Here is a 47,880-nt window from a genome sequence, read left to right on the forward strand (position 1 = left end):
GTGCGGTTCGACATCCGAGGCAGTCGTGTGCGGACGAAATCCGTGCTGCTCGACCGGTTCACCGCGCCGGCGGAATGTGCGCGGCGGGCCCAGGGGCGCTAGCGCGCGGGCCGGACCCCGATCTCATCCAAAAGACGTTCGAAGGTTGTGTCTGTCGTGGGGCTGGCATCGGCCTTGAGCCTGTCGAAGCGGACGCGCAAGGCGGCTTTCTCTGCCCCCTTGGCATCGTTCCAAGGCCTCCCTTGCAGCCCCATCACCATGGCGTAATAGGCGATGAAATGGGGACGTGCGCCGGGGTTCAGCAGCCGCAGGTAGCCCGCATCCGCGCCCATCGCTACGAGCGCCTCGGCACTGCCCACGCCAGCTAGGCGAAGGGCGTTGGCCATGGCCGGGCCGATGTTGCGCACGGTTTCCAGCGGGGTTGTCATGACCCCAGCCCTTGCGGCCACAGCCGCCGCGAAAGGCCCCGGAGGGCGCTGGCTCCGACGCGCCGAAGCGGGCGCGCGACGCTCAGATTGAGGCCCAGTCCGTGAACCGGGGGGGCGACTGGTCCGTCCCGGGACCGCTGGTCTGCCCGGAGGATTGCGCCGGGGGAGGGGGCGGGGATTGAGGCGGTGTCTTGTCTTGCATGGTCTTACTCCACTCAAACACGCGAGCTTTACGGCAGCTGCTCGCAAAAAAATGTTACCACAGGATGCCTCTAATCTTTATGAAAATTTCGTTTGACCCTACGTAAGCCATGTTTTTCAGCGGGCGGACGGGCTGTGTTCGGTGTGGGTGCCGCGGCGCGGATCGCCTGCCCGATATCCAAAAAACCCCTTGCCCAAAACGGTTTGGGCGCACAAACTATCGCTCAGGAGGCGTGTTTGAGAGCGGGGAGCGGGGCCGTTATTACTGGTCCAAGGCGCGAGGTCTGTGACGGTTTTGAAACGGATCTTGAGCATCCAATCGGTATTTTGACCGGGAATTGTTCTCCGAAATCAGCTGCGTCTTGGGACAAAACCGATCCATGGGAGGATGATTTGACCTATCACGCGACGACCCGCAGCGGGCACCTGATGCTCGGCGCCGCAATCGCCATGGCCCTGACCGCAGGGACCGTCAGCGCCGACACGATCCGCTTCTGGACCACCGAGGAGCAACCCGAGCGCCTGGCCAAGCAGCAGGAAATGGCCGCGCAATTCGAGGCGCAGACCGGCACCGCCGTGGAGGTGATCCCGGTCACCGAGAGCGACCTGGGCACCCGGGCCACGGCGGCCTTCGCGGCGGGTGATCTGCCGGACGTGATCTATCACACCCTGCAATACGCGCTGCCCTGGGCGGAGGCTGGCATTCTGGACACCGATGCCGCCACCGAGGTGGTCGAGGATCTGGGCGAGGATACCTTTGCGCCCGGGGCCTTGCAGATGGCCTCCACCGGCGATGGCGTGGCCTCGGTGCCGGTGGATGGCTGGACCCAGATGATCGTCTATCGCAAGGACAAGTTCGAGGAGATGGGGCTGGAGCCGCCGACCTCCTTTGCCAATGTGACTGCCGCGCTGGAGGCGCTGCACAATCCGCCGGAGATGTACGGCTTCGTGGCCGCCACCAAGGTGGACGAGAACTTCATGTCCCAGGTTCTGGAGCATGTGTTCCTCGCCAACGGCGTCAGCCCGGTGGACGACGATGGCTTCGCGCCGCTCGACGAGGCCGCTACCACCGAGGTGCTGGAGTTCTACAAGGCGATCGCCGAGGCCTCGCCCCCGGGCGAGCTTTACTGGAAGCAGTCGCGGGAGCTCTATTTCGCGGGACAGGCCGCGATGATCATCTGGTCGCCCTTCATCCTCGACGAATTGGCCGGTCTGCGCGACAGCGCGCCGCCCACCATCAACGACGACCCGACCAGCGCGGAATTGGCCAGCCTGACCGGCATCGTGACCAACTTTTCCGGCCCGTCGAACCCCGAAGGTGCTGCCTGGGGCGATATCCGGTATTTCGGCATCACCACGGACGCGGACACAGACGCGGCGATGGAGTTCGTGAAGTTCTCGATGGACGAGGGCTATACCCAGACCCTGAGCATCGCGCCGGAGGGCAAGTTCCCGGTGCGCAAGGGCACGGCGGACGATCCGCAGAAGTTCACCGACGCCTGGTCGCAGTTGCCCGTGGGCGTGGATCGCAAGGCGCCGCTGGGCGATCTCTATGACGCGGCGATGATCGACGAGATCGTCGGCGGGCTCGATGTGGCGCAGCGCTGGGGCGTGGCGGAGGGGCAGTTGTCGCTGGCCTCCAAGATGATCAACAGCCAGGCGATCAACCGTATCGTGCGCCAGTATATCGATGGCGAGGTCGATGCCGCCGCCGCCGTGGCCGCGATGAACGACGCGCTGTCGCAGATCGACTGATCTGGGCCGATGCGGTGCCCCACCCGTGGGGCACCGCGACCCTGCCGCGGAGCGACCTCGCATGACCGACACACCCACGCCCACGCCGCCCACCGGGCGCGGCGCTCTGCAGCAGCGCGAGGCGCGGCTGGCCTGGGGCTTGCTGCTGCCCACGGTGATCAGCGTGTCGCTGGTGGTGATCCTGCCGCTGCTGGCGATTTTCTGGATCAGCTTCAAGCCGGTCGGGCTGGCCGATCTGCGCCCCACGGCGCCCGTGGTGCGCGAGAGCCTGCGCGGCTCGGGCGAGGACCTGCGGATCGAGTACCGGCTGCGCAACTCGTCTCAGGACAAGGAGATCCGCGGCGTCACCCTGACCGACACCCTGCCGGACACGGTCGTGGTGGGCGAGGGGCTGCCGGAGTTCTGCACCCTCTCGGGGCGGGCTTTGCGCTGCGACTACGGCGATATCGCGGGCGGGTTCAACGAACGCTTCGCCCTGCCGATCACGCTCGCCCCCGGGGCGGATGAAGACGCGGTGGAGGAGGTGGTCGAGGGCAGCCTGCCCAGGATCACCGGCGAAGGCGACAGCATCCTGACCAATGCCGAGTTCACCCTGGAGAATTTCGCGCGCATCTTCGACGCCGACGAGTTCTGGGGCGTGCTCGGGGTGACGATGTTCTACACGGTGTTCGGCACGCTCGGCGCACTTCTGTTCGGGCTTTTCGCGGCGCTTTTGCTGAACAAGTCGTTCCGGGGGCAGGGGATCCTGCGGGGGCTTTACCTGTTCCCCTATGTCGCGCCGGTCATCGCGGTGGCCTTCACCTGGGTGACCCTGTTCGATCCGTTCTCGGGCTCGGCCAATGCGCTGCTGATCCAGATGGGGGTGACCAACGAGGCGATCAATTTCTTCGGCCAGCGCCCGCTTGCGCTGATCATGGTGACGGTGTTCGAGATCTGGCGGTACTTCCCGCTGTCCTTTCTGTTCATTTTGGCCCGGATGCAGAGCATCGACACCGATATGTACGAGGCCGCGGACATGGACGGTGCCTCGCCGTTCCAGAAGTTCTGGTATCTCAGCCTGCCGATGCTGGTGGGGATCCTGTCGGTGCTGTTCCTGCTGCGCTTCATCTGGACCTTCAACAAGTTCGACGACATCTTCCTGCTGACGGGCGGGAATGCGGGGACACGGACGCTGACGGTGAATGTTTACGAGCAGGCCTTCGCGGTCAGCAATATCGGCGCGGGGGCGGCGGTGGCCGTGGTGATCTTCGGCTGTCTGCTGCTGTTCTCGGTGCTGTTTTTCCGCTTCATCAGCCGAGAGGAAGGGTTGTGACCGACGTGCTGCTGCATGCAGGACGCCGTGTGCGCGGCAGCGATGGACGCAGTCCGTCGCGTGTGCACTCCGTTGCAGGTCTGGGCGCAGCCTCCGACGCCCGGCAAGGATTTTGCAAAATCCTTGGACGCGGCTGCGCCGCATGCCTCCGGCGGGCGTTTTTGGCCAAAGATGAAAGGGGCGGGCGGTGAAGCTGTTCTGGCATGGGCTTGTGACCGGCCCGGTTCTGGGCGCGCTGTGGATGGTGGTGCTGTCGACCACGGTGGCGGTGACCATGTCCTTTGCCACCGGCGATCCGTTCAGGCCCGCGATCTGGATGTCGCTCTTGTGGGGCGGGGTGTTGGGGGCGTTGCTGCCCCTGCGCCCGGGCAAGCGGAGCGTGCAGGCGGGGGCCGGATTGCTGGTGTTCGGGCTGGTGCTGATCGGGGTCGGTCCCATGGTGCTGGGGCCTGAGGTGGCGCTCCTGTCGCGCTGGATCGCGGCGGGGGGATTGGCGGTGGTCTTTGTCTGGTCTCTGGCGCGGATCCTGCACGAGATGCCTGCGGGGCGGCTGAACCGGCACGAGTTCGAGGCGGCGGTGATCCGGTTTCTGACGGGCTTTGGCTACATCTTCTTCACCGCGGTCGTACTGATCCCGTTCTACGTCATGGTGATGACCAGCCTGAAATCCCAGCAGGCGTTGTTGCAGAACCCGCTCGATTTCTCGCTGGATCTGAGCCAGGGCTGGGGCCTGTTCCGGTCCTATGCGGAGCTGTTCGGGCAGTTCAATTTCGGCACTTATCTGTGGACCTCGTTTTTCGTGTCCGTATTGACCGTGCTGATCACGCTCGCGTTCTCGATCCCCGGGGCCTACGCGGTTGCACGCCTGCGCTTTGCCGGGCGGGCGGCGTTTTCGCGGTCGATCCTTCTGATCTACATGGTGCCGATGATCGTGCTGGCCCTGCCGATCTACATCGCGTTTTCGGTCACGGGGCTTCGGAACACGCTCATCGGCATCTTGCTGATCTATCCGGTCACGACGATCCCCGTGGCGCTTTATATGCTGCAGGGCTATTTCCGCGGGCTTCCGGCGGAGGTCGAGGAGGCCGGGCTGATGGACGGGCTGAATCGATTGCAGGTGATCTGGAAGATCACCTTGCCGCTCGCGCTGCCGGCGCTAGCCTCGGTGAGTCTTTACGTGTTCATGATCGCCTGGAACGAGTTCCTGCTGGCCTTCATGCTACTGGACGATCCGTCGAAATTCACGCTCACCCGCGGCATCGCGAGCCTGAATAGCTCCGAAATCCCGCGTCAGCACCTGATGGCCGGCGCGGTGATCGCGACCGTGCCCATCATGGCGATCTTCCTGGGGCTGGAGCGGTTCATGACCAAGGGCCTGACGGCCGGATCGGTGAAGGGATGAAGGACACCATGGACGCCGCTGCGCTGGATGCGGAGGCCGAGCGCATTCTGCGGATGAACGACCGGGGCGGGTATTCCGTGCCCACGGCAGGCCTCTATCCCTACCAGTGGAACTGGGACAGCGCCTTTGCCGCGCTTGGCTACGCGATGTTCGACCTGCCGCGCGGCTGGCGCGAGTTGGAGGTGCTGATGGCCGGGCAGTGGGCGGACGGGATGGTACCGCATATCCAGTTCCACAATGTCGACCCGAGCTACTTCCCCGGTCCCGACATCTGGGGCGGGGTCGGGCCGGTGCCGTCCTCGGGGATCAGCCAGCCGCCCATAGCGGCGACCATGGCGCGGCTGATCTACGAGCTTGACCCGTCAGCCGGGGCCGCGCCCATGCGCGCCCTCTATCCGAAATTCATCGCCTGGCATCGCTGGTTCATGGACTGGCGGCTGGATGCCGGGGCGGCCTGCCTGACCCATCCATGGGAGGCCGGGCGCGACAACGCGCCGGACTGGGACGGGCCGCTCGCGCGGATCGAGCCGGTGGGCATCGACCCGTATGAGCGGCGTGACACCGGGCATGTGGACCCGAGCATGCGGCCGAAGAAATCCGACTACGACCGCTACCTGTGGTTGGTCAAGCAGGGCCATGACTGCGGCTGGGACCAGGCGCGGCTGCTGGAGATCAACCCGTTCCGCATGGCCGACCCGACCATGCATTTCACGCTCCTGCGGGCGCACCGGGACCTCGCGTGGCTCGGGCGGGAGCTGGGTCTCGACACCGCGTCGCTGCCCGACTGGATCGCGCAGTTGGAGGCCGGGGCGGAAACCTTGTGGAACGCGGCCCTTGGCGCCTACGACGTGCGTGACACCGCCAGTGGGGCCTGGGCGCAGGCGGTCAGCAACGCGGCCTTCCTGTGCTGGTACGCAGGCATCGATCCCAAGGACAGCCTGGCGACCTACGCCCGCGTGCAGGCCCCGGTGCGCTTCGGCGTGGCCAGCCACGATCCCGAAAGCCCAGCCTTCGAGCCCAAGCGATACTGGCGCGGGCCGAGCTGGGCGATGATGAACATGCTGATCGCCATGGGGTTCGACGAGGCGGGCCTGCCCGAAGGCGCCGCCTTGCGCGACAGCACCGCGCGGCTGATCGCCGAGAACGGGTTCGCGGAATATTTCGACCCCCTGACCGGCGCGCCGGCGGGGGGGCGCGACTTCACCTGGACCGCCGCCGTGTGGCTCGCCTGGTGCAGTCCGAATGTGGGGAGGGGACGATGGGCGCGATAACCCTGAGCAAGGTCGAGAAATGGTTCGGCGACGTGCAGGTTATCAAGGGCGTGGACCTGGAGATCCGCGACGGTGAGTTCGTGGTCTTCGTCGGCCCGTCCGGCTGCGGAAAATCCACGCTGCTGCGGATGATCGGCGGGCTGGAGGATACCTCGCGCGGTGCGATGCTGATCGACGGGGTGGATGTGACCGACCATCCGCCCGCCAAGCGGGGGCTGACCATGGTGTTCCAGTCCTATGCGCTTTATCCGCATATGTCGGTGCGCGAGAACATGGGCTTTTCCCTGAAAACCGCAGGCGCCCCCGCCGCCGAGATCGCCGAGAAGGTGGATGCGGCGGCCGCCGTGCTGAAGCTGGAGCCGTATCTCGACCGCCGGCCCAAGGACCTCAGCGGCGGGCAGCGGCAGCGGGTCGCCATCGGCCGGTCCATCGTGCGCGCGCCCACGGCGTTCCTGTTCGACGAGCCGCTCTCAAACCTCGATGCGGCGCTCAGGGTCGAGATGCGCTACGAGATTGCCAAGCTGCATCAGAGCCTCGACACCACCATGATCTACGTCACCCATGACCAGGTGGAGGCGATGACGCTCGCCGACCGGATCGTGGTTCTGGAGTTTGGCAAGATCGCGCAGGTGGGCACCCCGCGGGAGCTTTACGAGACCCCCGCGAACCTGTTCGTGGCGCAGTTCATCGGCAGCCCCAAGATGAACGTCATGCCCTGTACCGCCGATGCGGGACGCTACAGGTTGAGTCCGGGGCGCGGCGGGGTGTTCTCCGGGGACCGTCCGGCGGTGCAGCTGGGCATCCGGCCCGAGCATATCACGCCGGGCGCGCCGGGGACCGGGGCCTGCGACGGGCGGGTGGATGTGGTCGAATACCTCGGGGCCGACACCCTGCTTGTGCTGGATTGCGGGCCCGAGGGGCGGGTGACGGTGCGGGTGATCGGGGACACCGACCTGACACCGGGCGACGCGGTGGGCCTGAGTTTCGATCCCGACCGTCTGTCGTTCTTCGACACCGACGGCCTGGCGATCCGCTGAGCATGCAGGAGGTCGTGCAAGCCGCCCTGTTCAAGCGCCTCTTCGGGCTCGAGGGCAAGCGCGCGCTGATCACCGGCGCGTCCAGCGGGATCGGCGCGCATCTGGCGCGCACCCTGGGCCAGGCGGGGGCGGAAGTGATCCTGGCCGCGCGCCGGGCGGACCGGCTGGAGGCCGTTGCCGAGACGTTGCGCGCCGACGGGATCGTGGCGCAGACCGCGGCGCTGGATGTGACCGATGCGGCGTCGGTGGCCGCGGCAGTCACCACCATGGGACCGCTCGATATTCTGATCAACAATTCCGGGGTTTCGGGTCAGGACATGGTGATCGACACCACCGAGGCGGATTGGGACCGTGTGCTGGACACGAACCTCAAGGGGGCCTGGCGTGTCTCGCGGGCCTTCGCGCCGGGGCTGATCGCGCGGCAGGGCACGATCCTGAACGTGGCGTCGATCCTGGGCATCGGGGTGCTCAAGACCGTGGGGCCTTATGCGGCGTCCAAGGCCGGGCTGATCCAGTTGACGCGCGCCATGGCGCTGGAGCTGGCGCGCGACGGGGTGCGCGTGAATGCGCTGGCGCCGGGCTATATCGAGACGCCGATCAACACCGAGTTCTTCGCCAGCGAGGCGGGGCAGAGGATGCTGCGCGGCGTGCCCCAGCGCCGTCTGGGCCAGCCCGGGGATCTCGATGCGGCGGTGCTGATGCTGCTGGGGCCGGGGGCGGGCTTTGTGACGGGCGCGACCGTGGTGGTCGATGGCGGACATACACTCGCGCTCAGCTGAGCGCCTGCGTTAACTTGTTGCACCCGAGCGAAAGGCGCTTCGCGAACGCAGCCGATCGGCGCTAGCATTGCGGGTGGGAAGATGCCCGGCCCCGCCGGGCTGCAGGGAGCGATCCGAACCAGCGCCGTGACGCGGCCGCGGAGATGCTATGAGCTTTGACTTCCTGTCCCACCCGGACCGCCCCTTTCATGATGGCCTCGCCGCGGGCCGTTTCATGATCCAGACCTGCCTTGATTGCGGACAAAGCTGGTCGCCGGCCACCGGTCGCTGCGGGGCTTGTGGCAAAACCCAGTTGCAATGGCGCGCGGCCAGCGGGATCGGCACCCTGCAACGGACTATCCCCCTGGGTGACGAGTCGGCCTTCGGCGATGATCCGGACGCCACGCGGGCCATCGGGGCGGTGCGCCTGGCCGAAGGCCCGACCGTCAGCGTCCGGATTGCGGGCCCCGTGCCGGATGTTGGCGCCCTTGTCGCGATCGAGGTCCTGGGCGGCGCCCTGATCGCCCGTGCGCCCTCAGGGGTGTGAGATCCGGCGCAGCTGCCGGTTCCGTTCCAGCACGTCGAGGCCCTGCATCTTCAGGTAATGCAGCAGGTCGATGAACACCCAGTTCTCCGCCAGCTTGTCGCCCGCGCGGCGATAGATATCGACCACCCGCATGTCGGCAGGTGTGCCGGACCCGGGCAGGCCCAGAAACCCGCCCCTGGAGGTATTGGTGAGGTTCGGCCAGCCGAAGAACGCGCCATAGTTTCCCTCGGCCAGCCGTGCGACATGGCCGTTGAAGGTCTTGCCCCCCAGGCTCAGCCGGAAGGGGAATGTGTGTTGGTCCTGGTATCGCGGCAAGGTGTGGGTGGCCCCGATGCCGAAGGGGCCGTACCAGGTCATGTCGTCATGCCAGGACGCGCGCAGCATCTCGATCCCGGCGCGGTCGTTGCCGGATCGGTTCAGCGCAGACAGGTCCGCCACCATCCGCTCGACCAGCGCCAGTGTCGCGGCCCCCTCGGCCGGATCATGGGGGCCGGTCAGTAGCCCGTCATGGGTGCGCGGGCCGGGATAGATCGCCATCGCGCCTGTGGCGGGGGGCAGCGGATAGACCCCCGCCTGGTGCATCAGGGCCAAAAGGTCCACGAAGAGTGCGGTCTCGACGATGCGCCCGTCCGAGACCCGGTGAAACTCGGCATGGCGCAGCCAGGTGAGCTTGCCCGTGGCCGGAATATCGAGGAAATCGCGGTCGAAAAGCCCGGTCAGGTGCCCCATGGCGCAAACCCACACCTGCGGCGTGGCCCCCAGCGTGCTCTGGCCCGCGAAAAACACGTCTTCGCGGCGGTGCAGGCTGGTGAAACTCTCGGCCAGGGGGGTCCAGAACGCGCGGGCCACCGCGTCGGGCCCGGTTTGCTCGTGAAACGGGTGCATCCCGCGCCAGTGCCAGTCCGGCGCGACGTGATCGGCCAGCGCTGCGGCCTTGTCGGCGGCCATGGCCCCGTCGAGCGCGGCATTCAGCGCGCGCACGCGGGCCTTGGCCTCTTGCAACTCAGCGGTGGTCTGGTCTGTCATTCTGGGTGCGAGAGTGTCCCCGCGCGCCGCCCGTCGCAAGGCCAAAGCGTGCGCCATTGCCAGGGTCCGATGTTGACGGCATTCTGGCCGCAAAGGGGAGGCGGCCATGACCGATCAGACACCGCTGCGGCGCAACGCGGCCGGGATTGCCACGGCACTCGACGTGCTGCGCCAGAAATTCGGGGCGCGGCTGCAGACCGGGGCCGCCCTGCGCGAACAGCACGGCCACACCACCACATGGCTGCCGAACCAGCCGCCCGATGCGGTGTTTCTCCCGCGTGAGACGGCCGAGGTGCAGGAGGTGCTGCGGATCTGCACCGCCTACGGGATGCCGCTGGTCCCGTTCGGCACCGGCACCTCGCTGGAGGGGCATGTGAATGCGCCGCTCGGGGGGCTGTCGCTGGATTTCGCCGAGATGAACCAGGTGCTCGCCATTCACCCCGAGGACATGGATTGCGTGGTCCAGCCGGGTATCAGCCGCAAGGCGCTGAACGAAGAGCTGCGCGCGACGGGCCTGTTCTTCCCGGTCGATCCGGGGGCGGATGCGTCGCTGGGCGGGATGGCCGCGACCCGGGCCTCGGGCACCAATGCGGTACGCTACGGCACCATGCGCGACGTGGTGCTGGCGCTGGAGGCGGTGACCGCCGATGGCCGGGTGATCCGCACGGCGAAGCGAGCGCGCAAGACCTCCGCCGGATACGACCTGACGCGGTTGCTGGTGGGCTCCGAAGGCACGCTGGGCGTGATCACCGAACTGACCCTGAAGCTCAGCGGTATTCCCGAGGCGGTGGCGGGGGCGACCTGCAGCTTTGCATCGGTGGAGGCGGCCTGTGCCGCGGTGATCGCGACCATCCAGTACGGTGTACCCGTGGCCCGGATCGAGTTTCTTGACGCGCTGTCGGTGCGCAGCATCAACGCCTATTCCAAGCTGTCCCTGCCCGAAGCGCCGCTCTTGTTGCTGGAGTTTCACGGCTCCGAGGCGGGCGTGGCCGAGCAATCCGAAACCTTCGGCGAGATTGCGGCGGATCATGGAGCGCTGGCCTTCGATTGGACATCCGATGCCGAGGCGCGCGCGAAGATGTGGCAGGCCCGGCACGACGCCTATTGGGCCATGCGCGCCCTGCGCCCGGGCTTCGATGCCTTCGTGACCGATGTCTGCGTGCCGGTCTCGCGTCTGGCCGAAGCCGTCAGTGCCGCCGCCGAACGGGCCGAGGCGGACGGGATCATCGCGCCGACCCTGGGCCATGTGGGTGACGGGAACTTCCATGTCGCGCTGCTGATCGATCCGGAGGATCCCGGCGGGCGAGCGCGGGCCGAAAGCTATATCGGGTGGCTGAACGATCTGGCGATATCGCTCGACGGAACCTGCACGGGCGAGCACGGCATCGGGCAGGGCAAGGTGAAATACCTCGCCCGCGAGCTGGGTGCGGACACGGTCGATGTGATGGCCGCGCTGAAATCCGCCATGGACCCGGACAATATCCTGAACCCGGGAAAGCTGTTTCAGGGCTGAGCCTTGCGCAAAGGACGCTGAAAACCTGTGGAATGTGCACGGATTTGTGGCAGAATTCCGCGAAAGGGGCCAAATTGGGTCCGTGCAAAATTTACCAGTTGATAAAATTACGGTCCTGTGTAGCGTTTCATGGGACGGAACATCGAGATGGAGACTGCAATGTCTACCTCCCAGCATACGCCAGGAGTGGTCCCGGGAAGGTTATCCGAGACAGAGCTTGAGACCAATTTTTCGGACCTGCATGCGCCTTATGACGCCCATGAGGCCCTGGTCGCGGCCGACAGGTGCTATTTCTGTCACGACGCGCCCTGCATCACGGCCTGCCCGACGACCATCGATATCCCGCTTTTCATTCGGCAGATCGCGACCGGCACGCCGGAGGCGGCGGCCAAAACGATCTTCGATCAGAACATTCTCGGGGGCATGTGCGCCCGGGTCTGCCCGACAGAGACCCTGTGCGAGCAAGCCTGCGTGCGCGAAGTGGCCGAGGGCAAGCCGGTGGAGATCGGACGCCTGCAACGCTACGCCACCGACACGGTGATGGCCGCCGGGGTGCACCCCTATGCGCGCGCGCCGGAGACGGGCAAGAAGATCGCCGTGGTGGGCGCGGGGCCTGCGGGCCTGGCCTGCGCGCACAGGCTGGCCATGAAGGGGCACGGCGTCGATCTGTTCGATGCGAAACCCAAGCCGGGCGGCCTGAACGAGTACGGTATTGCCACTTACAAGACCGTCGACGACTTTGCCCAGGCAGAGGTCGACTGGTTGATGAAGATCGGCGGTATCACCCTGCAGTCCGGAAAGGCGCTGGGGCGCGACCTGACGCTCGGCGAGTTGTCGGAAGATTACGACGCGGTTTTCCTGTCCATCGGGCTGGCGGGCGTGAATGCACTCGGTGTCGCGGGTTCTGAGATGAAAAACGTCATGGATGCCGTTGATTTCATTTCCAACCTGCGCCAAGCCAAGGATAAGAGCGAGGTCCCCGTGGGCCGCCGCGTCGTCGTTATCGGAGGCGGCATGACTGCGGTCGATGCGGCGGTGCAATCGCGGCTTCTGGGGGCCGAGGACGTGACCATTGCCTATCGCCGCGACAAGGCCGCCATGAGTGCGAGCGAGTTCGAGCAGAAGCTCGCCACCGCCAAGGGGGTCCGCATTCTCTACAACGCGCAACCCCAGCGCATTGTCGGCAACGTGGCGTGCGAGGCCGTGGAATTCGCCTATACCGAGACCACGCCGGACGGGCTGCGCACCACCGGCGAGACGCGGACCCTGCCGGCCGATCAAGTGCTCACCGCCATTGGCCAGACCTTGACCGGGACACCGGATGGCCTCGCGCTGGAGCGGGGCAAGATCGCCGTGACCGGCGCGGGGCGGACCAGCCTGCCGGGTGTGTGGGCCGGGGGCGACTGCGCCCTGGGCGGCGAGGACCTGACCGTGACCGCCGTGGCCGAGGGACGTGATGCGGCCGAAGACATTCATGCAAGCCTGATGGGCGTCTAGGGGGGTTCCCCGGAAAGGAGCAAGAACATGGCAGATCTGCGTTCGGACTTCGTCGGTGTGAAATCCCCCAACCCGTTCTGGCTGGCCTCCGCGCCGCCGACGGACAAGGAGTACAACGTGCGCCGCGCCTTCGAGGCCGGGTGGGGCGGGGTGGTGTGGAAAACCCTCGGCTTCGACCCCCATGTGGTCAACGTGAACGGCCCCCGTTATGGCGCGGTCTGGGGCGCGGACCGGCGGCTTCTGGGCCTGAACAATATCGAGCTGATCACCGACCGGCCGCTGGAGGTGAACCTGCGCGAGATCAAGCAGGTCAAGCGCGACTATCCGGACCGGGCCATGGTCGTGTCGCTCATGGTGCCTTGCGAGGAGGATCCCTGGAAGAAGATCCTGCCCCTGGTCGAAGAGACCGGCGCCGACGCGGTGGAGCTGAACTTCGGCTGCCCCCACGGGATGAGCGAGCGGGGCATGGGATCGGCCGTGGGCCAGGTGCCCGAATACATCGAAATGGTCGCGCGCTGGTGCAAGCAGCACACGCGCATGCCGGTCATCGTGAAGCTGACCCCGAACATCACCGATATCCGCTACCCGGCGCGGGCGGCCCATGCGGGCGGCGCGGACGCGGTCAGCCTGATCAACACGATCAGCTCGATCACCTCGGTCAACCTCGACAGTTTCAGCCCCGAGCCGAGCATCGATGGCAAGGGTTCCCACGGGGGCTATTGCGGGCCCGCGGTCAAGCCGATCGCGCTTAACATGGTGGCCGAGATCGCGCGGGATGCGGAAACCGCCGGGATGCCGATCTCGGGGATCGGCGGGGTAACGACCTGGCGAGATGCGGCGGAATTCCTGGCCCTCGGGGCAGGCAACGTGCAGGTCTGCACCGCTGCGATGACCTATGGGTTCAAGGTGGTGCAGGAGATGATCTCGGGCCTGTCCCAGTATCTCGACGAGAAGGACATGACCCTGGACGACCTGATCGGACGGGCGACCCCGAACGTCACCGACTGGCAGTATCTGAACCTGAACTACGTCACCAAGGCCCGGATCGACCAGGACAGCTGCATCAAGTGCGGGCGCTGCTATGCCGCCTGCGAGGATACCTCGCACCAGGCGATTTCCATGAGTGCGGACCGTGTCTTCGAGGTGATCGATGCGGAATGCGTGGCCTGCAACCTGTGTGTGAATGTCTGCCCGGTGGAGGACTGCATCACCATGGTCGAAATGCAGCCGGGCGAGGTCGATCCGCGCACCGGCAAGGTGGTCGAGAAGGACTACGCGAACTGGACCACGCATCCGAACAATCCGGCGTCGCAAGCCGCCGAGTGATGCGGGAGGAGGGCTATTCGCCCTCCACCATGCCCTGGGGCAGGACCCTTGGGACCACGGCCTTGTCCGGTTCCGAGTTCATCAGCGCCGTCGCCAGTGCCTCGGCATTCAATCGGGGCAGGGTCGGTTCCTTGTAGGTCGGATCACCCGGAGAAGCCTCTTTCGCCGTCGCCTCGCCTTGGTCGGCGGTGGCCTTGGCCTCCCGATCTGCCTTCTGCTTGGCTTCCGTGATCGGCGCGGCCTCGCCCGCCTGTCTGGCGTGGGAGGGCGGCGCGCCGCTGGTCTTTGCAACTTTCGCCACGGTATCTGGCACACGTTGAGAGGACGGCGGCGGAGACTGCTGTGGACCCATGGGCGCAACCCCGGGGCCGGTATCGAAATATGGTCTGTGCCCTTCGATCTTCATGACACACCTCGTTGTTATGCCACCCACCGTTCGGAACATAACATGAAAGTCTTACCCGCATCTTAATGCGGACCTGTTCAGGTGTCGGGGTTCAGCATCCGTGTGAACATGTGGTCGAGAAAGTGCTGGGCGTCCGGGAATGGGTCTTCGCCCGTGCCCAGAACGAGGTCGATCTGGGTGCGGAAATCGGCGTAATGCTGCGTGGTCGCCCAGATCATGAAGATCAGGTGCTTGGGGTGCACATCGGCGATCTTGCCCTCGGCGGCCCAGCCCGCGATCACTTGACCGTTCTTCTCCACCAGATCGCGCAACGCGCCGCTCAGAAGGGACTTTATCTGTGGCGCACCTTGCAGGATTTCCGTTGCAAACAAACGACTTTCGCGTGGATATTCACGTGCCATCTCAAGTTTGCGGCGCACATATCCCCGTATTTCCTCCAGTGGCTCCCCGGCCGGGTCCATGTTCAACATCGGGTCCAGCCAGGTTTCCAGGATCTGGGCAAGAACCTGGGTGTAAATCGCCTCCTTGCCCTCGAAATAGTAAAGCACGTTCGGTTTGGACAGGCCGGCGCCCGCCGCGATCATGTCCAGCGTCGCGCCGCGGAACCCGTGCTGCGAGAAGACGTCGAGCGCAGCATCGAAAATTGCTTCGCGCTTGGCCTTCTGAATACGAGTCTGCGGGGCTGGACGGGCGCTGGTACTGGAACGGGCCATGGTGCATGCCTTTTGCAAATTGCACTTCGGAAATCGGGAACTTGCGATACACTCACTACACGTCACTTGTGCATGAATCACAAGCACAACGCGCGCAGCGGGCTGATTTCTCGGCAGGAGCCGAGTGTTGCGCGTGGCTGTGCTTGACGCAGACCTGCACTTTGGTACCGTCACTTGACCGTTTGATAAAAAACGGCTGCCGCAGAGAGGGAAACGACCATGGCACTGGATGCGAAGTCCCGTCCGAATGACCTGAGTGCATTCTGGATGCCGTTCACCGCCAATCGGCAGTTCAAGTCAAATCCCCGGATGTTCGTCGCCGCCGACGGCATGTATTACACGACCGCCGAAGGGCGACAGGTGCTCGACGGCACGGCGGGGCTGTGGTGCTGCAATGCGGGCCACAAGCGGCCCAGGATCGTCGAGGCGATCCAGGCCCAGGCGGCGGAGCTTGACTATGCACCGGCCTTCCAGATGGGGCACCCCAGGGCGTTTGAGCTGGCCAATCGCCTTGTCGAGATCGCGCCTGACGGAATGGACCATGTTTTTTACACGAATTCCGGATCCGAGGCGGTTGAATCGGCTTTGAAAATTGCCCTTGCTTATCATCGCGCGCGGGGTGAGGCGGGGCGCACGCGCCTGATCGGGCGCGAGCGTGGGTATCACGGCGTCAATTTCGGCGGCATTTCTGTCGGCGGCATCGTCAACAATCGCAAGCATTTCGGCACCTTGCTGACCGGGGTGGATCACCTGCCGCACACCCATATCCCGGAGAACCAGTGGTCCAGGGGGATGCCGGAGCATGGGGCGCACCTGGCCGATGACCTCGAACGGATCATTGCGCTGCATGGGGCCGAGACCATCGCCGCCGTGATCGTGGAGCCGATGGCGGGTTCGACGGGGGTTCTGCTGCCGCCCAAGGGGTACCTGCAGAGGTTGAGGAAGATCACGCAAGATCATGGAATCGTTCTGATATTCGACGAGGTGATCACCGGTTTCGGCCGGGTCGGTGCGGCGTTCGGTGCGCAGCGCTTCGGCGTCACGCCGGACATGATTACCTGCGCCAAGGGGCTGACCAACGGGGTCATTCCCATGGGCGCGGTGCTCTGCGGCAGCCATATCCATGACGCTTTCATGCAAGGGCCCGAGAACCTGATCGAGCTTTTCCACGGTTACACCTATTCAGGCAATCCGATTGCCTCCGCCGCCGGTCTCGCCACGCTGGAAACCTATCGCGAGGACGATCTTTTCGCCCGCGCGCTGGACCTGGAGCCCTATTGGCAGGAGGCGCTGCATTCTCTCAAGGGCGCGCGCCATGTAATCGACATCCGCAATCTCGGCCTGATCGGCGCGATCGAGCTGGAGCCGATTTCCGGGCACCCGACCAAGCGCGCCTTCCAGGCTTTCCTAGATGCCTATGACAAGGGCGTGTTGATCCGCACCACCGGGGACATCATCGCGCTCTCGCCCCCGCTGATCATCGAGACAGCGCAGATCGACCGGATCGTCGAGACGCTGGGCGAGGTGCTCGCCGCGCTCGATTGATCACAGGCCAGCCGAAACTACCAAGGAGACCTTGATGCCAGCCGACACCGTTACCGCCCCGAATGCGCCGGGAGAAAACCTGAAGATCAATGGCGACCGTCTGTGGGACAGCCTGATGGAGATGGCGCGGATCGGGCCGGGCGTGGCGGGCGGCAACAATCGCCAGACCCTGACCGATGCCGATGCCGAGGGGCGCGCGCTCTTCCGGCGCTGGTGCGAAGAGGCGGGCTGCACCATGGGGCTCGACACCATGGGCAACATGTTCGCCCGGCGCGAGGGCACCGACCCGGATGCCCTGCCGGTCTATGTCGGCTCGCACCTCGACACCCAGCCCACGGGGGGCAAGTATGACGGTGTGCTCGGCGTGCTCGGCGGGTTGGAGATCATCCGCACCCTGAACGATCTCGGGATCAAGACGAAGCATCCCATCGTCGTGACCAACTGGACCAACGAGGAGGGCACCCGGTTCGCGCCGGCCATGCTGGCCTCTGGCGTCTTCGCGGGCAAGCATAGCCAGGATTGGGCCTATGCGCGCGTCGATGCGGAGGGCAAGCGGTTCGGCGACGAGCTCAAGCGCATCGGCTATCTGGGCGACGAGCCCGTGGGGGACCGCAAGATGCACGCGTTTTTCGAGCTGCATATCGAGCAGGGCCCGATCCTGGAAGCCGAAGGCAAGGAGATCGGGGTCGTCACCCATGGCCAGGGCCTGCGCTGGATCGAGTGCACCGTGACGGGCAAGGAAAGCCACACGGGCTCGACCCCGATGCATATGCGCAAGAATGCCGGGCGCGGGCTCGCACGGATTACTGAACTTGTCCACGAGATTGCCATGAAGAACCAGCCCAACGCCGTAGGTGCCATTGGGCATATCGACGTCTATCCGAACTCGCGCAACATCATCCCCGGCAAGGTGGTCTTCACCGTGGACATGCGCACGCATCTGCTGGACAAGCTGAACGCGATGGTCGCGGAGTTCATGGAAAGGGCGCCGAAGCTCTGTGAAGAGATCGGGGTGGAATTCTCGTCCGAGATCGTGGGCCAGTTCGACCCGCCCGCCTTCGACGAAGATTGCGTGGGGGCCGTGCGCAGCGCGGCGGAGCGGTTGGGGTATTCGCACATGGATATCGTGTCGGGCGCAGGGCATGACGCCTGCTGGATCAACGACCTCTATCCCACGGCGATGGTGATGTGCCCTTGCGTCGACGGGCTGAGCCATAACGAGGCCGAGGAGATCAGCCCGGAATGGGCGGCGGCTGGTGCGAATGTGCTGTTTCACGCCGTTGTGGAAACCGCGGAAATCGTGCGCTAGGGATCGGACCGGGCAGGGGGCGTTGCCCCCATGCGCGATGCGCGCCCCCCCGGAGTATTTTGACACAGATGAAGAAGAGCAGGCCGTGATGAAGAGATTTCTGGTGGTGGGTTTGGTTTTGGCGGGGTGTGAGCCGCTGACCGACGAGGCGGGCGTGCCGCTTTTGGAGGATATCTCGCCGCGGGCCCTGGCGGCCTTGCCCGAAGGCGTGCCGCCCTCGCTGCTGATCCGGGATGGCAACGGCTGTTACGGGATCGCCATCGAGGCGACGGAGCCGCAAACCGGTGCGCCGCTGATGGATGAGAACCAGCAGCTGATTTGCGACCCTTGAGAGCCTGGAGCGGAAGATGAACACACAGTCCCGGATCGAAGAGACCCAGATCCGCATCGACCTCGCGGCGGCGCTGCGCCTATCCTGCCGCGAAGGCTGGCACGAGGGGGTGGCGAACCACTTTTCGGCCGCTGTGTCGGCCGATGGGCGGCGGTTCGTGGTCAACCCGCGCTGGATGCATTGGAGCCGGGTGCGCGCCTCGGACCTGGTGCTGTGCGATGCGGATGATCCGACCACCATGGACCGCCCGGATGCGCCGGACCCCTCGGCCTGGTCGATCCACTCGGCCCTGCACCGGGAATTGCCCCAAGCCCGGGTCGCGCTGCACCTGCATCCGCCCCATGCCACGGCCCTGGCGGCGTTGAAGGACCCCACCATCCACCCGATCGACCAGGTCACCGCGCGCTGGTACAAGCGTCTGGCCTATGATCTGTCCTTCGGCGGCATCGCCACAGAAGAGGCCGAAGGCGCGCGCATCGCGGCCTCGGTCGGGGACAAGCCCGCGGTGATGATGCAGAACCACGGCGTGACCACCTTCGGCGCCACCGTGGCCGAAGCCTGGGACGCGATGTATCACCTGGAACGCGCCGCACGGACCATGGTTCTGGCCTATTCCACGGGCCAGCCGCTCGCCATCATGCCCGACGCGCTGGCCGAGGACACCGCCGCCGAATGGCAGACCTACAAGCAGGCCGAGTTCGCCCATTTCGCGGAAATGAAGCGCCTGCTCGACCGCGAGGCACCGGATTACAAGGACTAGCCCACCCAAAGAAGGGCCAAAACCAGAACAAGACGGGGAGACCATCATGTCGACAGTCATCAAGAACGGAACCGTGGTCACAGCCGACCTGACCTATACCGCGGATGTGCGCGTCGAGGGCGGGAAGATCACCGAGATCGGCAAGGGCTTGTCCGGGGAGACCGAGCTCGACGCCACGGGCTGCTATGTGATGCCCGGCGGGATCGACCCGCATACCCATCTGGAGATGCCCTTCATGGGCACGTATTCGACGGACGATTTCGAGAGTGGCACGCGCGCGGCGCTCTCGGGGGGCACCACGATGGTCGTGGATTTCGCCCTTCCCAGCCCGGGGCAGGGGCTGCTCGATGCGATCCAGATGTGGGACAACAAGTCGACCCGGGCCAATTGCGACTACTCGTTCCACATGGCGATCACCTGGTGGGGGGAGCAGGTCTTCTCTGAGATGGAGGCGGTCACGAAGCGCGGCATCAACACGTTCAAGCATTTCATGGCCTACAAGGGCGCCCTGATGGTGAACGATGACGAGATGTTCGCCTCGTTCCGGCGCTGCGCCGAGTTGGGGGCGCTGCCGCTGGTGCATGCGGAGAACGGCGATGTGGTCGCGGATCTGCAACAGAAATTCCTCGCCGAGGGCAATACCGGGCCCGAAGCGCACGCCTATTCCCGCCCCCCGGCGGTGGAGGGCGAGGCGACCAACCGGGCCATCATGATTGCCGATATGGCAGGCGTGCCGGTCTATATCGTGCACACCTCCTGCGAAGAGGCCCATGAGGCGATCCGGCGGGCGCGGATGCAGGGCAAGCGGGTCTATGGCGAACCGCTGATCCAGCACCTGACCCTGGACGAGAGCGAATATGCCCATCCCGACTGGGACCATGCGGCCCGCCGGGTGATGTCGCCCCCCTTCCGCAACAAGCAGCACCAGGACTCCTTGTGGAACGGTCTGGCCTCCGGCTCGCTGTCGGTGGTGGCGACGGATCACTGCGCCTTCACCACCGCGCAGAAACGCACGGGCGTGGGCGATTTCACCCAGATTCCCAATGGCACCGGCGGGCTTGAGGATCGGATGCCGATGCTTTGGACCCACGGGGTGAATACCGGGCGGCTGACCCCGAACGAGTTCGTGGCCGTCACATCGACCAACATCGCCAAGATCCTCAACTGCTATCCGACCAAGGGGGCGATCCTTGTCGGCGCGGATGCCGATATCGTGGTCTGGGACCCGGAGAAGGAGAAGACCATCTCTGCAGACAGCCAGCAATCCGCCATTGATTACAACGTCTTCGAGGGCAAGCATGTGAAGGGCCTGCCGCGCTACACGCTGACCCGGGGCCATGTGGCGGTGATGGATGGCGAGATTCGGACCCAGGAGGGCCACGGCAAGTTCGTCGAACGCCCGCCGGTCACCCCGGTGTCCAAGGCGCTCAGCACCTGGAAGGAGCTGACCGCCCCGCGCAAGGTGGAGCGGACCGGCATCCCCGCGAGCGGAGTGTAATCGGCGCCGATGCTCAGTCGCGAAGAAATCGACGGGTTCGACCACAGCCCAGAGCCACCGAAACCCGCGCCCGCACGCGCGCCGAAGGTCACCCCGTCGCAGCCCCTTGCGGGGGAGGCGGACCTGGCCAGCCGCAAGGGCAACTGGCGCTACCTCGCACCGGAGGCCGCGGCGCCCCCGGCCGACGCCGAGGCACCGGCCGCGGCGCCCGAGCCGACGCGCGCGACGGATGCGCCTGCGACCGTGATCTCAGCGCAGGACCTGGACCTGGTGTTCCAGACCAATGACGGGCCGGTGCACGCGCTCTCTGGGGTGAACCTCGAGATCCGGAAGGGCGAGTTCGTCAGCTTCATCGGCCCCTCGGGCTGCGGCAAGACGACCTTCCTGCGCGCGGTCGCAGGGCTGGAGCATCCCACGGGCGGCACGCTGACGGTCAATGGCATGACACCGGACGAGGCCCGGCAAGCCCGCGCCTATGGCTACGTCTTCCAGGCGGCGGGGCTTTATCCGTGGCGCACCATCGCAAAGAATATCTCCCTGCCGCTGCAGATCATGGGCTATTCCAAGGCCGAGCAAGAAGCGCGCGTCGCCCGCGTGCTGGAGCTGGTGGAGTTGTCGGGCTTTGCCAAGAAATACCCCTGGCAGCTGTCGGGGGGCATGCAGCAACGCGCGTCCATCGCGCGGGCGCTGTCCTTCGATGCCGATATCCTGCTGATGGACGAACCCTTCGGGGCGCTGGACGAGATCGTGCGCGACCACCTCAACGAGCAGTTGCTCGCCCTGTGGAAGCGCACCGAGAAGACCATCGGCTTCGTCACCCATTCGATCCCCGAGGCGGTCTATCTCAGCACCAAGATCGTGGTGATGTCCCCGCGCCCGGGCCGGATCACGGATGTGATCGACAGCCCGCTCCCCCTCGACCGCCCGCTCGACATCCGCGACACGCCGGAATTCATCGAGATTGCCCACCGCGTCCGCGAGGGCCTTCGGGCGGGGCATCTGGATGAGTAGGAGCAACCAGAAATGCGCCTGATCCTGCCGATCCTGACGGTGGTCGCGGCTCTCGTGGCGCTCTGGTATGTCGCGGCGGTGCCGATGAACATCAAGGGCGTGCTGGTGGAGGCCGAGCGTGCCGGGGCCGAGGTCACGCCCCCCGGCGCGGCAGAGCGGCGGGACATGAGCAGCTTTGCCCTCGTGGCGCAGAACGGGTTTGCCATCCCGGCCACCTGGGCGCAGGAGCGGCCCCGGCTGCCCGCGCCACACCAGGTCGCGGTCGAGCTGTGGGAAACCACGGTCGAGAAGCGCATCACCTCGAAACGCAGCCTGATCTATCACGCCTGGATCACGCTCAGCGCCACGCTGCTAGGCTTTGCCATCGGCTCGGCGGCGGGCGTGCTGCTGGCGGTGGGGATCCTCTACAACCGGGCGATGGACATGAGCGTCATGCCCTGGGCCATCGCCTCCCAGACCATCCCGATCCTCGCCATCGCGCCCATGATCATCGTGGTTCTGAATTCCGTCGGGGTGCAGGGGCTGCTGCCCAAGGCGATGATCTCGGCCTATCTCAGTTTCTTCCCGGTGGTCGTCGGCATGGTCAAGGGGCTGCGCAGCCCCGATGCGATGCAGCTGGACCTGCTGCGGACCTATAATGCCAGCCCGTCACAGGGCTTCTGGCTGCTGCGGCTGCCGGCCTCGATGCCCTATTTCTTCACCTCGCTGAAGATCGCCGCGGCCGCGAGCCTGGTGGGGGCCATCGTGGGCGAGCTGCCCACGGGGGCGGTGGCGGGTCTGGGCGCACGGCTGCTGGCGGGGAGCTATTACGGCCAGACCATCCAGATCTGGTCGGCGCTCTTCGGGGCGGCGATTCTCGCGGCGGTTCTGGTCGGGATCATCGGCTTGGTCCAGCGCATCACACTCAAGCGGATGGGGCTGTCGCGATGACGGCGCTTCTGTCGCCGAAGGCCGGTCTCTGGCCCTTTGTCGCGGTTCCGCTGATCGCGGCGATGCTGGACTGGCGACTGGGGGTGATCCTTGCCATCTGGGCCGCGGCCTGGGCACTGAACATCCGCCTGTCGCAATCGGCCAGCCCGACGGCAAGGACGCTGGTGCCGGTGATCTTCGGGGTCACGATCCTGGTGCTGTGGGAGGTGACCGTGCGGCTCTATGCGGTGCCCGGTGTCATCCTGCCGCCGCCCTCGGTGATCGGGGTGCGCATCGCGAACAGCCTGCCGATCCTGTGGGAGGATTTCGTGCAGACCTTCGTGAAGGGGGCGCTGTCGGGGTATGCGATGGGCGCGCTCGCGGCCTTTGCGGTCGCCATCCTGGTGGACCGCTACGATTTCCTGCGCCGGGGGCTGCTGCCGGTGGGGAATTTCATGGCGGCGCTGCCGATCATCGGCACCGCACCCATCCTGGTGATGTGGTTCGGCTTCGATTGGGAATCCAAGGCGGCAGTGGTCGTGGTGATGGTGTTCTTCCCGATCCTGGTGAACACGGTCGAGGGGCTGCGCAGCGCCGACCGGATGCAGCGCGACCTGATGGAGACCTATGCCGCGACCAACTGGCAAAGCCTGCTCTATCTGCGCCTGCCTGCGGCCATGCCGTTCATCTTCAACGGCTTGAAGATCGCCACGACGCTTGCGCTGATCGGCGCCATCGTGGCGGAGTTCTTCGGCTCCCCGATCCGGGGCATGGGGTTCCGGATCTCGACCTCCGTGGGACAATTGGCGCTCGACATGGTCTGGGCCCAGATCACCGTAGCCGCCCTGGCCGGGTCCGCCTTTTACGGGGCGGTGGCCCTCATCGAACGGCGCGTGACCTTCTGGCACCCGTCCGTGCGCGGGCGCTGAAGCGCAACGCCGAAGGCCCCCGACACAGACGCGCAGCCGGGGAGACCCGCAGCCTGTGCGCGCCTGTCCGGGGCCGGGCAGGAGGCGCGCGCTCGACAGATGCAGAAGTCACGCCCGTTGCGGTCAATCCATGCCCACCCCAGGCGCGATTATCGAATTTTCATCGGATCGCATGCGGCTCTGCTGGCCTTTCTTGTCCCCATGGTCAGAATATCCCCAGAGCCCGCAGCATAGCGGGACGGGAAACCACGAATCACAACGGGAGTTACCAGTATGAAATCGACGATGATCGGATTGGGGATCGCCGCCCTTGTGGGGGCAGGCGCCGCGCAAGCCGCGGACGAGGTGAAGCTGCAACTGAAATGGGTCACCCAGGCCCAGTTCGCAGGCTATTACGTGGCGCTCGACAAGGGGTTCTACGAGGAGGAGAACCTCGACGTGACGATCCTGCCGGGCGGGCCGGACATCGCGCCGACACAAGTGCTCGCCGGGGGCGGGGCGGATGTCACCGTCGAATGGATGCCCGCCGCGCTGGCCGCCCGGGAAAAGGGCCTGCCGCTGGTCAATATCGCCCAGCCGTTCAAATCGTCGGGCATGATGCTGACCTGCTGGAAGGATGCCGGGATCGAGACGCCCGCCGACCTGTCCAACCGGACCCTGGGCGTGTGGTTCTTCGGCAACGAGTTTCCGTTCATGTCCTGGATGAGCCAGCTCGGCATCTCCACCGAGGGCAAGTCCGAAACCGGGGTCGAGGTGCTCAAGCAGGGCTTCAATGTCGACCCGCTCCTGCAACGGCAGGCGGACTGTATCTCCACCATGACCTATAACGAATACTGGCAGGTGATCGATGCGGGCGTGGACCCGGACGAACTGGTCACCTTCAAGTACGAGGACCAGGGCGTCGCGACGCTGGAAGACGGGCTCTACGTGCTGGAAGAGAACCTCTCCGATCCGGCCTTCGAGGACAAGATGGTGCGCTTCGTGCGGGCCTCTATGCGCGGCTGGAAATACGCCGAGGAGAACCCCGAGGAAGCCGCCGAGATCGTGCTCGACAACGACGCGACAGGGGCGCAGACCGAAAGCCATCAGAAGCGTATGATGGGCGAGGTCGCGAAGCTGACCGCGGGCTCCAACGGGGCGCTGGATCCGGCCGATTACGAACGCACCGTTGCGACGCTGCTGGCGGGCGGATCGGACCCGGTGATCACCAGGCAGCCCGAAGGGGCCTGGACCCACGCGATCACGGATGCGGCGCTGAACTGATCCGACGATCCTGAGCTTGCCCCGCGCGCCGGACCGGCGCGCGGGGTTTTTCGTGGCCGCCGGCCATATGGCGGACGGATACTCCTAATAGATGCCGACGCGGCGCCCTCTACAATTAGCGGTGCCTCCCCCGCGGGTCCACCACACCGGCCCCGCATGGAAAAAATTCCGCGAAAGGCGAAAAATTCTCTTGCTCCGACTCGGGTTTGGTCTCATATCGCGCCGCAGTGACGCCAACGCACGCGCCTCTGCCGGGGCGGACCGCAAAAGGTCCAAGCAGGTTATGTAGCGACGGTAACGTCTTCTTTGGTACTGGTCGGGACCTCCGGGGCCCGGGTCTGATGGAGATGACCATGAACGCTTACGTAACCGGGCTCGCCCGTTCCCGTCCCCTTGCACCCATCGAAACCGTGGAAGCGCGCCTGCGCGGCTTTATCGACGGCCGGATCTTCGACCGTCCGACGCTGGTGCTCGACTGCGATGCGGTGGTGGCGAAATACCACGCGCTGGCGCATGGCCTGGGGCAGGGGACGCTGATCCATTACGCGATGAAGGCCAACCCGGCGCCCGAGATCCTGCGCGCGCTGGCGGCCGAGGGGTGCGGCTTCGACGCGGCCTCCCGCGGCGAGATCGAACTGGCCCTGGCCGCCGGGGCCACCGCGGCGCGGATCTCCTTTGGCAACACGATCAAGCGTCCTTCGGACATCGCCTTCGCCCATGCCCACGGGATCGACCTCTTTGCGGCCGATGCCGAGGCCGAGCTGGACAAGATCGCCGCCCATGCGCCGGGCGCGCGGGTCTTCCTGCGTGTGCTGGTGGGGGCGACCGGGGCCGACTGGCCGCTGTCGCGCAAGTTCGGCTGCGCGCCCGACACCGCCCTGCGCCTGATGGACCGCGCGGCGTTTCTCGGCCTGCGCCCGGTGGGCCTGAGCTTCCACGTGGGCTCCCAGACCCGCGATCCCGGCATGTGGTCCGACACGCTCGACCAGATGGCCGAGATCTGGCACGCGGGCCGCGCCCGGGGCCATGACCTCAACCTGATCAATATCGGCGGCGGCTTCCCGGCATTCTACGGCGATCCGATCCTGGAGGCCGAGACCTATGCCGGGCGCGTCGGCGCGCTGGTGCGGGCGCGGTTCGGCGATGCCACCGTGATGGCGGAGCCGGGCCGGGGTCTGGTGGCCGAAGCGGGCATGATCGTGGCCGAAGTGCTGCTGGTGTCGCGCAAATCCGAGGACGATCTGTGCCGCTGGGTGTACCTGGATATCGGCAAGTTCTCGGGTCTGGCCGAAACCATGGAAGAGGCGATCCGCTACCAGTTCGTCACCCCCCATGACGGCGGCGAAACCGGCCCCTGCATCATGGCCGGTCCCTCCTGCGACAGCGCCGATGTGCTCTACGAGCAGCGGCCCGTGCACCTGCCCATGGCGCTGCAATCGGGCGACCGCATCCTGATCAAGGCCACCGGAGCCTACACCACCACCTATTCCAGCGTGGGCTTCAACGGCTTCCCGCCGCTCGATCTGATCGTGATCTGAGCCGCGGGCACCGAGGCGGCGCCTGCTTCGGCAGAAGGGCGTGGCGCCGCCTCGTGTCAGAGATCAGGGTAGGTTGGCGCGATCCCGTCCAGGGGCAGGTCGCGCAGCTTCCTGAGCAGGTCGATCATGCCCCCCACCTGATGGGCACAGGTCGCCTCCCCCTTGGCGGCGGTGGCGGCACTGGCATCGCCCACGGTGCCGGCGGCGTTCAGGTCCGACGACACCCAGCCCAGGCTCACCGGCCCGATGGGCGAGATCGGGGCGCCCTGGGCAGTCGAGGTGAAATTCCGCGCCTGCGCCATGTCCACGGTATGGGGCTGGAAATGCAGCATCAGCGAGGTTTCCACATCCCCGCCATGGATGCCGAAGGCGCGCTCGGTGTCGGAATACATCCCCTCCGGCGTGCCGAAGCTCATCCACTGGGTCTTCACCGCCAACATCCCGGCCCGCACGCGAAGCTCGCGGCTGAGGATCGACACCAGGTCCAGGTTGCCGCCATGGGAGTTGACGCAGACGATCTTGCGCAGCCCCGCGCGCGCGACCGACAGACCGGTTTCCCGCCAGGCACCAAGGGCGGTCTCCGCCTCCAGGGTCAGGGTGCCGGGGGCGTGGATATGCTCGTTCGACTTGCCCACCGCCTGGATCGGCAAAATGCGGATGTTCAGGTCCTCGGGCAAAGCGGCGCAGAGCGCGTCCAGCATCCCGGCCATGATCATCGTATCGGTGCCCGTGGGCAGGTGCGGTCCGTGCTGCTCGATCGCGGCCGTGGGCAGGATTGCGATGACGCGTTTCGGGTCCAGACCGTCAAACTCCGTCGTGCGGTACTCCGCCCACCAATGCCGTCGCTCAGCCATAGGTCGCCTCCAGACGGCTGCGCAGGTAATCCGCACCCGTGGTCTCGGGGTATTTCGGCGCACCGGTGCCGGGCAGGGCGGAGATCACCGCATCGGGATTGGGGTCGAGGAAGAAGGCCAGCGACCGGCGCGGGCGCGGCGGCGGCAACACCCGGTGCGGGGTCGAGACATAGGTGTCGTTCGACCAGCGCATCAGGCAGTCACCGATATTGACGATATAGGCCCCGGGCACATCGGGCACGTCCGTCCAGGCGTCCGAGCCGCGCACCCGCAGCTGCAACCCGGGAACACCGTCGGTGCGCAAGAAGGTCAGCGCCCCGTAATCCGTATGCGCGCCCGCGCCGATACCGGCGGCCGGATCGCCCGCAGGATACCGCAACAGCCGCAGCGTCGCCATGGGCGCATCGAAATCGCGGTCGAAATGGTCCGGCGCAAGGCCCAGGTCGCGCGCCACCAGCCCCATCACCTGCACGCCCAAGGCCTGCACCGCCTCGAAATAGCGGCGCAGCGTCGGCGCAAAACCCGGCAGCTCCGGCCAGCGATTGGCCGCCCGAAACGGCTCGCCCGCCAGGACGCGCGGGTCGTCCGCCGCCAGGTCGAGCCCCATGTTGAACGCTTCCTTGCGGTCCACAGCCCCGCCTTCGGGATCCAGCCGCTCGGTGCCCTCCGCGGCCCAGCCCCGGTTGGTGGCATCGATCGCCACGCGCGCCTTCTCGGCGCTCGGCAGGTCGAAGAACCGGTCCCCCTCGGCAAAGACCGCCGTGATCAGGGCCTCGGGGATACCGTGCTCGGTCAGCAAGAAGAACCCGGGCCCGCGCGCCGCGGCCCCAAGCTCCGCAGACAGCCCCTGCGGGTCGCGCGTCAGCTTCGCGCCATCGAGAACCGGAACCTCCATCACGCCACCGCCGTCTTGTTGCCCCTGCGGGAGGGTGCCTTGCCGATCAGCTTGTCCATGGCCTTGCCCACCTTCACGAGATGCGCCGCCCGGCTTTCCGGGGTCGAGCTGTCCATCAGGTAATGGGCTGCAAAATGCACCTTGCACCCCTTGGCGCAGATCAGCCGTACACCGCGCGTGAGCGTCCGCCGTCCGGGTGCGCCCACCAGCGAGGTCAACCACCGGCTCGCCCCGCAGGTGGTGAAAACCCCCATGGAGGTGATGTTGGTCAGACCGGGCCGGATGTCCTTGTTCTCCGCATCGGGCATCAGGAAGGCGACATCGGGCAGAAGCACCCGGTCGAGCCAGCCTTTCAGCATCGCGGGCAGCCCGTACCACCAGGTCGGATAGACGAAGATCAGCGTATCGGCCCAGCGCAGGTCCGCCACGTCGCGGGCGACAGGCGCCACATTCGCCGGGCAGTCGAGATAGGCATCGAACTCGCAGGCCGGCAGGATCGGATCGAACTGACGTTGATAGAGATCGATCAGCCGCACCTCCGCCCCCCGGCGCTGCAGCTTGTCCAGAACCGTGTCCCGCACGGCGGCGTTGAAACTTCCCTCTTTGGGATGGCAATACACGACCAAGGCGCGCATCAGAAAGCCTCCATCTCCCGGGTCACCTTCGACAGGAAAGCGACCCTCTTGGCATGGCTCGCGCGGTTCATGTCATAAAGCGCGAGGTACCGCATCTTGAACGGGCGACAAACGTGCCAGACAGCCCGCTTGACGCAATGACGGGGCGGGTCCCCTGCGAGCAACGCACGGGTACGCGTACCCCCGTAAGTTGTCACAGCCGCCAGCCGTTTGATATGCGTCAGATTGGGCCGGACCTTACCATCCACCAGCTTGAAGGACACGTCCGGCAGGAAGACCCGGTCGAGAAAGCCTTTCAGAATGGCGGGATAGCCGAAATTCCACACCGGGAACACCATCACCAACGCATCCGCTGCCCGCACCCGCGCGACGTAGTCGGCGACCGGGGCGATGTTGTCGGGGGAAGTGTGATAGCCGCGCCGCTCCGCCTCCGACAGGACCGGATCGAACCCTTCGGCATAGAGGTCGCAATCGTCCACCTCCCAGCCACGTGCGCGCAATGTCTCCACCACCGTCCGGTGCAAGGCCTGCGAAAAACTCTCCGCACAAGGGTGCGCGGCCAGCACCAGAACCCGCCCGAGGCTCATGTCCGGCGCCACTCAAGTCCGAAAATATCCTGGGGGGAGGCTGCGGCGCAGCCGGGGGGCAAAGCCCCCCAGACGCGTGTATTGCCCTGGGCGCAGCCCACATTGTGAAAACCGCGGGTCACTCCGCCGCCGTCATCTTCGGATAGGCGTACATTTCCGAAAAATCGAAATCGGGATCGTCCCAAGCGATCATCTTGCCCGGGTTGAGCAATCCCTTGGGGTCCGCCTCGCGCTTGAAGGCCAGCTGTCGGTCATCCACGGTCTGCCGCCCGCCTTCCTCCAGGGTGTAGCGATGCGGGTTGAAGATCATGGCACCTGCCTCCTCGTGGATGCGGACGATCTCGTCCAGCCGCGCCTCGGTGGTGAACTTCACCAGGCTCAGCCCCGCGAACATCACCTTGCCGTTCTCGCGCAGCACTTCGAGATGCTGCAACACCTCCGGGCTGAACTCGTCGCGCATCTTCTCAACCAGGTTCAGATGCTCGGGGAAGCCATAGCGCACCTGCAGATAGGTGATGCTCGGGTCGACCTTGAGCGCGCGCAGGGTCGTGTGGTTCCAGCCATATTCGAACACCGGCCCGGGCCCGCGCGCCCAGTCATTGTCGTCGGAGCGATAGATCACCCGCGCCTGCGGCCGCCGCCCGAGGAAAGTCTCGAACCCGTCCATGGAGTGCGGTGCGACCATCAGGCCGATGACCGTGTCCTTGTCGGTCACATGCCCCTTCAGCCGCTGGAAATAGTCGAAGGGCGCGGGGGCTTCGTAAACGCTGGCGAGCTTGATCAGGATGCCGTCTTCATTGGCCAGTTCCTCGGCAAACCGCGCGGCGTCCATGAAATCCTCGCAGGCCACGAACATCTCGACCCAGTCATAGGCCGGGGCCAGCGGCATCTCGATCTCGGTGATGATCCCATTGGTGCCGTAGGCGTGGGACACGCGCGCCAGTTCTTCGCCGCGGAATTCCAGCACCCGCGGCTCTTCCTCCATGGTCACGACGCGCAACCGGATGATATTGCCGAGATCACGCAGCGACCCCCAAGTGCAGGACCCGACCCCGCCGGACCCCCCGGCGATGAACCCGCCGATGGTCGCCGTCGCCCAGGTGGAGCTGAACATCCGGATTTCCTGGCCCGAATGGTCCTTGCAGGCGGCATCGATATCCTTCAGCAGGATACCCGGCTCGCAGATCACGCGACCGGGCGCGATTTCCTTGACGGCCGTCATATGCCGCAGATGCATGACGCAGCCGCCGCGCATGGGCATGGCCTGGCCGTAATTCCCGGTGCCCGCACCGCGGGTGGTAACCGGCACGTCATGGGCATAGCAGACCCGCAGCACCTCGATCACCTCGGCCTCATTGCGCGGGTTGACCACGAAGTCGGCGACCAGGTGATCCATCCGCGCCTTCAACACCGGCGAGTACCAGAAGAAATCCCGGCTCTTGGATTTGATCGCGTTCTCGTTCTGCTCGATATCGAGATGGGCGAGGGCGGCCTTTGCGGCGGCCACGTTGTCGGGCATGGTCATTGGGGCGTCTCCATCAGGTCGTCCAGTTCGGCGTATTCGGGCAGGGTGCGGTCGATGGGCTCGCCACCGCGCAGCACGATCCGGTCGCTTTGCGGGCGGGAGAAGAACTCGTTCCAGCTCCGCGCGCGGGTGATCACCAGGTCCGCAGGCGCGCCGGGCGCAAGGCTCGGCGCGTCGAAACCGCAGATCGCCGCCGGGGTCGCGGTGAAGGCCCGCACCCAGTCGAAGCGCCCATGATCGAGATGCCCGATCCGCGTCGCCTCCCGCATCACCTCGATCATGTCCATGTCGCCATAGGCGTAGAACGGATCGCGGGTGTTGTCCGAGGCAAAGGCCACGGGAATGCCCCGCGCCATCATCTCATGCACGAGCGTGATGCCGCGCCCGCGCGGGGTCCGGCCCGCATGACGGTCCTGCAAGTAGAGGTTGCACAAGGGCAGGGACACCACGTTGATCCCCACCTTCGCCACCAGGTCCAGCGTGTCCAGCGCCCGGGCCTCGTCTTGCGTGCCGAGCGAGCAGCAATGGCCAACGGTGATCGGCGCGTCGAACCCCACCTCATGGGCGGTCTCGGCAATCGCGCGCAGGGTCTCGGACGACGGATCCATGGTCTCGTCCACGTGGAAATCGGCGGCAAGACCCCGCTCGGCGGCCATGGCGAAGAAGCCGCGCAGCCGGTCGATCAGGTCCGGCACCGGGTAGGTCACCATGCCCAGAACCCCGCCGGGGGTCTCGGCCACCCGATCGGCGGTGGCCTTGAACGGCCCGTCGGTCGAGAAGTGATCGCAGCCGATCAGGCAGACCGCCTGCAACTCGATCCGGCCCGCCCACTCGGCCTGCATGTCGCGAAAGAGCGGAAAGGAGATCCCGTCCTGCGGCGGAATGCTGTCGAGATGCGTGCGGATCGCCCGCGTCCCGTGGGCATAGGCGCAGCGCAGGGCAAAGCTCATCCGGCGCCGCACATCCTCAGCCGACCAGCGCGCCGCGCGGTCTTCGGCCACGGTGCTGAGCGCGCCCATGAACGTACCGTCGGGGTTCGGACTGCGCCCCCAGATATGGCCCTTGTCCAGATGGGTGTGCATGTCGGTGAAGCACGGCAGCACGAGCGCGCCTTCCATGTCCACCGCGATGGGCTGCGGCTCCGACAGGTCGCCTTGGGCATCGATGGAGATCTCGGTCCTGACCAGGTCCCCGTCCTGCCCCAAAAGGCAGGCGGGCACATGCACGTTCGTCATCGTAAAGGCGCCGCTGGGCAATGCGCGGTAGTCCATCATCCCTCCCGTGTCAGGGCACTCTCATGCCATTTGTGCAACAGCATATGACTGAGAACCGACAGGGCTGCAAAGATGAAAACCCCCATGGCCGCGACCAGGCTGAGCGCCGCGAACATCCGCGCGATGTTCAGGCGGTAGCCTGCCTCCTGGATCCGCGCGGCCAGCCCCGCGCCGACCCCGCCCGTGCCCGCGACCAGCTCGGCCACCACCGCCCCGATCAGCGACAGACCGCCCGCGATCTTCAGCCCGCCGAGGAAATAGGGCAGCGCCGAAGGCAGCTGCAACATCCAAAGCTTTTGCCACCGGGTCGCGCCATAGATGCGAAACAGATCGCGCAGGTTGTGATCGACCGAGTTCAGGCCCAGCGTGGTGGAGCTGAGCACCGGAAAGAAGGCCACGATCCACGCACAGAGCAGCATTCCGGCGGTCTTGCTGTCGACATAGATGAAGATCAGCGGCGCGATGGATACCACGGGGGTCACCTGCAGGATCACCGCATAGGGGTAGAAGCTCATCTCAACCATTTTCGACTGGTTGAACAGGATCGCGAGGCCTGCGCCCCCGATCACGGCGAGAAGCAGTGCCAGAATGGTCGTCCGGGCGGTCAGTAGCGACGCCTCGTAAAGGATCCCCCAATCGGCGATCAGCGTGTCCAGAACCCGCCCCGGGCCCGGCAGGATGTAATGGGGGATCTCGTTCCAGACCACGATCCGGTCCCACAGGAAGATCCCCAGGGCCATGACGATCACCGGCAGGGACCATTTGCCGATCCTCTCGATCCGGCGGGCGCGCAGGCGCGCCTGCTCGTCGGCGTCGGGCGTGTCCACGAGGGGGCTCGGGTCCGCAAGGCTCATGCTGCTGCTCCAATCGCTTCTTGCAGGGCATCGGAGGCCGCCCGGCAATGGGCGGCGTATTCGGGGCTGGTGCGGAAGGTCTCGGTGCGCGGGTAGGGCGCGTCGACCTGCACCTCGCGCAGCACCCGCCCGGGCCGCGCCGCCATGACCACGATCCGGTCCGACAGGAACACGCTTTCGAACACCGAATGGGTCACGAAGATCACCGTGCAGCCGATCTTTTCCTTCAGGGCCAGAAGGTCGTTGTTCAGTTTGAACCTTGTGATCTCGTCCAGGGCCGCGAAGGGCTCGTCCATCAGGATCAGCCGGGGCCGCGTGACCATGGCCCGCGCAATGGACACCCGCATCTTCATGCCCCCCGACAGCTCCCTCGGATAGGCGTTCTGGAATTTCTCCAGACCGACGAGTTTCAACGCCTCCAGCACCTCGTCCTTGACCGCGTTGTAGGGCCTGCCGCGCAGCCGGTAGGGCAGGTACGCATTCTGCGCCACCGTGGCCCAGGGCATCAGGGTCGGTTCCTGGAACACCACGCCCAGATCGCCCGTGTCATGCTGCCCGGTCCAGTCCACCGATCCGCGCGTCGGATGCAACAGGTCGGCGATGATCCGAAGCGCCGTGGACTTGCCACAGCCCGAGGGGCCCAGTAGGGACATGAAATCCCCCTGGTTGATCGTCAGGTTCAGGTCGCGCAGGGCCACCACGTCGCCGTTGAAAATCTTGTCCACCCCGGACAGCGTCAGGACCGGGGGACGGGCATCGAGCGGCGCAAGCGGTGCAGCAGTGGCGAGGGTCATTGCGTCTTTCATACGAACTTCACAGGATCGCGCGCCCCGTATCCCGGGCCGCGCGAAAGGTCTCGACAGGCTGGTCTCAGCCGCCGGGCTTGAGATCCATGCCCAAACCCTGGTTCACGAACTGTGTGGTATAGCTCGCCGCGATGTCGAGCCCGTCCTCGATCACTCCGGCCTTGACCATCTTGGCGTAGAAATCGGCCACCACGTCCGGGTTGATCGCGCCGATGCCCATCTCCAGTGCGTCGCCGCTGTCCACGATGCCCTCGTCCTTCATCATGTTGCGCGCAAAGGCGAGCTTGTCATCGGTCATGTCCGGGTTCGCCGCCTTGATCAGTTCGTTGGCCGCGGACGGATCGCCGTAGAGATAATTGTACCAGCCCTTGATCGATCCCTCGACGAAGCACTTCACCTGCTCGGGCTTTTCGTCGATCGTGGCCTGCATGGTCTCGACCATAGTGGCGTAGCTGGAAAAGCCCGCATCGGCGATCAGGAACACGTTGGGCTTGAACCCGGCTTCCTTTTCGACCGCGAAGGGTTCGGAGCTGAGATAGCCCTGCATGCCCACGCGCTTGTCCGCGATGAAGGGCGCGGGATTGAACGTATAGGGCTGGCGCTGCTCCACGGTGAATCCATGCTCGGCGATCATCCACTGGTAGTAGGACGTGAAGCCATTATCCCCGATCAACAGGGTCAGATCCTTCAGCTCTTCCCAACTTTCGGCCTCGCCCGGGTGGGCAAGGATCACCTGCGGATGCTTCTGGAAGGTCGCGGCGACCATGACGACAGGAATGTCCTCCTTCACCGCGTTGAACGCCTGCAGCATGTCTCCGCCCATGTGATAGTCGATCCGGCCTGCCAGCATCAGGGCCCGGTTGTTGACCTGCGGGCCGCCCGAGATGATCTCGACATCCAGACCACAAGCGGCATAGGTGCCGTCGGCCACGGATTGGTAGAACCCGCCATGCTCGGCCTGGGCCAGCCAGTTGGTACCGAAGACGACCTTGGCGTTCTCGGCAGAGGCAGCGGAGGCGCCGCATACGAGCGCGATCGCCAGAAGCGAAGTGGTAGTACGTGTCATGGGATCTCCTGTCGGGTGTATGTGTTTTTTTTGAAAATAGAGCATGCGCGCAGTTTGGCATCAAATCATGCGCGACACTCAATGATTCTGCCTAATTAGGCGGCGTAAACGCTCCCATTTCGGGCGGGAGGGTCAAAAACTGGGCGCTTCCGGAGTGATGCATGACGGGTCCGGACTGGTCATCGCGCCTCTGCTCTGACAGCGTCACGTCATGGTTCCGTTCTCAGGAGGTCCGCGATGCTGCGCCCGCTCAGTCCCGATACGATCCGTCCGCCCTTTGCGCGCTATGCCCACGGGGTCGAGGTGCCCGCGGGGGCGCGGCTCGTGGTCTGTTCGGGGCAGTTGGGGATCGGACCCGATGACGTGGCCCCCGACACTGCCGAGGCCCAGGCCGCCCTGTGTTTCGCCAATCTCGACGCGGTGCTGGCGGAAGGCGGGATGGGGCGGGCGGACGTGGTGCGGATCAACGCCTATGTCACCGACCGCGCCCACATGGCGGGCTACATGGCCGCGCGGGACGCCTGGCTCTCGGCGGTGCCCGATCACCTGCCGGCCTCGACCCTGATGATCGTGTCGGGTTTCACCCGCCCGGAGTTCAAGGTCGAGATCGAGCTGATCGCCGCACAGATGCCCTGAGCGTCAGAGCAGCTCCTGCACCAGCTTGCGCAGATCCTTTTGCAACTCAGGGTCGAGCCGGGGCGGCGCGGGCTTGCCCGCAAGCGAGACCAGCCGCCGGTAGACGGTATTGTGGCGATGGGCGCGGGCCATGATCTCGCGGGTGAACGGTCCGGCCTGGGGGTCACCTGCGCAGACCGCCTCCAGCCGCGCGGTCATCAGGTCGATCATCTCGCCCTTCTCCACCCAGTAGGAGATCATCCCGTCGAACAGCGCGCCGCCCTTGCCCCACCGCGCCTTGGGCGGCCAGGGGCGCGGGATGTCGTAAATCTTGCGCTCCGTCTCGGTCAGTTTCAGGGTGTTGGCCAGCAGGCTTCCGGCGATGCCCATGGCCCGCTGGGCCTGGCTCGCCCCGTGATCGGCGAAGCTGTCGCAGACCGACACCAGCCAGCGGAGCTTCATCTCCTGCGCAAGCTGTGGCGCATAAGCATCCGTGATTTCGTTGAAAAGTGCATGCGCCTCGCGGCAATCCGGCACCCGGCGCATCACGACGATCACGGCGCCCAGCAGATGCGCCAACCGGGACTGGTCGGCAAACTCGGGCTGCAATTTTCGGAAATGCCGGATCAGGTTCGCCTCCCGCCCGGCCCAGGTCTCGCCGCGACGCCCGCCGGTCAGGCTGCTGGCGAAGGGGGCGAGCGGCACGCCCGGCATCGGCAGGGCCGCCGCCGCCGCGTCCGCGCGCAGGTCGCGCTGCTCGAAGAAGGCAGGCCACAGGTCCCAGACCTGCGCACCCGGCGCCTCCGGCAGGGAAGCGGGCTGCACCGGCCGATCCGCATCGGGACGGTAGCCGAGGGTCTCGAAGTCGCGCTTGTAGAAGCGCAGGGCGCGCGCCTGCACTTCGGGTGACATCTCGGGCAGCGGCGCATGGGCCACGATGCGCGCGGGCATGGGCAGGGCGCAAGCCTCCGCCGCGCGGGCGTAGTCCTGGGCGAAGCATTCGGCGCGGATCAGGTGATCGGCCGCGTGCAACCGCCGGATCGGGTGGGTCTGCGGCGCAAGGCACGCCTTGAGCTGGGCCTGCGGATAGGACCGGCTGTGATCACAGGGCGTGCGCGGGTTCTCCAGGATCTCCAGCGCGCCCTCCCATGTCAGGCCGGGCAGGCGCGGCTTGGCACCTGGGCTCTCGCCGTCGCGAAACTGCGCGATGATCCGCGCCATCCGCACCAGCGGGTGCCGCACGGCAGCGATCCGGGGCACCCCCGGCGCGTCGAATCCGGTGGTCAGCCGCGTCTCCACCGCCGCGCCGAAGCTGTCCCGCAAGGCCTGCGCCCCCGTGCCCGGGATATCGAGCAGGATCACATCGGGGCTGGCATAGCGGTGGCTGGTCACGCAGGTGGTCCTCGGTTGATCGATCGCCCTTCTGCACCGTGGCATCGCGGCAAAAGGAGGGCAAGACCGCGCCCTTCGTAGGGCAAGTGCCTGTCTTCGAACGGACAATGCGCGGATGAAAAACGCCGCCCTCCTGCGAGAGCGGCGTCCGGTGTTTGGTCGAGGAACCGCCCCACGGGCGGGCCCGGATCAGCCCACGGTGGCGGGCTCTTCCTTGCGCTCGGCATAGATCAGCAGCGGTTGCGCATCGCCCGAGACGACCTCTTCGTTGACCACCACCTCGTCCACGTTGTCCAGACCCGGCAGGTCGAACATCGTGTTCAGCAGGATGTCCTCGAGGATCGAGCGCAGGCCGCGTGCCCCGGTCTTGCGTTCGATCGCGCGCCCGGCGATGGCGTTCAGCGCATCCTCGGTGAAGGTCAGCTGCGCATCCTCCAACTCGAAGAGCCGCTGGTACTGCTTGACCAGCGCGTTCTTCGGCTGGGTCAGGATCGTGACCAGCGCGTCCTCGTCGAGATCCGTGAGGGTCGCGATCACCGGCAGGCGGCCGACGAATTCCGGGATCAACCCGAATTTCAGCAGATCCTCCGGCTCCAACTCGCCGAACATCTCGCCCACGCCGCGGGTGTCGTTCTCCTTCACATCGGCGCCGAAGCCGATGGCAGAGCCCTTGCCGCGCTGCGCGATGATCTTCTCGAGACCCGCGAACGCACCGCCGCAGATGAACAGGATGTTGGTCGTGTCCACCTGCAGGAATTCCTGCTGCGGATGCTTGCGCCCGCCCTGGGGCGGCACCGAGGCGACCGTGCCTTCCATGATCTTCAGAAGCGCCTGTTGTACCCCTTCGCCCGAGACATCCCGCGTGATCGAGGGATTGTCGGACTTGCGGGTGATCTTGTCGACCTCGTCGATATAGACGATGCCGCGCTGCGCGCGCTCCACATTGTATTCCGACGCCTGCAACAGCTTGAGGATGATGTTCTCCACATCCTCGCCCACATAACCGGCTTCGGTCAGGGTCGTCGCATCCGCCATGGTGAAGGGCACATCGAGGATCCGCGCCAGCGTCTGAGCCAGCAACGTCTTGCCGCAGCCCGTGGGCCCGATCAGCAGGATGTTGGACTTGGCCAGTTCGATATCCGTCTTGCCCGCATGGTTCAGACGTTTGTAGTGGTTATGGACCGCCACCGAGAGCACGCGCTTGGCGTGGCTCTGGCCGATCACGTAATCATCGAGGACATCGCAAATCTCCTGCGGCGTCGGAACGCCTTCGGACGATTTCAGACCGGATGATTTCGTCTCTTCGCGGATGATGTCCATGCACAGCTCGACGCATTCATCGCAGATGAACACGGTGGGCCCTGCAATCAGCTTGCGCACTTCATGCTGACTCTTGCCGCAGAAGGAGCAGTAGAGCGTATTCTTGCTGTCGCCGGAGTTGTTCGCCATCGGGTACCTCGTCGGTTGCCCCCCGGATCGATCCGGTCAAATCGAGCCATCCTGGCCGCGAGGGGGGCGCGTTTCGGGCCATGCTAGGGCAGGGCTCTGGGCTTCACAATGCCAAAAATTGGCGCGCCCCGGCCTCTGGGACTTCACAATTTTTTGGGGCCGGGGCAAGGGCAGGGCAGCCGGGGCCGCCCCACCGGAAGGGGTGCGTTACTTGCTGGTGTCCTCGTTGGCGCGGCTCTCGACGATCTCGTCGATCAGGCCCCATTCCTTGGCCTGCTCCGCATCCATGAAATTGTCGCGCTCCAGGGCATCGACCACCTTTTTCAGGGGCTGGCCCGTGTGCTTGACGTAGATCTGGTTCAGCCGATCCTTGAGCTTCTGGGTCTCCTGGGCGTGAATCATGATGTCCGTCGCCTGACCCTGGTAGCCGCCCGAGGGCTGGTGAACCATGATCCGGCTGTTGGGCAGCGAAAAGCGCATGCCTTTCTCCCCCGCGGTCAGCAGAAGCGACCCCATGGACGCCGCCTGTCCCACCACCAGGGTGGAGACCTTCGGCTTGATGTATTGCATGGTGTCGTAGATCGACAGGCCCGAGGTCACCACGCCACCGGGGCTGTTGATATACATCGAGATTTCCTTGGACGGGTTCTCCGCCTCCAGGTGCAGCAGCTGTGCCACCACCAGCTGGCTCATCCCGTCATGGACGGGACCGTTCACGAACACGATCCGCTCCTTGAGCAGTCGTGAGAAGATGTCATAGGCCCGTTCGCCGCGGCTGGTCTGTTCGACCACCATGGGAACGAGGTTCATGTAGGTATCTACGGGATCATGCATGCCGGTGCCTCAAGTCTGTATGGGGGGTTCTAAGGTTTATGTGTCAACAAGATGTTATGTGCCCGTCCGGGGAGGTACAAGAGCATCCGACCGCTTCTGCCGCGGTCGTGTGCCGGCCCCAAGTCGGGCTTGTGAAAACGCCCCGTTGCGCAAGGTGCGGTGCAAAAAGACGCGCCTCGCGACCATGGGTCACGGCGCGCCTTGATCCCGGGCGGGGGCGCGATAGCTCCTGACCCATGACACCGGACACAGCCTTCCCCCCGACCCGTGACGCAGGGCTTGCGCGCCTGCGGGATTTCCTGCCCAAGGCGGCGGGCGACTATACCCGCGGGCGCAACTACGACCTGCCCGAGCAGGGGCACCCCCATGTCTCGCAACTCTCGCCCTATCTGCGCCACCGGCTGGTGACCGAGGCCGAAGTGCTCGATGCCGTTCTGGGCCGCTACAGCCTCAAGTCGGCCGAGAAATTCGTGCAGGAAGTCTACTGGCGCACCTACTGGAAAGGCTGGCTCGAACGCCGCCCGTCGGTCTGGATGGCCTACAAGGGCGGGCTGTCCCAGGCGCTCGATCGGCTGCATGTGGAATCCGGGCTTCGGGCCGAATGGGAGGCCGCCTGCAAGGGCGAGACGGGCATCGACGGGTTCGACGCTTGGGCGCGGGAACTGGTCTCGACCGGCTACATGCACAATCACGCGCGGATGTGGTTCGCCTCCATCTGGATCTTCACCCTGCGCCTGCCGTGGGAGCTGGGCGCCGACTTCTTCCTGCGCCACCTGCTCGACGGGGATGCGGCCTCCAACACGCTGAGCTGGCGCTGGGTCGCGGGGTTGCAGACCCAGGGCAAGAATTACGCCGCGCGCGCGTCCAACATCTCGAAATACACCGAAGGGCGGCACCGCCCGGTCCACCAGCTGGCCTCCGATCCCGCCCCCCTGATGGGCCCGCCCCATCCGCCGGCCGATGACGCACCTGTCACCCCGACCCTCGACCGGAACGCGCCCTGGGTGCTGGTGCTGACCGAGGATGACCTGTCGCCGGGTTTCGTGCTCGACCAGATGGCCAACCCGCCCCTGGCCACCGCGATCCTCGATGGCGCCGCAGCACGCTCGCCGCTGACCGTGGCGCCCCATGTCACGGACTGGACCTCTGCCGCCCTCGACAGCACCTGCGCGCGCTACGCAGACCGGCTGGGTCCGGTGACGCCCGCGCCCGAAGATCTGGGCGCCTGGGCGCGCGGGGCAGGGGCGGCGCAGATCGTCATGCCCTACACCCCCGAAGGCCCCGCCCGCGATCTGCTGCGCGCGCGCCTTGCCGATAGTGATTTGCCGCTGGTGCCGGTACTGCGCGACCACGATGCCGCCGCCTGGCCCCATGCCAAGGCCGGGTTCTTCAAGTTCAAGGAAAAGATCCCCGCCCTGATCGCCCGCCGACAGGGCCTCTCGCTGGCCTCTTGAACCCGCTCGCCACCGGTCCCCCGCGTCCGCATGTCGCTGGACGCCAGCCCCGCAATCGTCCATATCTGGGCCAACCCGACCGGAGGCATCATGAAGTTCCTGTTGCAACTCATCACCTGGTGGAACGCCGAGACCCTGGGCATGCGCCTGTGGAGCAAGCGCAACGGCGAGAAGGTGGGCGAGGACGAAGCCGGCAATAGCTTCTTCCAGACCAAGGACGGCAAGCGTCGCTGGGTCATCTATAACGGCGAGGTCGAGGCGAGCCGCGTCTCCCCCGACTGGCACGGCTGGCTGCATTTCACCTGGAAAGAACCGCCCACCGCCAAGCCGCTGGTGCGCAAGTCCTGGGAAAAGCCCCATGAGGAAAACCTCACCGGCACGCCGCTGGCCTACGCCCCCGCGGGCTCCCTGCGCCGTCCCAAGCCTGTGGAGCGCGCGGATTATGAGGCATGGCAGCCGGAATGAAGCTGCGCTAGACTGGCGCCAACCAGTCAACAGGGCACCGAACGGGCATGTCACACAGTAAAACCGAAGTCGTCGTCGGCGGCGCCGTTCTGGCCGCCGCGGTCGGGTTCCTCCTTTTCGTCTCCAACGCCACGGGCTTTTCCGGCGGGGGCAGCGGCTATCCGCTGACCGCCAGTTTCCGCTCCGCCGACGGGATCACCATCGGCACCGATGTCCGCCTCGCGGGCGTCAAGATCGGCACCGTCACCGGCATCGCGCTCAATCCCGAAACCTTCCGCGCCGACACCACGATCTCGGTCTCCGAGAACATCGAGATCCCCGATGACAGCGCGATCTCCGTGTCCTCCGAGGGCCTTCTGGGCGGCAATTTCATCGAAATCCTGCCCGGGGGCTCTCCCTTCGCCATGGAAACCGGGGGCGAGTTCATCGACACCCAGGGCTCGGTCAGCCTCGTGTCGCTGCTGATGAAATTCGTCGGCGGGGACGGCTCGTGATCCGCACCACGCTGGCGGTTGCCCTGCTCTGGGTCGGATGCGCGGCCGCGGCCCAGCAGGAGGCGATCATCATCTCGCCCCTCGATGAGCTCGAAGAACGCGCCGAGGGCGAAGAGGACGGCTTCGGTGGGGAGTTGCGCCTGCGCGACGAGGAGTTCCAGACCTTCGAGCAGGAGCTGCGCGTCTCCGCGGCCGAAGCCGGCCTGATCCGCGTGCTCGACAAGACCACCGGCCGCGTCGAGACCCTGGAAATCCCCGCCGGTGAGGCCCGGCAGAGCGGTCGGCTCAGCATCACTTTGATCGAATGCCGCTTTCCTGAGGAAAACCCCGCCTCTGACGCCTTCGTGCACCTGCAGATCACCGAGCGGGACACGCCGCTCTATGACGGCTGGATGATCGCGTCCTCGCCCGCGCTCGCCGCCCTTGATCATCACCGCTACGACGTCTGGGCCCTGCGCTGTGCCACCCCGGGGGAGGAAGAAGCCACCCCCGAAGTTGCCGCCGGTCTGCAATCCCCGCGACCGACCGCGCGGCCCTGAACACAAGGCCTAAAACGGCCTGCGATACCCGAGCATCAGGGCATTCGAACCGCCATTGGGCTTCAACGTCCCGTAGCCATTCGACCGGTGGTGCAAGCGCCAGAACACCGTGTCACCGGTCGACAACTCGGCAAACTCCGCCTCCAGGTACCAATAGATCAGGGTCCGCCGCGATTGCCCGTCGTAATTGGCCCTCTCCAACTGGGACACTTCGGTGTAATGGGACAGGCCGAGACCGAAGGCGAAACTGTCGAAGGCATCCCACCAGCTGTCTCGCGGGTGATAGCGCAGGGCGACGGGCAGCGCGAATTCCACGAAATCCTGGTCTCCGAAATGGGCATTGGCCTGCAATTCCGCACCGACCGAGAACCGGCTCGTGCCGATCTGCCGGTCATAGCCCAACACACCGCCCAGCACGAATTGGCGCTCCAACTCTGTCCGGGTCGGGGTCAGGGCTTCGGCTGCGCGGTCGTCGGTCATCACACCGCCCTGGACCGCCCAGGACCATCCGCCCCCCGGGGCTGGGTCGGCCGCGGCCTGCACGGCCCACAGGGCCAGAGCCCCGGCCCAGAGAAATCTGCTCGAAATACGCGTCACGTCACGGCCTCCCGGTCTTGGTCTGGTTCCAGTTTCGGGGCCGTCTGGCGGCGCGCGTCACGATGCCATGCGTCCGGCGCGCCCCACTCACAGCACAACCTAGTGGAAAGCCGACACGCCCCGCAAGAGCGCACGAAGCGCCCGGAATACGCGGGCCGGCGCCGGGCTCAGGAGCGGGGTTGTCCGGGGCCGGGCGCGAGGATCTGCGCGGGCGTTCGGGGCAGGGGGCGCGCTGTCAGGTCGGCCTTGGCCGACAGGGCCGCCCGCAGCTTCGCGCGGTAGCTGTCGCGCGAGATTTCCACCGCGCCCATGGTCGCCAGATGCGGGGTGACGAACTGCGTGTCGAACAGGGTGTAGCCGCAGCGTCGCAAATGCGCGCACAGCGCCACCAGCGCCACCTTCGAGCCGTTCGGGCGCCGCGAGAACATGCTCTCGCCGAAAAACGCCGTCCCGATCGCCACGCCGTAGACCCCGCCGATCAGCGCGCCGTCCTCGCGGACCTCCAGCGCATGGGCGAAGCCCATGGCATGCAGGGCCGTGTAGGCGTCGAAGATCTGGTCGTTGATCCAGGTCTCGTCCCGGTCGGCGCAGCCGGCCACGACCCCGGCGAAGTCCTGGTTCAGGCTCAGCGTCCATTCCGTGCGCGCCATGAACCGGCGCAGCTTGCGCGACACATGCACCCCGTCCAGCGGCAGCACCCCGCGCTGGCGCGGATCCACCCAGAACACCGCGTCGTCGTCGCGCGCTTCGGCCATGGGGAAGATGCCCGCCATATACCCACGCAGCAGCAGGTCGGGCGTCAGCCGCGGCGGAGAATTGGGGTACATGTCATGGGCCATCGTGCCCACAACCTAGAGGCGCACCCGCGCCCGGTCCAGAAGAACCGCGCGCGCCCGCGTCAGATCTGCGCCGTCTCCAGCCACTCTTCGAGCCAGTGGATCGTGTAGTCTCCGGTCTGGATGGCCTCCTCGGCCAGCAGCGCATGGAACAGCGGCACGGTCGTGTCGATCCCGTCCACGATCAACTCGCCAAGCGCCCGGTTCAGCCGTGCCAGCGCCGCGGGCCGGTCCTGGGCCAGAACGATCAGCTTGCCGATCAGGCTGTCGTAATAGGGCGGGATAGAATAGCCGCCATACAGCGCCGAATCCATCCGCACGCCCAGGCCGCCCGGGGTGTGGAAGGTCGTGACCATGCCGGGGCAGGGGGTGAAGGCGGGCACTTTCTCGGCATTGATCCGCACCTCGATCGCATGGCCCCGCACCTGCAGGTTCTCCTGCTTGAAGGTCATCGGATAGCCCGCAGCTACGCGGATCTGCTCTTTCACCAGGTCCACGCCGAAGATCGCCTCGGTCACCGGATGCTCCACCTGGAGCCGCGTGTTCATCTCGATGAAATAGAACTCGCCGTTCTCGTAGAGAAATTCGATCGTGCCCGCACCGGCATAGTCGATCCGGGCCACGGCCTCGGCACAGGTCTTGCCGATCCGCGCGCGGGTCTCGGCGTCGATCACCGGGCTCGGGGCCTCCTCGAACACCTTCTGGTGCCGACGCTGGAGCGAGCAATCCCGCTCCCCCAGATGCACGGCGCCACCCTTGCCGTCCCCAAAGACCTGCACCTCGATATGGCGCGGGGTGCTGAGGTATTTCTCCAGATAGACGTCCGGGTTGCCGAAGGCGGCCTTGCCCTCGGACCGGGCGGTCTGGAACGCCTCGTCCAGGTCCTCGGCGGTCTTGGCCAGCTTCATGCCACGTCCGCCGCCGCCGGCGGTGGCCTTCACGATCACCGGATAGCCGATCTCGCCCGCCACCCGGCGCGCGGTCTCCAGGTCCGGCACGCCCCCGTCGGATCCCGGCACGCAAGGCACGCCGAGGTTCTTCATCGTTTCCTTGGCGGTGATCTTGTCGCCCATCACCCGGATATGCTCCGCGGTGGGGCCGATGAAGGTCAGGCCGTGATCCTGCACGATCTGCACGAAATTCGCGTTCTCCGACAGAAACCCGTAGCCCGGATGGATCGCCTCCGCCCCGGTGATCTCGCAGGCCGAAATGATCGCGGGGATCGACAGATAGCTCTGCGGGCTGGGCGGCGGGCCGATGCAGACCGCCTCGTCGGCCATGCGCACATGCATCGCGTCGGTGTCGGCGGTGGAATGCACAGCCACCGACTGGATGCCCAACTCGCGACAGGCGCGGATCACGCGCAGGGCGATCTCGCCGCGATTGGCAATCAGGATCTTGGAGAACATCGGCCCGCCTTACTCGATGATCATCAGGGGCGCGCCGTATTCGACGGGCGAGCCGTCCTCGACGAAGATCCGCGTGACCTTGCCCGCGCGGGGGGCCGCGATCTGGTTCATGGTCTTCATCGCCTCGATGATCAGGACGGTCTGGCCCTCCTTGACCGTGTCGCCGGTCGACACGAAGGACGCCGCGCCGGGCTCGGGCTGCAGATAGGCCGTGCCCACCATGGGCGAGGTCAGGGCATTGGGGTCCTGGGCCGGGTCGCCCCCTTCGAGGGGCGCGGGGGCCGCCGCGCCTGGCGCGACCGGGGCGGCCATCGGTGCCGGGGCCGCCACCGGCATGGCCGCCGCGACCGGGGCCGCCGTCATCTGCCGGGAGACCCGCACATTCAGACTGTCATCCTCGCCATACTCACGCTTGACCTGCAATTCGCTCAGGTCATTCGCGCGCAGAAGTTCCGCAAGAGCCTTGATAAAGGCTACGTCGTCATCATGGGACTTGTTCGTCATGCCGTCCTCAATCGGGTGGTCTGAAAGCCGCATACAAGAGCCCCGAGACCCCATGCGCGTTCTTGTGGTTTTGATCCCCTATACGGCACCGTACCGGGCGAGAAAAGGGGCGCACGCCGGTTTTCCACCATGCCGCAACCCGGGCGCGGGGGCAGCGTGACCCTACGTGACCCGTCCGTGAAAAAGTTTGCAACATCGCCCGCCCCGGGCGAAACTTGACGCCACGACCGGGAAAACCCGGCACAGCCCACCAACAGAGGACACCCAGCTGATGAGTTTCGCGTTTTCCACCAAGGTATTTTTCGGCGACAGCCTGACAGATGACGGCACCCTATTTTCCCTGACCAGCGATGTCGCCAGCGTCGCGGTTCCGCTGGAAGCGGCCGGCTACAATCAGCGCTTCACCAACGGTCTGGTCTTCGCCGAATATTCCAGTGACCTGCTCGGAGCGAGCGAGACCCTGAATTTCGGCATCGGCGCCGCCCGCATGCTGGGGGAGCTGACCCTGCGCGACCTGGCGGAAAACGCAGGCGTGACCGAGTTTCTGACCGTCCCGCTGGAGGATCCGCGGCTCGATCTCGACATCAACCTCTCTGCGCAGCTGGACCGGTATCTCGCCGAAACCGCGGGGCAGGACCGGGCCGACAGCAGTGCGACCCTCTTCATCGGCGCCAATGACTACCTCAACTTCGCCCCGTCCTCGCCCGACCGGATCGTGATCGAGGGCTTGGCGCTCATGGTCCAGATCACCGATGCGACCCTCGACGCCGCCCAGCGTCTTGCGGATGAAGGCGTCGGCCAGATCGTGATCAACAGCCTGCCTTCTGGCGATTTCTTCCCGGGCGTGCGGGCCGATCCGCTTCTGGCGCCGGTGGCCGACATCGTGCTGTCGCTGCATAACACCCGTCTCGAACGCGGGGTCGAGGCCTTGCAGGAGGCCGGCATCAACGCGGTCTACGTAGATATCGAGGCGATCACCTCGACCATCGTGGACGATCCGCTGAACTTCGGGATCACCGCACCCTATGACGAGGTCAAGGTGCTGGATGACGACCCGACCGATCCGGTGATCAATCCGGCGCTGGACGGTGTGCCGCTGGACCAGGTGGCGTTCTTCGACCCGGTGCATCCCACCGATACCGTGCACGGCGTGCTGGGCAGTTTCCATGCCGCCGCACTGACCGGCACCGTCACCATCGGCAATGACCGCAGCAGCATCCGCACGCTGCGCAGCGAAGAGGACGATCTGGTGCTCGCAGGCGGCGGGCGCGATGTGCTCGGGCTGCTGGACGGCGATGACATCGCCTTCGGTGAGGGCGATGACGACTTCATCTTCGGTGCGCTCGGGCGTGACATCATCTCGGGCGGGGCCGATGACGACGTGCTGTTCGGTGGTGCCGACGATGACGTGCTGGTCGGCGGCACCGGCGACGATGTCACCCGCGGGGGCCTTGGCGATGACGTGCTGATCGACGGGCTGGGGTCCGACTTCGCCGTGGGCGGGGGCGGCAATGACCTCTTCATCTTCCGCGAAGCCTCCCTGATCGGTGGCGATGGAACCTTCGACGAGAATACCTTCCGTGGCGGCGCCGGGTTCGACACCCTGGCCATGGTGCTCACCGAGGAAACCGCAGAGGCCTTCGCGCTGACCTCGGCCACCGAGGGGCAGGCGCAGGCGCTGAGCGCGCTCGGCATCACGGCCGAACGGATCGAGGACGTGCGGGTGTTCACCGACCTGGCCGAACTCAACCAGTTCAACGACCTCGCCCGGCTCGGCGAGGCCGATCTCTGGGCGCTGGTCTGACACGCTGCCCATGCTCCGGGCCTTGCGGGGCCCGGGGTGCAGCGGCCGGCTGAAAACGGCTTTGCGATCCGTCCTCTCCATGCCAAGCTCAAGGCCCGGCAAAGACCGGGCACAGTTGGGAGGAGACTGAAATGACCAGAATTCTGGGGCTGATTTCGGCGATGTTGCTTATCGTCATGGGCAGCGCCGCGCTCGGTGCTGGCGACCGCTATGCGTCGCAGAAAGTCGTCTATCACATCAACTACACCGGCGGCGAGGGTGACCGTGCCTATCTCGGCGCCATGGGCAATATCCAGAACCACATCAACGCCGTCGGGGCCGAGAAGATGGAGATCAAGGTCGTGCTGCATGGCGACGGCGTCGGTCTGCTGGCCAGTGCCAAGACGAACGCGGCGTTGCAGTCGCGCGTGCTGAACCTGCGCGGCCAGAATGCGCAGTTCACCGTGTGCAACAACACGCTGGTGGGGCGCGATATCAGCTACGAGGACGATCTCTTCGAAGTTTTCGAGGACGATATCGTCCCCTCGGGCGTGGCCGAGTTGAGCCATCTGCAGATGCAGGGCTACACCTATATCAAGCCCTGACGCACCGGGGGGAAACCGGGGGAAAAAGGAAAGGGCCGGCAGAACCGGCCCTTTTTTCATGTCGGATCAGGGGCCCGCGGCCTCATCCTTTCTTGTTCATTCTGTTTTCGATGAGGTCTTCGA

The 47,880-nt window shown here is 65.8% G+C and carries 48 protein-coding genes (1 of these 48 only partly in view); 28 read left to right on the top strand and 20 right to left on the bottom strand.

What is annotated here, in order from left to right:
- Positions 1–102, top strand: the end of a protein-coding gene (locus PVW48_RS05530; protein ID WP_012178023.1) for a hypothetical protein. 291 nt of this gene lie to the left of the window's left edge; the window shows 102 of its 393 coding nt (coding positions 292–393); its start codon lies off the left edge, out of view; the stop codon is at positions 100–102.
- Here PVW48_RS05530 and PVW48_RS05535 read toward each other — a convergent pair.
- Positions 99–428, bottom strand: a complete 330-nt coding sequence (locus PVW48_RS05535) for a TfoX/Sxy family DNA transformation protein (protein WP_274580619.1) — start codon at positions 426–428, stop codon at positions 99–101. The two genes, PVW48_RS05530 and PVW48_RS05535, sit on opposite strands and share 4 nt — an antisense overlap.
- 630 nt (positions 429–1,058) lie before the next feature.
- On the opposite strand from PVW48_RS05535, the gene PVW48_RS05540 reads away from it, so the two are divergent.
- The 7 genes from PVW48_RS05540 to PVW48_RS05570 all read left to right on the top strand — a co-directional run bounded on the left by PVW48_RS05540 (position 1,059) and on the right by PVW48_RS05570 (position 8,711).
- Positions 1,059–2,384: an ABC transporter substrate-binding protein gene (locus tag PVW48_RS05540; protein WP_274580620.1), complete on the top strand. Its 1,326-nt coding sequence runs from the start codon at positions 1,059–1,061 to the stop codon at positions 2,382–2,384.
- A gap of 61 nt (positions 2,385–2,445) precedes the next feature.
- Complete coding sequence (locus tag PVW48_RS05545) at positions 2,446–3,696, top strand: carbohydrate ABC transporter permease (protein ID WP_274580621.1); 1,251 nt, start codon at positions 2,446–2,448, stop codon at positions 3,694–3,696.
- A 187-nt stretch (positions 3,697–3,883) separates the two neighbouring features.
- The gene (locus PVW48_RS05550; protein ID WP_274580622.1) at positions 3,884–5,098 is read left to right on the top strand and encodes a carbohydrate ABC transporter permease; all 1,215 of its coding nucleotides are present in this window, start codon (positions 3,884–3,886) and stop codon (positions 5,096–5,098) included.
- Positions 5,095–6,369 carry an MGH1-like glycoside hydrolase domain-containing protein gene (locus PVW48_RS05555; RefSeq protein ID WP_274580623.1) on the top strand — a complete coding sequence of 425 codons (1,275 nt, stop codon included), beginning with the start codon at positions 5,095–5,097 and terminating at the stop codon, positions 6,367–6,369. Before PVW48_RS05550 ends, PVW48_RS05555 begins: the two co-directional genes overlap by 4 nt.
- Positions 6,357–7,406, top strand: coding sequence for an ABC transporter ATP-binding protein (locus PVW48_RS05560; RefSeq protein ID WP_274580624.1), 1,050 nt, complete (start codon positions 6,357–6,359; stop codon positions 7,404–7,406). Before PVW48_RS05555 ends, PVW48_RS05560 begins: the two co-directional genes overlap by 13 nt.
- A 2-nt stretch (positions 7,407–7,408) precedes the next feature.
- On the top strand, positions 7,409–8,185 hold the full coding sequence (locus tag PVW48_RS05565) for an SDR family NAD(P)-dependent oxidoreductase (protein ID WP_274580625.1): 777 nt from the start codon (positions 7,409–7,411) through the stop codon (positions 8,183–8,185).
- A gap of 148 nt (positions 8,186–8,333) precedes the next feature.
- Positions 8,334–8,711: a Zn-ribbon domain-containing OB-fold protein gene (locus PVW48_RS05570; RefSeq protein ID WP_274580626.1), complete on the top strand. Its 378-nt coding sequence runs from the start codon at positions 8,334–8,336 to the stop codon at positions 8,709–8,711.
- Here PVW48_RS05570 and PVW48_RS05575 read toward each other — a convergent pair.
- Positions 8,700–9,737, bottom strand: a complete 1,038-nt coding sequence (locus PVW48_RS05575) for a nuclear transport factor 2 family protein (RefSeq protein ID WP_274580627.1) — start codon at positions 9,735–9,737, stop codon at positions 8,700–8,702. The genes PVW48_RS05570 and PVW48_RS05575 overlap by 12 nt on opposite strands.
- 106 nt (positions 9,738–9,843) lie before the next feature.
- Here PVW48_RS05575 and PVW48_RS05580 point away from each other — a divergent pair, with 106 nt between their 5' ends.
- The 3 genes from PVW48_RS05580 (at position 9,844) to preA (ending at position 14,073) form a co-directional block, all read left to right on the top strand.
- Positions 9,844–11,250, top strand: coding sequence for an FAD-binding oxidoreductase (locus tag PVW48_RS05580; protein ID WP_274580628.1), 1,407 nt, complete (start codon positions 9,844–9,846; stop codon positions 11,248–11,250).
- A 159-nt stretch (positions 11,251–11,409) separates the two neighbouring features.
- The gene (locus PVW48_RS05585) at positions 11,410–12,747 is read left to right on the top strand and encodes an NAD(P)-dependent oxidoreductase (protein ID WP_274580629.1); all 1,338 of its coding nucleotides are present in this window, start codon (positions 11,410–11,412) and stop codon (positions 12,745–12,747) included.
- A 27-nt stretch (positions 12,748–12,774) separates the two neighbouring features.
- Complete coding sequence (preA, locus tag PVW48_RS05590; RefSeq protein WP_012178035.1) at positions 12,775–14,073, top strand: NAD-dependent dihydropyrimidine dehydrogenase subunit PreA; 1,299 nt, start codon at positions 12,775–12,777, stop codon at positions 14,071–14,073.
- 13 nt (positions 14,074–14,086) lie between these two features.
- Here the strand turns inward: preA and PVW48_RS05595 are convergent, their stop codons facing one another.
- Both PVW48_RS05595 and PVW48_RS05600 read right to left on the bottom strand, forming a co-directional pair.
- Positions 14,087–14,374, bottom strand: coding sequence for a hypothetical protein (locus PVW48_RS05595; protein WP_044027668.1), 288 nt, complete (start codon positions 14,372–14,374; stop codon positions 14,087–14,089).
- Between the two features lie 182 nt (positions 14,375–14,556).
- Positions 14,557–15,192: a TetR family transcriptional regulator C-terminal domain-containing protein gene (locus PVW48_RS05600; protein WP_012178037.1), complete on the bottom strand. Its 636-nt coding sequence runs from the start codon at positions 15,190–15,192 to the stop codon at positions 14,557–14,559.
- 219 nt (positions 15,193–15,411) lie between these two features.
- On the opposite strand from PVW48_RS05600, the gene PVW48_RS05605 reads away from it, so the two are divergent.
- The 10 genes from PVW48_RS05605 (at position 15,412) to PVW48_RS05650 (ending at position 26,285) form a co-directional block, all read left to right on the top strand.
- Positions 15,412–16,737 (top strand): aspartate aminotransferase family protein, encoded by a 1,326-nt coding sequence (locus PVW48_RS05605; protein ID WP_274580630.1) that lies wholly within the window; start codon positions 15,412–15,414, stop codon positions 16,735–16,737.
- Between the two features lie 34 nt (positions 16,738–16,771).
- On the top strand, positions 16,772–18,046 hold the full coding sequence (locus PVW48_RS05610) for a Zn-dependent hydrolase (RefSeq protein ID WP_274580631.1): 1,275 nt from the start codon (positions 16,772–16,774) through the stop codon (positions 18,044–18,046).
- An 88-nt stretch (positions 18,047–18,134) separates the two neighbouring features.
- Positions 18,135–18,377: a hypothetical protein gene (locus tag PVW48_RS05615; protein ID WP_157865277.1), complete on the top strand. Its 243-nt coding sequence runs from the start codon at positions 18,135–18,137 to the stop codon at positions 18,375–18,377.
- A 16-nt stretch (positions 18,378–18,393) separates the two neighbouring features.
- Positions 18,394–19,137, top strand: a complete 744-nt coding sequence (locus tag PVW48_RS05620; protein WP_012178041.1) for a class II aldolase/adducin family protein — start codon at positions 18,394–18,396, stop codon at positions 19,135–19,137.
- 46 nt (positions 19,138–19,183) lie between these two features.
- Positions 19,184–20,635 (top strand): dihydropyrimidinase, encoded by a 1,452-nt coding sequence (hydA, locus tag PVW48_RS05625; RefSeq protein WP_274580632.1) that lies wholly within the window; start codon positions 19,184–19,186, stop codon positions 20,633–20,635.
- 243 nt (positions 20,636–20,878) lie between these two features.
- Positions 20,879–21,646, top strand: a complete 768-nt coding sequence (locus tag PVW48_RS05630; RefSeq protein ID WP_274580657.1) for an ABC transporter ATP-binding protein — start codon at positions 20,879–20,881, stop codon at positions 21,644–21,646.
- A 12-nt stretch (positions 21,647–21,658) separates the two neighbouring features.
- Positions 21,659–22,576, top strand: a complete 918-nt coding sequence (locus PVW48_RS05635; protein WP_274580633.1) for an ABC transporter permease — start codon at positions 21,659–21,661, stop codon at positions 22,574–22,576.
- A 62-nt stretch (positions 22,577–22,638) separates the two neighbouring features.
- Positions 22,639–23,484 carry an ABC transporter permease gene (locus PVW48_RS05640; protein ID WP_274580658.1) on the top strand — a complete coding sequence of 282 codons (846 nt, stop codon included), beginning with the start codon at positions 22,639–22,641 and terminating at the stop codon, positions 23,482–23,484.
- A gap of 273 nt (positions 23,485–23,757) precedes the next feature.
- Positions 23,758–24,747 (top strand): ABC transporter substrate-binding protein, encoded by a 990-nt coding sequence (locus tag PVW48_RS05645; protein ID WP_012178046.1) that lies wholly within the window; start codon positions 23,758–23,760, stop codon positions 24,745–24,747.
- Positions 24,748–25,094: 347 nt separating this feature from the next.
- Complete coding sequence (locus PVW48_RS05650; RefSeq protein ID WP_274580634.1) at positions 25,095–26,285, top strand: type III PLP-dependent enzyme; 1,191 nt, start codon at positions 25,095–25,097, stop codon at positions 26,283–26,285.
- Between the two features lie 56 nt (positions 26,286–26,341).
- Here PVW48_RS05650 and PVW48_RS05655 read toward each other — a convergent pair whose 3' ends face one another.
- The 9 genes from PVW48_RS05655 to PVW48_RS05695 all read right to left on the bottom strand — a co-directional run bounded on the left by PVW48_RS05655 (position 26,342) and on the right by PVW48_RS05695 (position 34,781).
- Positions 26,342–27,139, bottom strand: a complete 798-nt coding sequence (locus PVW48_RS05655; protein ID WP_274580635.1) for a creatininase family protein — start codon at positions 27,137–27,139, stop codon at positions 26,342–26,344.
- Positions 27,132–28,034, bottom strand: coding sequence for an isopenicillin N synthase family dioxygenase (locus PVW48_RS05660; RefSeq protein ID WP_274580636.1), 903 nt, complete (start codon positions 28,032–28,034; stop codon positions 27,132–27,134). Before PVW48_RS05660 ends, PVW48_RS05655 begins: the two co-directional genes overlap by 8 nt.
- A complete protein-coding gene (locus PVW48_RS05665) occupies positions 28,034–28,669 on the bottom strand; it encodes an NAD(P)H-dependent oxidoreductase (protein WP_012178050.1) in 636 nt (211 codons plus the stop codon). The genes PVW48_RS05660 and PVW48_RS05665 overlap by 1 nt, the downstream gene beginning before the upstream one ends.
- Positions 28,669–29,256 (bottom strand): NAD(P)H-dependent oxidoreductase, encoded by a 588-nt coding sequence (locus PVW48_RS05670; RefSeq protein WP_274580637.1) that lies wholly within the window; start codon positions 29,254–29,256, stop codon positions 28,669–28,671. Before PVW48_RS05670 ends, PVW48_RS05665 begins: the two co-directional genes overlap by 1 nt.
- Positions 29,257–29,374: 118 nt before the next feature.
- Complete coding sequence (locus PVW48_RS05675; RefSeq protein ID WP_274580638.1) at positions 29,375–30,781, bottom strand: FAD-binding oxidoreductase; 1,407 nt, start codon at positions 30,779–30,781, stop codon at positions 29,375–29,377.
- Entirely contained in the window at positions 30,778–32,055 is a 1,278-nt protein-coding gene (locus tag PVW48_RS05680; RefSeq protein ID WP_338020463.1) for a cytosine deaminase, read from the bottom strand. The genes PVW48_RS05675 and PVW48_RS05680 overlap by 4 nt, the downstream gene beginning before the upstream one ends.
- Positions 32,052–32,909, bottom strand: a complete 858-nt coding sequence (locus PVW48_RS05685) for an ABC transporter permease (protein ID WP_012178054.1) — start codon at positions 32,907–32,909, stop codon at positions 32,052–32,054. Before PVW48_RS05685 ends, PVW48_RS05680 begins: the two co-directional genes overlap by 4 nt.
- Entirely contained in the window at positions 32,906–33,703 is a 798-nt protein-coding gene (locus PVW48_RS05690; RefSeq protein WP_274580639.1) for an ABC transporter ATP-binding protein, read from the bottom strand. The genes PVW48_RS05685 and PVW48_RS05690 overlap by 4 nt, the downstream gene beginning before the upstream one ends.
- Before the next feature lie 76 nt (positions 33,704–33,779).
- A complete protein-coding gene (locus PVW48_RS05695) occupies positions 33,780–34,781 on the bottom strand; it encodes an ABC transporter substrate-binding protein (RefSeq protein ID WP_274580640.1) in 1,002 nt (333 codons plus the stop codon).
- Positions 34,782–35,018: 237 nt separating this feature from the next.
- Between PVW48_RS05695 and PVW48_RS05700 the strand changes: the two genes are divergently transcribed.
- On the top strand, positions 35,019–35,417 hold the full coding sequence (locus PVW48_RS05700; protein ID WP_274580641.1) for a RidA family protein: 399 nt from the start codon (positions 35,019–35,021) through the stop codon (positions 35,415–35,417).
- A 3-nt stretch (positions 35,418–35,420) separates the two neighbouring features.
- Here the strand turns inward: PVW48_RS05700 and PVW48_RS05705 are convergent, their stop codons facing one another.
- The 3 genes from PVW48_RS05705 to PVW48_RS05715 all read right to left on the bottom strand — a co-directional run bounded on the left by PVW48_RS05705 (position 35,421) and on the right by PVW48_RS05715 (position 39,071).
- Positions 35,421–36,788, bottom strand: a complete 1,368-nt coding sequence (locus PVW48_RS05705; RefSeq protein WP_274580642.1) for a hypothetical protein — start codon at positions 36,786–36,788, stop codon at positions 35,421–35,423.
- 189 nt (positions 36,789–36,977) lie between these two features.
- Positions 36,978–38,237, bottom strand: a complete 1,260-nt coding sequence (clpX, locus tag PVW48_RS05710) for an ATP-dependent Clp protease ATP-binding subunit ClpX (RefSeq protein ID WP_012178059.1) — start codon at positions 38,235–38,237, stop codon at positions 36,978–36,980.
- Positions 38,238–38,444: 207 nt separating this feature from the next.
- Entirely contained in the window at positions 38,445–39,071 is a 627-nt protein-coding gene (locus PVW48_RS05715) for an ATP-dependent Clp protease proteolytic subunit (protein WP_012178060.1), read from the bottom strand.
- A 236-nt stretch (positions 39,072–39,307) separates the two neighbouring features.
- Here PVW48_RS05715 and PVW48_RS05720 point away from each other — a divergent pair, with 236 nt between their 5' ends.
- The 4 genes from PVW48_RS05720 to PVW48_RS05735 all read left to right on the top strand — a co-directional run bounded on the left by PVW48_RS05720 (position 39,308) and on the right by PVW48_RS05735 (position 42,023).
- Positions 39,308–40,525 (top strand): FAD-binding domain-containing protein, encoded by a 1,218-nt coding sequence (locus tag PVW48_RS05720; RefSeq protein ID WP_274580643.1) that lies wholly within the window; start codon positions 39,308–39,310, stop codon positions 40,523–40,525.
- Between the two features lie 90 nt (positions 40,526–40,615).
- Complete coding sequence (locus tag PVW48_RS05725) at positions 40,616–40,990, top strand: NADH:ubiquinone oxidoreductase subunit NDUFA12 (protein WP_274580660.1); 375 nt, start codon at positions 40,616–40,618, stop codon at positions 40,988–40,990.
- Between the two features lie 47 nt (positions 40,991–41,037).
- The gene (gene mlaD / locus PVW48_RS05730; RefSeq protein ID WP_012178063.1) at positions 41,038–41,484 is read left to right on the top strand and encodes an outer membrane lipid asymmetry maintenance protein MlaD; all 447 of its coding nucleotides are present in this window, start codon (positions 41,038–41,040) and stop codon (positions 41,482–41,484) included.
- On the top strand, positions 41,481–42,023 hold the full coding sequence (locus PVW48_RS05735) for a DUF2155 domain-containing protein (RefSeq protein ID WP_012178064.1): 543 nt from the start codon (positions 41,481–41,483) through the stop codon (positions 42,021–42,023). Before mlaD ends, PVW48_RS05735 begins: the two co-directional genes overlap by 4 nt.
- A 9-nt stretch (positions 42,024–42,032) precedes the next feature.
- Here PVW48_RS05735 and PVW48_RS05740 read toward each other — a convergent pair whose 3' ends face one another.
- The 4 genes from PVW48_RS05740 to accB form a co-directional block, all read right to left on the bottom strand.
- Positions 42,033–42,620, bottom strand: coding sequence for a hypothetical protein (locus tag PVW48_RS05740; RefSeq protein ID WP_274580644.1), 588 nt, complete (start codon positions 42,618–42,620; stop codon positions 42,033–42,035).
- A 167-nt stretch (positions 42,621–42,787) separates the two neighbouring features.
- Entirely contained in the window at positions 42,788–43,459 is a 672-nt protein-coding gene (gene aat, locus PVW48_RS05745; protein ID WP_274580645.1) for a leucyl/phenylalanyl-tRNA--protein transferase, read from the bottom strand.
- A 59-nt stretch (positions 43,460–43,518) separates the two neighbouring features.
- Positions 43,519–44,865: an acetyl-CoA carboxylase biotin carboxylase subunit gene (accC, locus tag PVW48_RS05750; RefSeq protein ID WP_012178067.1), complete on the bottom strand. Its 1,347-nt coding sequence runs from the start codon at positions 44,863–44,865 to the stop codon at positions 43,519–43,521.
- Positions 44,866–44,874: 9 nt separating this feature from the next.
- A complete protein-coding gene (gene accB, locus PVW48_RS05755; protein WP_044028497.1) occupies positions 44,875–45,369 on the bottom strand; it encodes an acetyl-CoA carboxylase biotin carboxyl carrier protein in 495 nt (164 codons plus the stop codon).
- 271 nt (positions 45,370–45,640) lie between these two features.
- On the opposite strand from accB, the gene PVW48_RS05760 reads away from it, so the two are divergent.
- Together PVW48_RS05760 and PVW48_RS05765 are read left to right on the top strand one after the other, a co-directional pair.
- Positions 45,641–47,173, top strand: a complete 1,533-nt coding sequence (locus PVW48_RS05760) for an SGNH/GDSL hydrolase family protein (protein WP_274580646.1) — start codon at positions 45,641–45,643, stop codon at positions 47,171–47,173.
- 131 nt (positions 47,174–47,304) lie between these two features.
- The gene (locus tag PVW48_RS05765; RefSeq protein WP_274580647.1) at positions 47,305–47,757 is read left to right on the top strand and encodes a DsrE family protein; all 453 of its coding nucleotides are present in this window, start codon (positions 47,305–47,307) and stop codon (positions 47,755–47,757) included.
- Positions 47,758–47,880: the final 123 nt, after the last annotated feature.

The organism is Dinoroseobacter sp. PD6 (assembly GCF_028807315.1).
Taxonomy (GTDB): Bacteria; Pseudomonadota; Alphaproteobacteria; order Rhodobacterales; family Rhodobacteraceae; genus Dinoroseobacter; species Dinoroseobacter shibae.

Excerpts from the sequence above, each read along its gene's own strand:
- PVW48_RS05535 (WP_274580619.1), bottom strand. The coding sequence starts at position 428 with ATGACAACCCCGCTGGAAACCGTGCGCAACATCGGCCCGGCCATGGCC.
- PVW48_RS05540 (WP_274580620.1), top strand. The coding sequence starts at position 1,059 with ATGCTCGGCGCCGCAATCGCCATGGCCCTGACCGCAGGGACCGTCAGC.
- PVW48_RS05545 (WP_274580621.1), top strand. The coding sequence starts at position 2,446 with ATGACCGACACACCCACGCCCACGCCGCCCACCGGGCGCGGCGCTCTG.
- PVW48_RS05555 (WP_274580623.1), top strand. The coding sequence starts at position 5,095 with ATGAAGGACACCATGGACGCCGCTGCGCTGGATGCGGAGGCCGAGCGC.
- PVW48_RS05560 (WP_274580624.1), top strand. The coding sequence starts at position 6,357 with ATGGGCGCGATAACCCTGAGCAAGGTCGAGAAATGGTTCGGCGACGTG.
- PVW48_RS05565 (WP_274580625.1), top strand. The coding sequence starts at position 7,409 with ATGCAGGAGGTCGTGCAAGCCGCCCTGTTCAAGCGCCTCTTCGGGCTC.
- PVW48_RS05570 (WP_274580626.1), top strand. The coding sequence starts at position 8,334 with ATGAGCTTTGACTTCCTGTCCCACCCGGACCGCCCCTTTCATGATGGC.
- PVW48_RS05575 (WP_274580627.1), bottom strand. The coding sequence starts at position 9,737 with ATGACAGACCAGACCACCGCTGAGTTGCAAGAGGCCAAGGCCCGCGTG.
- PVW48_RS05580 (WP_274580628.1), top strand. The coding sequence starts at position 9,844 with ATGACCGATCAGACACCGCTGCGGCGCAACGCGGCCGGGATTGCCACG.
- PVW48_RS05585 (WP_274580629.1), top strand. The coding sequence starts at position 11,410 with ATGTCTACCTCCCAGCATACGCCAGGAGTGGTCCCGGGAAGGTTATCC.
- preA (WP_012178035.1), top strand. The coding sequence starts at position 12,775 with ATGGCAGATCTGCGTTCGGACTTCGTCGGTGTGAAATCCCCCAACCCG.
- PVW48_RS05600 (WP_012178037.1), bottom strand. The coding sequence starts at position 15,192 with ATGGCCCGTTCCAGTACCAGCGCCCGTCCAGCCCCGCAGACTCGTATT.
- PVW48_RS05605 (WP_274580630.1), top strand. The coding sequence starts at position 15,412 with ATGGCACTGGATGCGAAGTCCCGTCCGAATGACCTGAGTGCATTCTGG.
- PVW48_RS05610 (WP_274580631.1), top strand. The coding sequence starts at position 16,772 with ATGCCAGCCGACACCGTTACCGCCCCGAATGCGCCGGGAGAAAACCTG.
- PVW48_RS05615 (WP_157865277.1), top strand. The coding sequence starts at position 18,135 with ATGAAGAGATTTCTGGTGGTGGGTTTGGTTTTGGCGGGGTGTGAGCCG.
- PVW48_RS05620 (WP_012178041.1), top strand. The coding sequence starts at position 18,394 with ATGAACACACAGTCCCGGATCGAAGAGACCCAGATCCGCATCGACCTC.
- hydA (WP_274580632.1), top strand. The coding sequence starts at position 19,184 with ATGTCGACAGTCATCAAGAACGGAACCGTGGTCACAGCCGACCTGACC.
- PVW48_RS05635 (WP_274580633.1), top strand. The coding sequence starts at position 21,659 with ATGCGCCTGATCCTGCCGATCCTGACGGTGGTCGCGGCTCTCGTGGCG.
- PVW48_RS05640 (WP_274580658.1), top strand. The coding sequence starts at position 22,639 with ATGCTGGACTGGCGACTGGGGGTGATCCTTGCCATCTGGGCCGCGGCC.
- PVW48_RS05645 (WP_012178046.1), top strand. The coding sequence starts at position 23,758 with ATGAAATCGACGATGATCGGATTGGGGATCGCCGCCCTTGTGGGGGCA.
- PVW48_RS05650 (WP_274580634.1), top strand. The coding sequence starts at position 25,095 with ATGACCATGAACGCTTACGTAACCGGGCTCGCCCGTTCCCGTCCCCTT.
- PVW48_RS05655 (WP_274580635.1), bottom strand. The coding sequence starts at position 27,139 with ATGGCTGAGCGACGGCATTGGTGGGCGGAGTACCGCACGACGGAGTTT.
- PVW48_RS05660 (WP_274580636.1), bottom strand. The coding sequence starts at position 28,034 with ATGGAGGTTCCGGTTCTCGATGGCGCGAAGCTGACGCGCGACCCGCAG.
- PVW48_RS05665 (WP_012178050.1), bottom strand. The coding sequence starts at position 28,669 with ATGCGCGCCTTGGTCGTGTATTGCCATCCCAAAGAGGGAAGTTTCAAC.
- PVW48_RS05670 (WP_274580637.1), bottom strand. The coding sequence starts at position 29,256 with ATGAGCCTCGGGCGGGTTCTGGTGCTGGCCGCGCACCCTTGTGCGGAG.
- PVW48_RS05675 (WP_274580638.1), bottom strand. The coding sequence starts at position 30,781 with ATGACCATGCCCGACAACGTGGCCGCCGCAAAGGCCGCCCTCGCCCAT.
- PVW48_RS05680 (WP_338020463.1), bottom strand. The coding sequence starts at position 32,055 with ATGATGGACTACCGCGCATTGCCCAGCGGCGCCTTTACGATGACGAAC.
- PVW48_RS05685 (WP_012178054.1), bottom strand. The coding sequence starts at position 32,909 with ATGAGCCTTGCGGACCCGAGCCCCCTCGTGGACACGCCCGACGCCGAC.
- PVW48_RS05690 (WP_274580639.1), bottom strand. The coding sequence starts at position 33,703 with ATGACCCTCGCCACTGCTGCACCGCTTGCGCCGCTCGATGCCCGTCCC.
- PVW48_RS05695 (WP_274580640.1), bottom strand. The coding sequence starts at position 34,781 with ATGACACGTACTACCACTTCGCTTCTGGCGATCGCGCTCGTATGCGGC.
- PVW48_RS05700 (WP_274580641.1), top strand. The coding sequence starts at position 35,019 with ATGCTGCGCCCGCTCAGTCCCGATACGATCCGTCCGCCCTTTGCGCGC.
- clpX (WP_012178059.1), bottom strand. The coding sequence starts at position 38,237 with ATGGCGAACAACTCCGGCGACAGCAAGAATACGCTCTACTGCTCCTTC.
- PVW48_RS05715 (WP_012178060.1), bottom strand. The coding sequence starts at position 39,071 with ATGCATGATCCCGTAGATACCTACATGAACCTCGTTCCCATGGTGGTC.
- PVW48_RS05720 (WP_274580643.1), top strand. The coding sequence starts at position 39,308 with ATGACACCGGACACAGCCTTCCCCCCGACCCGTGACGCAGGGCTTGCG.
- PVW48_RS05725 (WP_274580660.1), top strand. The coding sequence starts at position 40,616 with ATGAAGTTCCTGTTGCAACTCATCACCTGGTGGAACGCCGAGACCCTG.
- mlaD (WP_012178063.1), top strand. The coding sequence starts at position 41,038 with ATGTCACACAGTAAAACCGAAGTCGTCGTCGGCGGCGCCGTTCTGGCC.
- aat (WP_274580645.1), bottom strand. The coding sequence starts at position 43,459 with ATGGCCCATGACATGTACCCCAATTCTCCGCCGCGGCTGACGCCCGAC.
- accC (WP_012178067.1), bottom strand. The coding sequence starts at position 44,865 with ATGTTCTCCAAGATCCTGATTGCCAATCGCGGCGAGATCGCCCTGCGC.
- accB (WP_044028497.1), bottom strand. The coding sequence starts at position 45,369 with ATGACGAACAAGTCCCATGATGACGACGTAGCCTTTATCAAGGCTCTT.
- PVW48_RS05760 (WP_274580646.1), top strand. The coding sequence starts at position 45,641 with ATGAGTTTCGCGTTTTCCACCAAGGTATTTTTCGGCGACAGCCTGACA.
- PVW48_RS05765 (WP_274580647.1), top strand. The coding sequence starts at position 47,305 with ATGACCAGAATTCTGGGGCTGATTTCGGCGATGTTGCTTATCGTCATG.